This window comes from Mucilaginibacter pedocola (genome assembly GCF_002013915.1).
Taxonomy (GTDB): domain Bacteria; phylum Bacteroidota; class Bacteroidia; order Sphingobacteriales; family Sphingobacteriaceae; genus Mucilaginibacter; species Mucilaginibacter pedocola.
Window position 1 is genome coordinate 1 of record NZ_MBTF01000007.1, and the last position, 57,671, is coordinate 57,671.

Here is a 57,671-nt window from a genome sequence, read left to right on the forward strand (position 1 = left end):
TCGAAATGAACTGTGTTTAAAAGCAAATAATATTTGAATAATTTTCCTGATATGTTGAGTTAGTTTTAGCTATTGCAAAAGCTTGCTTTAGCAACTTATTTACGACTGCGATCAAAGCAACTTTTTTGGCTTTTCCTTTTGCCAGCAAGCGTTCATAAAGCTCCCGGCAGGCTTTATTGCAGCGTTTTGCGCTCCATGAGCATACATACAATGAGGCCCTGATCGCAGACATGCCCATTTTACATATTCTTGGCCTGCCTTTTACACTGCTGCCCGATTCGAACAGGCGCGGGCATGTCCCAATGTAAGAGCTTAATTTACTGCAATCGCCGAAACGCTCGAAACCACCGCTTACCAGGATGAGCATTATCGCTGTTTTTTTGCCAATGCCAGGTATGCTTTTCAGTCCTGATAGCATTTGCCCATAATGTTCAAGAACGATCTTTTCCATGTTAGCTGAAAGCCGTGATATAAGTTGTTTAAGGTGGCATAGCTCTTTTTGTATCGTCTGCCTCAGTGCTTTTTGCATCATTCCTGTAGCTGTAAAGCTTTCAAGCTGGTTGCTTAACACAGTATGCTGCTTGCTCAATCCTGATAAAATGGCTTCTGTTTGCTGTAATTCTACCACATGCTGCTGTGGTGGGGCCCATTGCTCCGGCTTAGCCATGGCACCATACTCTGCGATCAGGAGTGCGTCTTTCTTATCTGTTTTAGCCCGGGACATACGCATTTGGCTGTAGCGGCGAATCACCAAAGGATTTACCACACTTACCTTAATGCCCTTCGTATGCAGGAAGCAAGCAAGCCTTAAATAATATGGGCCGGATGCTTCCATCACGATATGGCTATCTGTATCCAATAGCTTTAAGAAGCCGTCGAAGCCTGTAGTTTCGTTGCTGAACTGATAATGGCGTCGGCCGGCTGATACGTCAAAGGACGCTTTTGAAATGTCTACACCAATGTAATTTGCATGAGTTTCCATAACTTTGTTTTGAGATAAATACTGTAGAAGAACCTGCTTTACTGCTTATCAATCCTACATACAGGCTCTTGTGGCCTAATGAACTGTTCAAGCTTGTAAGCAAAGGGGTAAAGTGATCTGCATTTCGAACGGCTTCCTACAGCCAATGACAACTCGTGATCTTTCTCTTTACCCTTTTTCTTCTACTTTAAATTTACTCTAAACACTTAACTTTTTCCTATAAGCAAACATAGGATGACATTTTTTTATTTATTCGCAATAAACGGTGCCTGTTTTACAAACTCGTCGTTATCCAACTGCGCTATCATCCATCGCCCTAAACTTGATGCGCTGATAAAGTCGCCCGGGCAATCATAAAGGCTCGTGGTTATTTCCGGTAGCTCGTCGGTTTGTTGGATCATGGGCAGGCGCACCAGGGTCCAGTCGGCGTTGCTTGCAATAAGCAGCTCGTACTCTATCTGTTTATCCGAAGTGGTTTTAGGATAGTTTTGATACATCCACTCGGTGCCAAATTTGGTTTTAGGTCCTTTATCATCGTATGGGGTATCAACGTTTAGCCCTGTGGCTACTATATACCTGCGGATGCCCAGATGCTCCATTGCTCTTAAAACGTTAGCGGTAACGGTACTAAATATAGGTGCCTCGCCCGCAGTTTGCCCAATGGTGCTGATGACTGCATTGCAATCGTTTAGGAGTTGCAATATAGTATCATAATCACGCGCATCGCCGCTTATAACTTCTATCAACGGGTTGTCTTCCTGCTCCGAAGTGTTAACTCGCTGCAATAGTTTAACGGGGATGTGTTTGGTAAGTAATTGTTTAACAAGGTATTTCCCGGCTTTGCCGGTGCCGCCAATTACGGCAACTTTTATGTTTGCTTGCATGGTTTGCTTTATAAAATATGGGTATAGGAAATTATGTTATGCCGGTGAGGCATATTGGGTATTGCCTTTAGCAGCAATACAGATGGAAGGGATATTTTATAAAGCGAGTTTAATGAGATAAAGATAGGTTTTTTCTGAACCATGATGCGCTTGATTTAAAGATTATTCGATGCGACAACCAGCAAAAATCAATCAGAGAATCCTCTAATCAAGCGAATCATGGTTCAAAATGCGTTAGGGATAGGAGCGGAAACCCCACAGCCGCGGGCAGGGCATGAGCGGGGCAAGGCGAGGAGTTGCAGCGCATAGCCCGACCCGCAGGGAACGCCCAAGAAAATGTCCGAACTCGAATTTTAAAAGAATTTGAAGAATTTTCAGAATTTCAAAACAAGGGTGTGTTTAAAAAGTTCCTTTCCAACCTTTCCAACCTTTCCAACCTTTCCAACCTTTCCAACCTTTCCAACCTTTCCAACCTTTCCAACCTTTCCAACCTTTCCAACCTTTCCAACCTTTCCAACCTTTCCAACCTTTCCAACCTTTCCAACCTTTCCAACCTTTCCAACCTTTCCAACTTGCTATCAATAACAATTCTAAATAACATATATCCCTTGTAATAAAAATTATTAGCTCATCGTTTTGTATTTTTGCAAACCGGATTTACCGATAAACTAACGCATGAAAAAAAGTTCGATTTTTGGCCTCGTTGTAATAGCCATCGCTATAGCCGTTATTATTAGTGTTTACTCAAATACAAGCAGTTACGGAAATTTTGCCGATGCGGAGAAAACTACCAGCGAATTGAAAGTGGTAGGCCGCCTTAACAAGCAGAAAGAACTGCATTACGATGCCACTAAGGATGCCAATTACTTCTCGTTTTACATGCGCGATACTTTGGGCACCGAGCGTAAAGTAGTATTTACCGGTACCAAGCCCGAGGATTTCGAAAAGTCGGAGCAGATCGTACTTACCGGTAAAATGGTTCGCGGCGAATTTCATGCTTCCAGCATCCTGATGAAATGCCCATCAAAGTATACCCAGGATAAGATAGATACCAAAGAGTTTAAGGCCAAACAACAGGCCAGCATATAAGCAGTTTTAATGGATACAGTTTTTAAAGGTGAGCACCTTTTGCCGGGGCAAATAGGGCAATTTTTTATTGTTTTAGCTTTCGGCGCAGCGCTTCTTTCGTTCATAAGTTACCTTTTTGCCACTACCGATGATGCCGGTAAACCTAAAAGCACCTGGCAAACCCTGGGCCGCATTGGTTTCTATATCAATTCGGTATCTATAATAGGCATTGGTGCCTGCCTGTTCTACATTATTTACAACCACTATTTCGAGTATCATTACGTTTGGGCCTATACTTCGCGCTCATTACCCGTACGCTACATTATCTCTGCGTTCTGGAACGGCCAGGAGGGTGGCTTTTTGCTGTGGATATTCTGGCAGGCTTTGTTAGGTTTATTCCTGATATGGAAGAGTGGTAGTTGGGAGCGCCCGGTGATGACGGTTGTGGCCCTTTCGCAGGTTACTTTGGCAACCATGGTGTTGGGCCAAAACTTTTTGGGTATACACCTGGGGAGTTCGCCGTTTTTGTTGTTGCGCGAGTTTATGGCAGGTGCACCTATCTTCCAAAGTGCCGATTACCTTTCGTTCATTAAAGACGGGCAGGGCATGGTGCCATCGCTGCAAAACTACTGGATGATCATCCACCCGCCAACACTGTTTTTGGGTTTTGCCGCTATGGTGGTACCTTTTGCATATGCGGTTGCCGGGCTTTGGCAAAACAAATACAAAGAGTGGGTAAGCCCTGCTATCCCTTATGCGCTGTTTGCCAGTATGATACTGGGTACCGGCGTAGTAATGGGTTCGTTTTGGGCCTACGAGAGCTTAAACTTTGGCGGCTTTTGGGCTTGGGACCCGGTAGAGAATGCTTCTATCTTCCCGTGGATAACCATGGTGGCTGCTTTGCACGTGCTTATTGTGTTTAAAAACAGCGGGCACTCGTATTTCACGGCTACGTTTTTGGTGCTGATAAGCTTTGTGCTTACCTGGTATGCATCGTTTTTGAACCGTAGCGGTATTTTGGGAGATACTTCGGTGCACTCTTTTACCGATTTGGGTATGTTTTGGCAGCTGGTTACCGGCATCATGATATTTTTGGTAATGTCGGTTTGGTTGCTGGTTTGGCGCCGTAAAGAGTTGCCTATTACCAAAAAGGATGAAGAAACCTACTCGCGCGAGTTTTGGATGTTCGTAGGCTCGGTATTCCTGGGTTTGTCGTGTTTCCACCTTATTGTGGTAACCTCTATCCCAGTATGGAATGCCATGTTCGGGATGAATATCGCGCCACCGGCTGATAAAGCAAGGCTGATGCACTACAATGTGATACAGTCTTCGTTTGTGTTTGTGATAACCGTACTTACGGCCTTCACCCAATTCCTGAAATATAAAAAGACGGATGTACACCGCTTCCTGATCACCAACGCCGTTTACCTCATTTTCTCCATACTGGTAACCGCCCTGGTGGTTTATACTTCAGGCTTGTACAAGCTCAACTTTGTATTTACGCTGGTAATGTGCGGCTCGGTTTACTCTACCATTGCTAATGGCAAGGTACTGGCCGATGCTTTCCGCGGTAAATTTAAACTGGCAGGTGCTGCTGTTGCGCACATCGGTTTTGGTTTGCTCATTATTGGTGCGCTGATATCTGCGGGTACAAGCACCGTGATATCGATCAACAACACCGGCGAAAATTATTCGGAGGAGTTTGCTAAAGAAGAGAACCCGCGCGAAAATATTTTGGTGTACCGCAACGAGCCGCAAAAAATGGGCGATTACACCGTTACCTACCTCGGCGACTCGCTAAACCTGCCCGACCATTTTTTTAAAGTAAACTACCGCCGTGTAGATGCTGCGGGTAAAGTGGCAGAAGATTTTACGCTTTACCCTAAAGTGCAGGTAAATAAAGGTTCGCTGGCCTCATCGCCCGATACCCGCCACTACCTGTTTCACGACCTTTATACTCACATTACCATGACCAACTCGGCCAGCACCAGCGAAGAGAAGGGTGCTGCAGGTGAGGAAGAAGGCGCACCAAAAGACGACAGCAAGGATTACGACCCGGCCGTACCGCATCAGGTTGCCGTGGGCGATACTATCCGCTTCCGCGAAGGTTACATGGTATTTAAGCAACTGAACAATGGCGTTAAGCTGCAAAATATAGCGGCAAGCGAACTACTGGTTTCGGTAGGTGCCGAAATGGAGATACACAGCCACGGGCAAACTTACCACAGTGCACCGGTATATATGTTGAAGAAAAATGGCCAAGTGTTCGATTTCCCAACGAAAGTAGAGGAAGCAGGCTTGAAGCTGCAGTTCACCAAAATAATCCCCGAGAAGAAACAAATAGAGATAAACGTGTACCAACAGCCCGAAAGCGCTAAAAAGTACATTGTAATGCGTGCTATTAAGTTCCCGTATATCAATTTCTTCTGGGCGGGTACTATCATTATGGTTATCGGTTTCATCTTATCTATCTTCCGCAGGAATAAGGAAGTGAAAGTGGCTTAATAACAGCAAATTTTTATATTTGGCTATGCAAAGCAAAACCTATGCGGCATTGGGCCTGCTGTTTACAGCAGGCGTATTAGCTGCCTGTAACCAAACACCAGAAAAGCCGGCCATTGATAAAAAAGCACAATCGGAAGCGCTAATACAGCAGCACTTCCAATTGTTGAATGATCACGACCTGAAAGGCCTGGTGAGCCAGTATGCCCCAAAAGCGCCAATAACCAGCAGCGATTGGAAAGGTACTACCAATGGCCCCGAAGGTGCCGACCAGATATTTCATTTAGAATTTTTTGTATCGCCGGATGCCAAGTATTTGGTAGATAAGGTGATCAATACCGATAGCACGGTAGTGGTAGAGTACGATGTAATAGGCCTGCGCGATAAGGCAAATGGCGGCGTACGTTACGATCTGCGTAAATGCAGCGTCTTCCGTATAGATAGCCTTAACAAAATAGCGGCAGAATCAACTTATGCCAACGGCATGGTTTATCATACAGGCAACTAAAGCCGTAAGCGTATATCAAATAAAAAAGAGGCTGTTTCTTTACCGGAGACAGCCTCTTTTGGTATCAGTAGGATTATACTTGCTATTTAATAGAAACAGGTACTTCAAACGTATCCCATTTCAGGCTGAAGCCTTTTTTAGTAATGGTGTATTTAAGGCTTTCCGCTTTAGGCGCAGTTTTACCTTTAACGGTTACGCGCAGTTGGTCGTTCTCTTCTTTATAGGTGTAAGCACCCCATTGCTTAGGGTTTTTATCGAAGATGATAGTCCAGCTGCCGCTTGCAGATGGTATTACAAAAAAGGCGTACCTGCCTGCCGGTAAAGGCTTGCCTTCTACTTTAATGGGTTTGCTTGTAGTAAAGCTGGTTGCAGAATCGGCACCGGCGCGCCATACCTTATCAAATGGCACCAGTTCGCCTAAAATTTTACGGCCTTTAACGTAAGGGCTGCTGTACTTAATTTTAATTACCGAGCCCGCTACTGTAGCGCTGGTGCTATCGGCCGGGCTGGCGGGTTTCTTGTCCTGCGCAAAGGTAAGGCTGCTTACAAACAGGGTGAATACCAAAAGCAATGTTGCTTTGATAGGGTAGGATGCTTTCATAATAAGTTTGATATTTTGTTTGGGATAAATATAGAACGAAATAATATGACTACCACATTGATGTTGAACAAAACTTACTTGCAGATAGGGACATTAATGCCGGTAGCTATTAAACAACAAAAGCCTCCCGAAAAGGAGGCCTTTGCATTTATCAAAAGAAATTTGTTAAACCTTACAGTTTACCAACTTCTTGTACAAGGTCGATCAGTTTGTTTGAGTAACCCCACTCGTTATCGTACCAAGATACAACTTTAACGAAGTTGTCATTCAAAGCGATACCTGCTTTTGCATCGAAAATAGATGTGCGTGCATCACCTTTGAAATCTTCAGATACTACTTCGTCTTCAGTGTAACCCAGGATACCTGCTAATTCGCCTTCAGAAGCTTCTTTCATAGCAGCTTTGATACCTTCGTATGAAGTTGGAGTTTTTAAGCGAACTACTAAGTCAACAACAGAAACGTCGGCAACCGGAACACGGAAGCTCATACCTGTTAATTTACCTTTTAATTGTGGCAATACCAAGCCTACAGCTTTAGCAGCACCTGTTGATGAAGGGATGATGTTTTGGTAAGCACCACGGCCGCCTCTCCAGTCTTTAGCCGATGGGCCGTCAACTGTTTTTTGAGTAGCGGTTACTGCGTGTACAGTAGTCATTAAACCTTCTTCGATACCGAATTTATCATCCAATACTTTAGCAATAGGCGCTAAACAGTTAGTAGTACAAGATGCGTTAGAAACGATAGTTTGCTCTGCTTTTAATTCTTTGTGGTTTACACCCATTACAAAAGTAGGGGTATCATCTTTAGCAGGAGCGCTCATTACTACTTTTTTAGCACCTGCGTCGATGTGTTTCTGAGCAGTTTCGATAGTTAAGAACAAACCGGTTGATTCGATGATCACTTCGGCGCCTACTTCGTTCCATTTAAGGTCGGCAGGGTTCTTCTCAGCAGTTACACGGATAGTTTTACCGTTTACTACCAGGTTACCGCCTTCTACAGCTACAGTACCTTTAAACTGGCCGTGAGTTGAGTCGTATTTCAACATGTAAGCCATGTAATCAGGCTCTACCAGGTCGTTAATACCTACTACTTCAACGCCTTCGCGCTCAATTGCAGCCCTGAAAGCTAAGCGGCCGATACGGCCGAAGCCGTTAATTCCTATTTTCATGATTTTTCTAATTTTTATTTGAATAATAAGTCAACAAATTGTTTATAGGTTCTTTTACGATGCCTGCTATCTTAATATCTGCTGCCTCCGCCGCCTCGGCCAGGTAATCCTGGAAATTTGACGCTACCGACCCGGCGAAATATACAGGCGCCCCCGGGTGCTCTTGCAGCAAAGGTAATAAATAAGTATCTATCAGCTTAGTAAATCCTGTTTTAATGATATTGCGCAGATAAACGTCGTTTTTGTTCTCTAAATAGAAGTCGGTAAACGAGCTGAGGTATAGTGCAGGCTCTTTTTTGCGGTATACTTTCTCCAGTAACGTGGTGCGTTCGGCATCGTACTGGTGCACAAATTTTTTGCGCAAGTGAGCAGGCAGGGTTTCGTTCATGTAGTTTTTCAACAGCTGCCGGCCCAGCCAGTTGCCGCTGCCTTCGTCGGCCAGTATATAGCCCAGCCCGAAGTTGTTTGGCGCTACTTTTTTACCATCGTACCAGGCGGCATTGCTTCCGCTGGCGCAAATACTTACAATGCCCGGTGTATTACGGCAACAGGCAATGGCAGCAGCGGCAATGTCGTGCTCCACGTTAACCTTAGCAAACTTAAAGAAGCTTTCTAAGGCATCTTTCACCACCTTTTTACGCTCGGGAGAGGAAGCGCCCGCGCCAAAAAAGTAAATGCGTTTTATTCCTTCGGCGTGGTGTATGAGGTTTATATTACGGTTTAGCAACTGGGTAATATAGTTGCCATCGTTAAAATAGGGGTTTATGGCCGCCGTGTTAAACGAGGCAATGGTGCGCCCTTTGTCGGCCAAGCGCCAACCTGCATTGTTACTTCCGCTGTATACTACTGCTATCATTTATATGGATAAGATCTCCGACATCTGCATCAGGTCATCTTCCAGTTTATAAGTATGTTGAGTTAAGGCTTCTTCCAGGTCGGTTAATTTAATGTGATTGGCTTCCAGGCCTACCATCATGCGCGATTTGCCGTCTATAAGCGCATTTACTGCTGCAAAACCTAAGCGGCTACCCAATATCCTGTCGAAGGCCGAAGGGCTTCCGCCACGCTGTAAGTGGCCCAAAATAGTAACCTTAATATCGTAAAACTTAATTTGGCCGCGAACGCGTTCAGCAAGATCGTATACACCGCCGCTTTTATCGCCTTCGGCCACAATTACTATGCTCGATGATTTTTTGTTGAACTGGCCTGCTTTCAGGTTCTCTATCAGTTCGTCTATAGCGGTAGCACGCTCGGGCAATAAAATAGCCTCGGCTCCGCATGATATACCGGCACGCAGGGCAATAGCGCCCGAATCGCGACCCATTACTTCTATAAAGAAAAGGCGGTCGTGCGCATCCGCAGTATCGCGTATTTTGTCTATGGCTTCAATTACCGTATTGGTAGCGGTATCGAAACCAAGGGTGTAGGTAGAACCGTAAAGGTCGTTATCGATAGTACCGGGTACGCCCATTACTGCGATGTCCGGAAAACGTTTAGAGAAACGCAGTGCGCCGGTAAAGGTGCCGTCGCCGCCAATAACTACTATACCATCAATGCCTTGGGCTTTAATGTTTTTGTAGGCCAGCTCCATACCTTCGTCGGTACGGAAGGGGAGGCAACGTGCCGTTTTTAATATGGTGCCGCCCAGGTTTAAGATATTACTAACCGAGCGGGTGTTCATATCATACATGTTATTGTCTATCATGCCCTGGTAACCCTGGCGTATACCAACCACTTCGAGGTTGTTGTAAATGGCTGTACGCACTACTGCGCGTATGCAGGGATTCATGCCGGGAGCATCGCCCCCCGAAGTAAGAACGGCTATTTTTTTAAGTTTACTCATCTTTACGTATGTAAATTTGGAGACGCGAATATAAGGTGTCGAAATTACACCACTAAATTTAATTTATTATTTTTGAAATGAATTATAAGGTATATATTTAACCCTTAAACCTAAAAATAACGACTTTTGGAAGTAAAGTTACCTACATTTGATTCGGTATTCTCTATCGACTGTGTAATTTTTGGCTTCGAGGCAGGCGAATTGAAGATATTACTCATTGAGCGTAATGAGGAACCCTTTAAAGATTGGCTGGCCTTGCCGGGCTATATAGTTTCGCAGGATGAGAGTATTGATGATGCCGCAGAGCGTATATTGTACGAACTCACCGGCCTTCGCGACCTGCATATGCAGCAGTTTCACACATTTGGCGAGGTGAAACGCCACCCGCAAGGGCGCGTTATAACCGTTGCCTACTATGCGCTTATCCGCATAAACGGGCAAAAAGAGCTTAAGCCGGTAACGCAGTATGCCAAATCGGCTTTCTGGCACCCGGTGAACGATCTGCCAAAGCTTGCCTTCGACCACAGCGAGATCTTTAACACGGGCTTTAACAAAATTCGCCGCAGGCTAAATTACCAGCCTATTGCCTTCGAATTATTGCCCGAGAAATTTACGCTAACCCAGCTGCAATCGCTTTACGAAGCGGTGCTGAATAAAAAGCTGGATAAACGCAACTTCCGTAAGAAGATGCTGAGCTACGGCTTTTTGAAGGAACTGGACGAAAAGCAAAAAGGCGTATCGTACCGAGCAGCCAAACTATACAAGTTTGATAGGAGGAAATACGCGAAGATATTCCAGAACGAGTTGAATTTGGTTCAGTAGTTGGCAGTTTGCAGTTGACAGTTTGCAGTACCGCTGGGCGGTTTGCAGTAAGCAGATGTCATAAGTCTATCCAAATAAATAAAGCAGAAAAGCGAGGATTTTCCTCGCTTTTCTGCTTTTATAGACCAATTTGTCATTGCGAGGAGCGGTGCGAATGACTTGAGGGAAGGGGCGACGTGGCAATCTCCTCGTATTGCATAGCGTTCATGCTTGGCGACGAGATTGCTTCACCGCGCGGGTCTGCCCACAGGCTTCGCTCGCAATGACACAATGGCAAAAGGCCGGAAAACTTAAGTTTTCCGGCCTTTTTTATGCGTTTTTGCAAAAGCAAACCGCCCACTGCAAACTGAATTACAAGCTCGAAGGCGCTAACTCCAGGTGGTATTTCACCAGGTTATCTATAGGCGAGCGGATGATGTTGCCAACAGTCATGCCGTTTTCGGTGCAAACTTCTTCCAATACGTTGCGGAAGTTGTAACCAACCGAACCTATGCAGTTGAAGGTATATTTTTGATAGTCGGGGTAGTGGGTAACCAAATTCTTGAAGAAATCTTCGAACGAGGTACGTACCAGGTTGCGTGAGTATTCGATGTTCACGTTGTTATCGTAAACAAATTTGCTGAAGCTTGCGCAGAAACGGTTTGCACGTGGTTGGGTGTAAACAATCTCGTTGATATCATCAGGAGTGTATTTAAACTCTTCCCAGAATGCTTTACGCACAGCCTCGGGCATGTAGCCGCGCAGGTAATCGGTTAATAGTTTTTTGCCGATGTAGCAACCGCTGCCTTCGTCTCCCAGGATGTAAGCACCCGAATCGATATTGTGGGTTACTTCTTTACCATCGTAAAGGCAGGTGTTGGTACCTGTGCCTAAAATAGCTGCAAAGCCTTCGCTGTTGCCCAATAATGCGCGTGCAGCAGCTAATAAATCGTGGCCAATGTTCACCTTAGAGTTAGTGAAAACCGCCGACATAGCCTCTTCAACGATCTTGCGCATCTCGGGGGTAGAGCAGCCGGCACCGTAATAGTTTACTTCAGTAATGTTTTCTTTATCCAGGTCGGTTGGTAAACTTTCGTTTAGCGACTGTATGATGTAATCTTTTGGAGCGAAATAAGGATTGTAACCTTCGGTATTAAAGTAAACCTTTTTACCTTCTTCAGTAACCAGGCACCAATTTGTTTTGGTTGAGCCCCCGTCAGCAATTATGATCATATAAATAATGAGGTTTTAAAAAAAAATTCGGTTAAAAGTATGATTAACTTATTGTAAAAAAAACACTTGGTATCTTTAATGCTATTTTTTGTTAATTAGATAGCATAAACCGCGTTTTTATGCAAAAAATTAAACTTTTTAAGGTTTTTGCTAAAAGTTTTAAAGGTGAAAATTACATGTCGTTTTTACATATAAAACAACTTTTTCGCCGCCGAAGCCCTGCAAAGCCTATCTTACAAGTATACTTAATATTTTAACATTATTAATATCATATGATGGCTGGGTTAAATTGGATGCCATTTTACTTTGCTACTACCAATTTGATTTTAGAGTAGCTTTTTTATGCAATTTTATCCGGAAGATTTTCAGAAGCGGTTCGTACTTTAGTAGCCTGAAACCTTATTATAAATGCCGCAATACAAAAATAAGCCCGAAGGATTTGGCGCAGTAAAATCACAATTGTACAGAAAAGGGTTGCCCGTTATGCTCATAGCCCTTGTAACCGGGCTTTCGATATCCTATGCTACGCAAAAGGGAGTTGCTGAGGAAATGTATACCACAATGTTTACTATCTTATTTTTTGCCGTAGTGCTCGCATTTAGTTTTTGGCGGGCTCTGCAAAAACAGAAGGCCGTTTATAACAGTTACCTGCTTACGATAGATGATGGCTATATAGTTAAAGAGCAAGCCACCTTAAATACCGGCAGGCTAAAACTTGGCCTGATAGAAATTATAGAGCAGGACGAGTTTGGGAATTTGTTTGTTAGCGATGCTCAAAAGCAAAGCATAGTAGTGGTTTCCGCGAATATTGAGAGTTACGCGGAGGTGAAAGAATTACTTGGGGCGTTTAAGCCCATTACTACCCGCAAAAAAATAAATATATTCCAAAAATATTGGTTTGTTACCGTGTCGGTGCCATGTATATTAATGGTGGTGGTTTACATTAGCGATAGCAAAATAATCGTAGCTGCGGCGGGTATTCCGCTAATTGCAGTTATGATTTGGGGGATATATAAAATACGCACCAATAAACACTTTGCCAATAAGTCGAAACCGAGTATTTGGATGTTGCTAATCGTAATACTGTCAATAACTGCGATGGTTTATTATAAGCTATTTGGATAAATTACATCCGCAGCCGTAGCGATACCGAGCGGCCGAGCGCCTGCACCAGGTTTGGGTCTAATACGATGCCGCCGTCTTTAAGTGTCCAAACCATCCGGGCGTCTTTCACAATTTCTACTTTTTCGCCGTTAAGCAATAGTTCCAGTTCGGTAGTATTTGGGCCAACCAATTTGCTGTTAACAATTTGGTAAACATAGTCTTTATCATCAAAAGTAATCCGCAGCGGTAATCCCATATTCACGTTTATCGGGGCTAAAGATAGGTTTTATTACCTTTAACGAAGTTTTATTAATTATATAGTTAATAACAATTGGTAAATCCCTAACGCTGCTATTGCCATTTTCAGTATAAATTTGCATATTTGCAGCGCAAAAAATTGCATGGTCTCATAGCTCAGCTGGATAGAGCAACAGATTTCTAATCTGTCGGTCTCAGGTTCGAATCCTGATGAGATCACCCCTCGGGACAAACGATCTAAAACATTGTTTGTCCCTTTTTTTTGCCGTGTTAACTCCTTGTTTATCAGGTATATAAAGTTGAATATTTCTCCCAAATTTGCGGTTCGAACTTTCAAATCTTCTAATGTGAATTTTTCAGGGTATATCGAACCAATTAATTTTCGCTTAGCGTAATGGTCAGATTTACAATACAATGCATCTATAGATGTAAGCTTCACCAATGCAGAATCGAGCGTTTTTTCAACTTGGCTTATACTCATGTTTTTGCTTGTCAGATCGCTGATCTTACTTTCGAGTAGTACTATCTCCCTCTCGGATTCTAATTTTACCGCACGGAAATCAGCGGCATCTATATCGTCATTCAACAACAGCTCCCTTGCCTTGGTAATCTTGTTGTTTAATGTAGTTATACGGGCTATATATTGTTTCCTGCTATCGCCTGCAGTCTGGTGCTCATTTTTATAAACATCCAGTATAACCGATTTAAAAAGTATCGCGGCATCTGCATTTAAATTATACTCTTTTAAATGGTTCTCAAAGATGCCGTTAGCTTCTTCCGCTCTTGTCCTGTAACCACAGGTAGAATTACAATGATAATAATGGTAATGAGCGTTGCGGCCTTTTGATGCGCTGCCTGTTAATACTTTGCCGCAGGTAGGGCAGCAAATAAAGCCTTTTAAGGCAAGCATATCCTGTGTTACTATCTTGGTCTTCAAATTCCGTTTACGCCCTTCCAATATATCCTGTACCTCGTAGAAAACGCTCGGTTTGATAATGGGTTCGTGCAAGCCGTCAACCATATAACTTTCTTCGTCTTTCAATTTGGGGATAACGATCTTACCGATATAAACCGGGTTTCGCAATGCATGCCAAAAATTATTTTTGTTACAAGGCAAGCCCCTCGTTTTTGCCTGCCGGAAAATTTCAATTACAGTGTGCTGCCCGGCGCTCAACTCGTTGAACGCCCATTGTAAGGCGGATGCTGCCGGCTCATATGGAACTATAGTTTTCCTGCCTCCGTCTAATGTCCTGTTTTTATAACCTAGGGGCGCGGTAGCCATGTAGCGCCCTTCCTTCTTTGCCCTGCGCATACCGTAAAATACATTTAAAGCCCGCCTGTCGTTCTCAATTTCTGGGGCCTTAAGATAGATCGCCAGCATCATTTTATTTTCAGGGACTTCCATGTCAAGCGGCTGCTCGATGGCTTGTGGTTCTACACCCAGTTTTTTCAAGGTAGCGATCATCTGATAGGCATCCGGTGCGTTACGGCTGAAGCGGTCCCATTTGGTGAATAACACCAGATCGGTCTTGTTCTTCTGCTGGCGCAGCAAGCCGAGTAGTTTCGTCCATTCTGGGCGGATGAAGGTTTTTGCGGAATGATCCTCGAATATAATCTTACGGACCTGTATATTTTTGATCTCGCAATATTTTAACAGAACCTCTTCCTGATTTCTTTGCGAATATCCTTTATCGGCTTGTTCATCGGTGCTTACCCTGATATATAAGTCGGCTATTCTCATGTTTTAAAATTCTGATTTACAATTAATTTAGATAAAAAATACATCAATTCCAAGACTTCTCCTGCTTTTTTTTCACCTATTTCAATCCCTGATTTTTTCAGGATCGTTACTGCATCGGCAGAGGTTATTTTCCGCTTTTCTTTTGTTCCAGTTTCCATTGTTTCCGGTTAAGGAACAATAATGGCGGATTTGGTGGAAGCCTTATGACAAGCATTTCGGTACTACAGAACAATAAGCTGATGGTTTCCAAGTCAGGCGGCTTGAATTATAAATCCTTTAAAAAGCAACAGCAGATAATTTGTGCAGATTGCTTGATTAATTAGACTAGTAATTCATAAGATTTAATTAATAGGAATTGATTTTTTTTCAGCCAGCTTTTGTTATTTTTATTTTAGGTGTAACGAGGTATGAGTTACTCGTACTCCGGCAGCGAGGCTGGCGGCGCAATGAGTATAGCGTGCATACGCGTTAGGTAGTGAGTTGCTTTCCGCAGCTGCAACCTAAAAGCAGGTTAAAGGCTGCTTTTAAGTTTATGATACTCTTAACCCTTTTTTGTACCTAACAAAGATTTCAATTTCCCCGACAAAATTGATATGTCTGAATGTTCAACCAGACGCCTTTCTTCATAACGGACATATACGTAGGCGTGTTATCTTGGAATTAGAATATATCGCAATAAAAAGATAGTGTTATATTCGTTGTGATACGCAATTGGTAAGTATTTAAATAATAGATTGTCAGCGATATAAGTGAATGGGTTCTAATCCCTTCTTACAGAATGTTCCTATTTGTAAGTATTGTTAATCACACCAAAACCAATTATAAGAAAAAAATAATACTTAATAATAATCATTGGATTTTACAACCTATATGTTTAAATTACACTCGTCTTAAAACCAAATCTTTATCACAATATATGCTACTGTTTAGCTATCGTAGCAGCTTGTTGACATTGATTATAAGCAAATTTAGTTCACCTAACCGACCTCTATCGCTATGGATCAAACTGTTTTTTCATTCAGGCCAGCATGGCTTTGGGCTTTCTTATTGATTAATATCTTTACTTTACCTTTCAGCGCAAGGGCACAGAAATTTACCGGCGAGGGAGTTTTTGAGCCGCTCAATAAAGGCTATATGTATGGGCGGAAAGAAACTATCGATTGCGATGAGGGTAAGATTAGCGATGGAGCATTTCAAGTGATAAAAGAAAGATTGTTAAGCAGGGTCAATGCATCTATATTTAACCTACAGGATGATTCACTAAAACTGAAATCAGCATACACGGAAATATGGGGCTCAACATTCTTCGACAATTATCTTTTTGACCTTCAAGAACTAAAAAAATTCCTGGTATCAGGAAGTGCTGCGCCTCAACGGTTAAAAGTACTTCCTAAATATTCTGAAATAGCATCGTTTGCAACGAAAGAAATCTATAAAGTTGAAAAAGACGATAAATCAGCTAATGCGAATATGCAAGTGTTTGTTCTGGTCAGAACAGACCCCTTTGATAACTGGCTGGTTACGCGGTATAACGGGTCGTTAGGTAAGGATCCGATTGCTTCGCGTGAATTGGATTATCAATATGTGGCAGATTGGCGGCAGATCGAGGCGTGGTTCCTTACCAGTAAGGAAATCGAAGCATTCGCTAATGCCCGAAAAAAAGACATCTTTAATTTTAGCCAAAAGGATATTGATAAAGCCTACGAACAATTAAAGAAAATTGATCCAGACCGAATTGTACTGGTCCAAAACATTAAGGCTAGTGAATTTATGAAGCATTGGCTTTGGTTTACCAACGCGATTCCTGCGGTAAATCCCTTACTAACAACAATACCATCTCGTCGTTATCCAGTCAACGAGCCCAACTTTTTTTTAACCAACTTTAAAAAACGTGTGCAGGATTCGCTTGACCGATCTAGTTGGCTAAAAGAGTTTAGGACTGTTTCCAAATCCAAAAATTTGTTATTCCTTCCTGTCAAAGATATCACAGATAATGCAGACTATTATTTACAGGAATACAATGGAGATGTTAAAGTTAATTTTGTGCCTGTTAAGCAGCTGCCTGAAAATACACTTGATAACAAGCAACTTTTGAGAATCGCTGCTTATAATATCCCCGCAGATAAAAAACTATTGTTCACTAGTTCCACCGAAGCATTTGTCTATCAAGGAGAGCCATCAAAAGCATTGGGTAAAAGTTTGGAACAACTAGGGCTAATTACATCTTTGGCTTCAGCCAATATAGCTGTGTTTAACAAGTTGACCGGATTACTCAATCGCCCCAGCCTCAACCATGTCCAGTTAAACTTTGGCTATGAGACGTTGTCCTTAGAGGGTATCGATTATAGTAAACGATTGCCTATGCTTAACTACATGGTACAAATGGAGAAGTTTGAACTGAACAAAGACAGTAAAGGAATCGAAGGACCGGCAACACCCCCTTCAGCCCTGCCGGAAAAATCACCGAAACCGGCTAAGTCTGTTATCATTAACGATAAATGGGTGCCGCTAACCGGAAAGGATTTTAATGAAGATAAGAAGCGTATCTTGTGGGTAGGTGCTGTAAAAACAGGCACCAATGACTTGGATTCCCCAGACCCGTTTTTTGCCTCATTGCTTGACCAGTTCGTTAAGGAAGACCAATATGTTTTCCTTGATTATAATAAGATGGGGGAAGAGGTCGACAAGCTTCAGGTGCGTTTCAATTATTTTCAGGACGTTATAACTGCGCGGATTAAAAAGCTTGATGATTTAGCTGATGCTGCTGAGGTTGTTTATAATAAACTTACGCCCTATGTAAGCATCTCCGTCCGATCCCTACCGCCCACTGAACTAAAAACGCTCAATGATACTATCCCGGAATTGCGGACCGCGCTATTTACGCCAAAGGTGCCTGACCCGCCTGTGAAGTTAACCTACTCGGCTAATTTGCAGGACGCGGATGGGAAAAATATCAGAGAGGTAATAAGGGCGACCAACAAAGTGATACAGACTCAACGTTTTGACTTCAGTGTTGGGTTGGCCTACACTTTTGGCAACTACGATGTGGCTCAGGATACCCAGCCACTACCCACAACTGCGATAGGTGACCAATATCAGTTTACTGCAGGGTTGCATTGGTATTTTATAAAACCACTTAACAGGCTTCATGACAAATTTTTCGCAAACACGAAAGAACGCATTTCCCTATATGCAGGTTTAAGTATAGCACATGCATTAAGTAATGTTTATACAGGTATTTCTTATGACCTAACACCAGGCATACGAGCCATTGCTGGGTGCCATTTTTATAAGAATTATCGTTTCCAGGTTATTAATAACGCCGTTGCTAGTAAAGCTTCCGGGTTTTCCCCGGCAGGTTTTTTCGGTAATTATATATTACTTTACACCAATTATTTTTTAAATTTCTTGCAATTGGTGTAATTAACTTCTATATTTACATTGTAATTCAAAAGGCAATGATAAATACAGAGTTCAAATCAATCAGAGAGTTAATCAAGGCATTCCCAACCGAAGAGGCTTGCATTAAACATTTAGAGCAACTGCGTTGGAACGGCACAGTTGTTTCTCCTTTTGATGAAACTTCTAAAGTGTACGTAACTGCCCGTGGTTACAAATGTAAGAACACTGGCAAATACTTTAACGTACGTACCCAAACTCTATTCGATAACACCAAAATCGAATTACAAACTTGGTTCCTTGCTATCTACCTTGTAACCGCCCACAAAAAAGGTATATCTTCACTTCAATTAGGCAGGGACTTAAATGTTACCCAAAAAACTGCTTGGTTCATGTTGCAACGCATCCGCAATTGCTTCGGTATCGAAAACGTTGAAACAGATGCAGGCAACAACAATAAGTTAGGTGGTTCTGGTACCGTAGTAGAAGTTGACGAAACCATCGTTGGCGGCAAGGTTAAGAACATGAGCAATAAAAAGCGCAAGGTTATAGCTGAGAATAAAGCCGACAGGCACAACAATAAAACCGTTGTGGTGGGTTTTGTTGAGCGCGGTGGAAACTTGCGTATGCAACCTGTAAACGCTGGCGATTTTATCCCTAACATTGTACGCGCAAACGTTGATAGCGAATCTGTATTGATGACTGATACCGCTAACACTTATGTAAAAGTAGGTGCTGAATTTGCGCACCACGAAGTTGTAGACCACGGCAAAAAAGAATACGGCCGCGATGGTGTATATTACACCAATACTATCGAGGGTTGTTTCTCTTTATTTGACCGTATGGTTATCGGTATCTACCACAACATATCTGCTAAACACATTCAGAAATATACCGACGAATTTGTATTCCGCTACAATAGCCGTAAAGATACCGAAAGCAATCGTTTTAACACTTTGCTTTCAAATTGCACCAGTCGTTTAACCTATAATAATCTTATCAAATAATGCAATTATCAGTTTTTAAATTCGAAGACAACGAACAGGTAAATGATTTTACCACAATCGAAATAGACGGCGAACCCTGGTTTCGTGCAAAAGATGTTTGCGATCTATTAGAAATAACTAACGGCCCTCGCGAAATTGCATCATTAGACGATGACGAAAAGCTGCTATACGAAATCCGTATAGCAGGTCAAATGCGAAAGGTTAACTTTGTAAATGAGAGCGGTTTATACCGTTTGGTTTTTAAAAGTAAAAAATCAAACGCGGCTAAATTTAGAAAATGGATAACTAAAGAAGTTATACCGACAATTAGAAAGACTGGCGGATTCGGAAAAAATCAAGCTGCTATTCCTAATTTTGTTGTAAGGTTTAATGATAACTGGGATAGAACAGATAGGGGGTACTTTTCAGTCATTAGTGAGCTTTTTATAAGGCTATACGGGCGCTTTGAGCAAGTGGGATATCAGATACCAAATAAAGCCTTTGACGGGAAGGAAATACGCCCTGACGTTAGCGTAGGTAAACGCTTTGCTTCATTTCTAAAGGATAAGCATCCCGATTTGGAAGACCATTTTAAAATGTACAAACACAAATTCCCAAATGGTTTGGAATTTGATGCAAGGCAATATAAAAATGATTACTTGCCCTTATTTATAAAATTCGTAGATGAAGACTGGATGCCTAATTGCGCAAGGCAATACTTTTTAGAAAGGGATAGGAAAGCTATAGATTACTTGCCTCATATACTATCGGGCGGTAAGGAGCCATTACCTGTGGCATCGGCAGAGCCTAAGTTATCGAACTTTAATAAAAGCTTAAAACAAGCTTTAAATTACAACCCTAAAAAAGGAGAATAATACTTGTTGTGGTATTGGATTTTGTTTTTACTTTTACTTGAAACAAAACCACACCTAAATGACCTTTATTGCAAGCGTAGTTGCTAAAAAAGGAGTTGCCGTTATTGCCGACTCTCTCGTAACATCTGAATCTCCAATTCTCCATTACGATAAATTTGTAGAATATTTAAAATCGCAACCCGATAATGACGATGGCGATAAACTAATAAATCCAGATAAAATAATGGAATTATTTAAATATGAGCCTGCTTTTACAAAAGATTTCGAAGAGAAATTATTTGAGTTTGATAAATTTACAGCAATTACGACAACTGGAGAAGCGTATGTAAATTCGAAAAATATCGCTGACATTATTGAGGAATTTCGAGCTGAAAACAAGGCGGCTATTGATGATTTACAACTACCAATAACAGAAAAGATAAATTTCTTTATTGATTTTATAAATAAAAATATTAAAGAACATATTGGAAAATTTGGCTCAATAGGATACTTAGTCTTTATTATTACTCATTATACGCCAAGCACCCATAAAACAACAATATATAAAGCAATAATTTATCCAGCCGATACTAATACATTAGAATTTGCAGATCATGATTATGTTCAGCTCATTACAGAAGAAGATTGGAATAAAGTTGTTTGCGATGGTCAAAACAAAATAAGTGAAAAAGTGCTTTTAGGTATAGGAAAAGAATTGTACGATATATTTCCTACTTTTGTTAACAATATACTATCAGTTCTTGCAATACCTAAAAATGTAATTCCTGAAGATTACATAGCCCTATTATTAAAAGAACAGTATTTTAAAGATGTGTTCTTTAATGATGTTGCTATGTTTAGTTTGAATAATTTAAGTTTACAACAGGCTGTTGATTTAGCAAGTTTATTAATGAGATTAGAAGTCGACTTTCAAAAGTACACTAACAATATACCATCCGTCGGAGGCGTTATTAAATTGGCTGTAATTGATAAAGAAGGATTTAAATTTATATCAGGAGATAGCATAGAACCACCTAAACATATTAATTACTAATCATATGAAAGATACAAAGACCGTTGCTCAACAAGAGGAACTAAGCAAAAATCTTAATGAGTTTTATTTAAACTCAAGTTTGATTGCTACCAAGAAAAAGGCAAGTGAAAAAAGAATAATGGAAAATCAAATGTTGAAAGCCACTGGAGGCAAGTCTATCGTTTTTTCAAATAGATGTCGATAGAAATATTTAATATAAACAACTAAAAACAGGTTGCATAATTCAAATTATGCAACCTGTTTTTTTTAAAACCCAGTTAGTGTAAACTTGTATATAGTTACCAAAATTACTCAAAACAACAGTTCTTACGCGTGTGATATTGTATTGGTAAGTGATGCGGGCAATAATGTCCCCTTCGATAAATTTTATAAAAACACCTTCACTTTGTTACTTCGTACTGTAGAAACATTTATGGTTCGCATCAAGAATTTTCAAATGATGCAAAATATGTATAGTCCCGGTAACAGAAGGGAGATCGCTTACCAGTCTTTAGGATGGGACTTGGAAAATTGCCTCACAGGATTTTATGATAATCTAAAAAGTGGAAATATATCATCTGAACTGAGCAAAGCACACAAATTAAATCACGAGTGGGTTGAAGAACCATATAAGTTTAAGTCGGAAATTTTATCGTACATTTCATCAAACTGCCAGTATGAGAAGATGTCGGCGAAATTCTTGCCCGATGATCGGCTTAAAGCTATACGGAAGATCGGAACAAATTTGACAACAATAAAAAAAACGTTGATTAAAGATATGATTGTTCATGCCGAAAATCTCACTGAATTACAGTTACGCTTATATTGCCCCTCGCTTTTTATAAAAGAAGCAGAATTGAACGGTCAGGGAACTTGAGTTTTACATTGTCTTAAAATCGACGATATTTTGGTGTTTCGGGTACGAATTGCGTTACCAAGGACTTTGCAGAACTCGTGCCCGAAAATTTTTAGGACAAATCACGACGAATTAATAACAGTCAGGTTACTGCTAATTGGCAGTTCCTATTTCATGATGTCGAAGCCTCGCAGAACCGTAACAAATGTTTTATAGCAGAGTTCTTTTCGAGCTTTTGAATTGTTGGTAATAAACACAACGGAAAGGCCGAGAGCTGGGGCACCGGCATGTGAAAACAGCTCAGCGTGTACCCGGTATCCAATTAGTGACAGTGTAAGTAACCGTATTTTCGGCAGAGCCGAACTTGCGATGGTGAGACAGTATAATGGCGTGAAGGTTTGGGCTGCCACTTGTTTACGTTACTTCTTAATATCGATTAACTGGTTTAAACTACATGCAATATCATCGCTGATTGTAAAGTTATAATCCGCAATAGAAATTTCTCCTCCATATTCATAACGATTGGATAAGATTTTTTTTAGTAAGTAAGGTGCTATTTCATACGACGCGAGTTCCTCTATTTGTCCTTTAACATCCCTTCTGTAAACTTTATTATATATCGTATCTGTGTTATTTCCGGCCTTTAAATAAACGCTATACATACTACCGGTTCTGTCGACAAATTGCACTTGATTTGATTGCGATAAAAAAACAAGTTTTATCGTCGTATCATTGTAGTTTTTACTTCCTCTGAAGTATAGCTTTAACGGGGAACTATTTTCATACACAACTCTATTTTCAAACCCATAATAATGCCCTAATGCATTATTGTATTCTTTTACAAATTGTTGCTCACATTCTTTTTTGCAACCGTTCAAAAGGATTGCAGTTGCCAACAGGCTGTTTAATATAGGTTTCATCTTTATTGATTTAAATGGTTTACAATGTGTTTGTATGTAAGCGCGGTAAAAGCTAATTAATTGATAAATACTCCTAACGGATTTGCTTTATCGACCCCAATCTTGAACAGGGTCCTTGTTCTTGCATCCGTCAACAGGTCACTAGCTTCCTTCGATCCTTCCGTTACCACCGGAACTAGTTTTATCACCACATTATGCCTGTTTATTTTAATTGGGGAATCCAAATAAAATATTTCTTCTAAAAGCGCAGAACTTTCTAAATCGAATACTTGGAATTTTAACCTGCAGTATGTGGCAACGCGCAATTGTCCAGGTAACGGCGAAGAGGCATTTATTTCAAAAGGCAAATTTGATTTAGGGTTGTTCATATTTATTTGGTTCGGATCCCAATAGTCTGAAAAAGTATATCTTCCCTCTAATTGATAAGTTTTTAGAACTGTCCTGATTGTATCAATTGCGAGTGGTTGATAGGATAATGATGAAATATTAATTCTTCGCGGAGCAGCTTGGGTAAACCAGGCCGTTATTGTTGGATCGAACGTTGGGGCATTATATTTTGAAAAATCAATATTACAGGAGTTTAGATTGTTCATACACCTCCTTGAATCACGATCAATTTGTTTCAATTTATTTCCAGTAACTTTTATAATAGAATCAAACCCCTGCTGTTCGGATTTATCAAAGAAACTTGAATATGTTTTTACATAATTAGCATCGTTCATGAACTGTCTAAGACTATCAATTCGTAGTGCAAATTCCTCTAAAGCAAAGCTTTGTTCTAAGAATGAGTCAAACATTCTTCTTTTGCTTATGAAAGAAAGGGTTTTAATGGGATTAGTAGTTATATCCGTTATGACGGGATGTCCCCCGTTTAATTTAACTTTGGCTGGAAAATCTTTTATATACTGAATTAATTTAGATGTCTCTAGATCAGGTAGTGTATCTTTAAATCCTGATCCGAATATTGTGACGTTCGTTTGTTTAAAGGTTTCCAAATTCCGCAGATCATGCTCTATACTTAAATCAATTGCTGCTTTCGAAAAGAGTGTTTTCACTTTCGCACTCAAAGCTTGCGTTGTTTTTCGCTTATCTTCAGAAGAAGAAGAATTGTATTCATAAAGAATATACATTGTCCCCCCAGTGCTCATACCGTAAGCGAATTCATTTCCAAAGCTTTCTTTAAATTGAGTCGTGTCGTCCTTTAATCTTTCTGCTTCATGCGTCAATTTATATTTCTGCGCATTTAAGATTAATGTTGGGTTAGTAACCTTCAAAGAAATAAGTAAATAAGTAGATAGCCGACTCATGGCTGTTTCGTTAAAGGCTTTATATTCAGACGAACCTGAAAAAGCCCCAATTTTAAGAGAGGCTTTAAAATCGATCCCAAGTTTGTTTCTAAAATCCGTGGTACTTTCAACCAAATTAAAGGATAAACTTATCTTCTGCCCATATTGGGTGCCATTGTATGGGAATGCTGTTATATATGGCGTTTCAATTAATACCGCGCTCATAAAATCGCCTGTGAGGGTATTGAACCCCTGACCAAACGCTAGTTTGTCTGTGGTTCCTCCGCCATTAGTAGTGTAATTTTGCAAACCTCTTATTCCACTATCTTTTAGGTTAACCGGATTTCCTCTAATGTACTTAATTGAAGGAGCATGTCTACATGAAAACAGAGCAATTACCAAAATCGTAGAAAATAGAAGCGTTCCAAAAAGGATTATTTTTTTTACAATTATCATAACTTATGTTTTTTCTAAATTTAGAACATAAATCATTATAGATGAGCGCGTTCTTCGGTCATTTGTATACATTATATTACCATGTTTTTATCGAATATCTATATGGAAGTATTTTCTTTTTTGCCAGCCTACTCTCTTTCGATTTTAGAGGTATGGGGAAAAAGAAAGCAAGTAAGCAATACCCGGAATAGTTAAAAAAAAACGGAATAAATAGAGGGGCCCTTGAGGAGAAAGGTTTTTATGCCGTAGTCTTTTGCTGTCCCCCCGCAAAAAAAGTTTGGCCGGGTATGAACTTAGCTCCCAATTAAGCCCGTTGGATAAGATATCAGGGAAAGATGGGATCGAAATGGATAGCCTGCAATCTTGAAGCATGCCCTTTCCCGAAACAAAGGTTTGAAAATTAAGTGGAGCGGGAGGGGAGCAAATGCCAAACTTTCGTATCTGCTGGGGGAAACGGCCAGGGTAAGCATCGAGGTCTGGCCATTTCGGATAGTGTGGGTGAATACGAAAATTTGGCTTTTGCTGTGGTGCCCGGCCTGGTGAAGATATGCAGCAGAGCGAAATAACTGAACCTGGCAAAGGGCACAGGAGGCATCCTTCAAAAGAAGATAAACCGGATCAGCCCGGCTGTGTTTGCGAGGCAAATAGGGGATGCTAAAAAGAAGGTTTCGGAAATACTGCTATTCGTCCATGCGATTAACTAACCACTGGCAAACATTTTTACCGGGGACATGAAATAGTAAATTATGATTCATCAGATTATTGGAGTATCATGATCGTTATCAACCTTAATAAAAATCATAGCAGCGTTTATTTCCCATGGTATTCCTCGCGTCACCACGATGGTCCTGAAATGTAGTTTCATAGCTCAGTGCGCCTTCCGTGGTGCCCGAGGTTTTGGTGTACGGAAGCTTGGAAGTTGTTGCATCATGGCTGGCACCGAAACGCACCTTATCATTGCTGCCACCGGTAAATACGTCGAATATAAAAGATATAACGAGGGCATCCTGCTGTTTGCCGTCACCGCGGTACCATACCCCCACGTTCACATTCCGGTGTTTGTACTGCATGCCTGCACTAAATGAAGTAATGCCTGCCTGGCGGTACAAGACCACCGAGGGGATAACCGAAGGGAGGTTGTCATCGTACCCATTGTCTATCTCGAACTTATAACTCATGTAGCCGTTAAATCGCATAGGTAGGATAGATGTAGCGCCCGTAAGCGTCTCGTTCGGTTTATTCAGGTGCTGGCCCGCCAGCCCGATCATGAAGTTCCCTTTAACCAGGTTTATGCCCGTGCCTGCATCAAAAAACATTTTATTATTGAACTCCACAGGGGATGCTCCTGATACTCCACCCGGGATGATGCCGCCGGAGTTCAGTTGGTCTAAAAAAACGAGTTTATCGGCATCTATCCGCCGGTTCGTAAAACCTGCCTGAAGCCCGAATGAAAGCGTGCTGTTGCCGAACTCCACACTGTAACTATAAATGCCGGACAGGTTCATTTTATTTAAATAGGCCGTGCCTTCGCTCGATTTGGAAAACATGAGCCCGATGCCGCCGTTTAACGCCGGCAGGTTCAGGTCAGCCGAGAAGGTATAATAATTGAGCGGTCCCGGCAAGCTCGACCATTGGTTGCGGTAGATCATGTTCAGCCGCAGGTCGCCTTCAAACTGGCCGTTAAGCGCCGGGTTAAGGTAATTGGGCGCATTATAAAATTGCGAATATATATGGTCCTGCGCCGCAGCTCCAAGGCTTACGCATACCGTTAGGATAGCGAAAATGAATAATCTTGTTTTCATAGGCCTATCGTATTAAATGTAGAATACCTGTTTGTGAAGGTTTGTCCCCCGTTTTATATTTCATACCATGCCACTCGGTGCCATCTAAAAAGCGTCCGGTTATTTGCCAAACGTATACACCTGTTGGTGCATTACGCCCCGCCATATCGCCCGCCCAGCCTTTCATGGGCGTACCTTTACTATCCAGCTCCGTGGTCTGGAACAATAGCTGCCCCCATTTATTGAATATTTTTAAGGAATAGCTCACGAGCCCCGCTGCCCTAACTGTAAAGGTTTGCAATTCGGATCTGGAACTGCCCGGTTCAAAGGCATTCGGCACATACAAGTATTGCTCCACAACAGCCACTTTCACCGTGCGTGTACGTGATGCCGTGCAACCGTCTGCATTGGTTACGGTAAGTTTCACCTGGTAAGTACCCGGGTCCTTATAAGTGTGGGCCGGGTCTTTATCAGTAGCGGTTTTGCCATCGCCGAACTCCCACAGATACTTCACAGCGCTGCCCGTTGTTTCATTTTTGAAATTGAAAGTGTAATTGGGTATCTGTACCACGCTATCGGGCAATGCCGCAAAATCTACCACGGGTGGCGCCGAAACCGTAATGTAATTCACAATTACGGTGGAGTCTGCACATCCGAACTCGCCATAGGCAACCAGTTTAACGGTATAGGGCGATTTGGTGTAAGTATACTGGTGTGTCGGGTTCTTGCTGGTAGAGAAGGTGCCGTCGCCAAAATCCCAAAGGTAAGTGCTTGCATTTACCGATGTGTTTTGAAACACCGGCGAAATACCGGTACAGCCTTTCAGTACACTCGCCACAAATGCAGCCTTTGGCGGCGCTGCAATATGCACCTCATGCGTTGCTGTATCGCGGCAGGTACCGTTAAAGGCAACCAGACTTAACCTGTAAACGCCCGGTATGCCATAGGTGTGGGCGGGAATGCGCCCCGTTTGTTCCGGGCTACCGTCGCCAAAGTTCCAGGTGTAGGTAGTAGCCCCGCTTGTGGCGTTGGTTACCCTGATATCCAGCCTGCCATTGCAACTTACCGAATCTGCAAGGCTAAACGCGGCCACCGGGCTTGGATAAGTAGAAACCGTTTTCGTGATGCTATCTGCCCGGCAGGCGTATATGTTGGTTGTCACCAGTTTTAAGCTATAGGTGGTATTGGGTTTGGTTAGGATAATGTTTGCAGGAACTCTATCCGTACTTACAAGTACATTATCTACATACCATTTAAAGCCATCGGAATAAGTGGATGTGTTGCTGATTACCGGGCGATAAGGCGCACAACTAATATTAGCACCCGCACTAAATGCAGCAACCGGTATGGGGTTAAAGCGCATCGTATGCTCAACCGTATCCGGGCAGCCAATAGTACTTGAGGCGATCAGTTTTACGCGGAACGTATAAGGCAGGATCACAGTGGAGGGCGTACTGAAATTATAGGTGAGGTCTTTTTGAGCCGATACATAAGTGTCGTTTACATACCATTTATAGTTTACCTGGTCGTTTCCGCCATAGGTGCTTTGGTTTTTAAACGCAACCGTAGCGCTGTTACCGCAAAGTACGGTATCTGCCGCAATAAACCGGGCAAGCGGTGTTTCGGTTACACGCACCACCTGGCTGGTAGAATCTACGCAGCCGCTTTGGTTGTAGGCACGCAGCGTGACCAAGTACAGGCCCGGCTTGGTAAACCTGTGCGATGCCGTATAGCCCGAAGCTGTGTTATCGCTGCTGCCGGCATCGCCGAAGGACCACGATACACCGCCCGAGGCATTTGCCGGTGTGCTGCTTACCGTTAAGCTGAACGGTGCACAATTCAGCGTTGCCGAATTGCTGTTGAATGTGGCTACCGGCAGCGGTAATATCGTCACGGCCCGGCTGGCCGTGCTGGCGCAGGTTGCACCATTGGCCGCATTTTGTACAGCGGTTAACTTTACCGTATAGGTGCCGGGTGTTTTATAAACGTGCTTGGGAGCAATGCCATTGGCGGCGCTGCCGTCGCCAAAATCCCACACATAGTCAAAAGAATCGCGTGCGGCCGTTGTATTGGTAAATGCAACCGAATCGCGCACGCAGTATTCTAATTTAACGGGATTAAAACTTACCGCAGGCTGGGCAATAACCGTAATGGTTTGCGTGGTGCTTTGGGTAGAGCAGCCGTTAGATGCCGTTAGTTTGACTACATAAGTACCGCTACGGGTAAAGGTGTGGAATACGGATTCGGGCGCGGAGGTAGTGGTTGCGGTGTTGCCATCGCCAAAATCATATTTAAAGGTATTGGCGCCGGTAGAGTTATTATCAAACTTTACTGCAAATGGCGCGCAACCGAATTTGTTATCACCGTTTACCACCAGGTTTGCTTTTACGCTGTTGGGGTACACCACTATTTTGTACGAAGAAGAATCTTTACCGCATTCGTTCTCTGCTACGAGGGTCATGGTTAGGGTATCAGTTTTATCGGTTATGTAAGTATAATCGATTGGGGAATTATCAGATTTGGCCACCTGTTGGCCGTTACCAAACTTCAGGATATAGGTATTCGGCAAACCGGTAGACTGGTTAGTGATATGCACGGTAAACGGCGAGCAGCCGATTGTTTTATCGGGCGTGAAAACTGCTCGCGCCCTGGCGCGCACCGTTACCGAATCTGTATATACCGTGCTGCTGCAATCGGTAGCCGCAGTAAGGGTAATGTGGTAAGTGGTATCCCTGCCAAACGGGTTAGGCTGAAAGGTAATTACGCCCGGTTGTACCAACGAAGATGTTTGCCCGTCGCCGAAGTCCCAACGATAAGTAGCGCCATTTAATGGTGCCGAGGTATTGGTGAAGCGTACAGGAAGCGGCCCGCAGTCTTTCACCTTGTCTTTGGTAAAGGCCGCAACAACGCTCTTTGTGGTAGAGAAGGTTAGGGAAACGCTATTGGTATCGCAGCCGAATTTGCTGATCGCTAACAACCTGATGGTAACACTGCCCCCGTCGGTATTGAGGATGTAACCCGGAAAGTTTGCCCCTGTACCGATAGGCGTACCATTAGCGAACCACTGGTATTGGCCGTTAGCCTCTTCATGCGGAACAGATGTGATGACCGTATTTAGGTCAAAAGGTACGCAACCTTTTAGCTTGGAGGCATTAAACTCAGCTTTGGCATTAGGGTTAACCGTAATGGTGATAGGCGCACTGATGTTTTGCTGGTTGCCGGAACACATGGCGGAAGTAACCATACGGCGGTAATAGGTGGTAACCAACAGTGGCTGCGGCTGGTAATTGGGCTGCGTGGCCTGACCGATATTTACCCAGTTAGTATTATCGGCACTTTGTTGCCATTGGTAGGTATAGGTACCATCCCCACCGGTAGGGCTGCTGCCAGAAAGTACCGGTACGGGTTTATTTATACAAACCTGCTGGCTGGCGCTAATAGTATTGTTGCCTATAGCGGGTAAAACTACCACGCTTGCAGATGCGCTTGCCAGGCTGCAGCTACCGGCAAATACAATACGGCGGTAATATAACGAGCCGGCGGGCGTAACCGTCAGGTTTTGCTGGCTTTGGCCGGGTATGCTTTGCCAGTTGGTTTGGTTGCTGCTGCTTTCCCAGGCAAAGGTGTACGGTGCGGTGCCTCCCGTTGGCGTATTGCCCGTTATGGTAAGGGTTTGCCCGGCGCAAATGGTAGTTGTGGCGGGGCTAACTTGGTTGTCTATAGGTAACAGGTTGTCGAGAGTAACATCCGAAGAGGTAAAGCCGCAACTGCTGCTGGCAATGGTCCAGGTAAGCTTGTAGGTACGGCCGGGAACCAGCCCACTTACGGTAGCATTGTAAGTGTTGGCATTGGGGCTAAAAGTTAAGTTGCTAACTTGTCCTGCAGCGTCCGTCCAGGTGCCGGTGAAGCCGGCGCCCGGGTTATTGGCTGCCAATATAGTTTGCGTTTGTGCGCATAAGGTTTGCGTGCTGCCCGCGTTGGCTGCCGGCGCGGTGGAGTTAAGCGTAACAGTAATTACATTACTAATAAACTCGCATTGCTGATAGCTTTTCACTTTGCGGCGATAGTAAACTGTTGCCGATGGCGATACCGTAAGCCCGGGTTGGGTTGCGCCGCTAATGGTTTGCCAGCCGGTACTGCCATTTGCCGAGCTTTCCCATTCGTAAGTATAACTGGCGGCCACCACGCCGGTAATATCCCCGCCTGTTAATTGTGCGGTGCTGAGGGCGGCAGATTGCCCCGGGCAAATAAATGGAGCATCAACTTTTATGGTATTGGTGATGTCGTTCAATACATCAATAATTACGGGCGACGTGCTCGGCGTACAACTGCCGTTGCTTATGGCCCAGCTAAACTGGTAACGGGTGCCTTTAACGAGGTTGCTCAGGGTCGCGTTGGGTGCACTTGCCGACGAGAATGTTGCTGCCGCGCCCGCGGTTTGCGACCAGGCACCCGTACCGCTTACCGGCGCGTTGCCCTGTAACTGGTACCCTGTACCACAGGTTTTCGCGTTTGGCCCTGCCTGTGCCGTAGTAGGCGCGGCATATACGGTAACCGTATATGAAACAGGCGTGCCGCTGCAAATCATGCCCTGGTAATTGTACTCGGGCGTAACGGTTATAGTTGCAATGCGGTCTGCCGTTCCGGTATTTGTGGCCGTGAAAGAAGGTACCTGGCTACCGCTGCCGTTGCTTATTCCTATAGGCGCATTCGAGTTCCAGCTGTAGCTTACAGAACTACCGGCGAAGGCGGCGGCATCATGTACCGGGATAACCGCCGGGTTAAGGCTCCCCGTACAAACCGTTTGGCCGGGCAATGAGGCTAAGGTGATGGTAGGCAGTATTGTTATTTTGAAAACGAGTGGTGTGCCGGGGCAGCTTTCGCCGCCCGACGTGTATATCGGCGTAACGGTTATATTAGCTGTTATTGGTGTTTTGCCTGTATTGGCGGTAACAAACGAAGGAATGTTCCCCGCGCCGGATGACGCCAGCCCGATAGCAGTATTATCATTAACCCAATTAAACGAGGTATTAGCCGTTGGTGCGCTAAAGGCAATACTCCCCGATGGTGAGGCATTACAAAGTACCTTATCGGAAACAGGGTTTACAACAGGCTTGGGATTAACGGTAACCGTAACCACATTGGAGGTAGCATTACAGGTGCCGCCAAAAGTTACCCTGCGGAAATAGGTTGTTGCAGTTAAGGCTGCGGGTTGGTAGTCGATTGCGGTGGCGCCGTTTATAAGGTTAAAAGTACTGCCGTTGGCGGAACTTTCCCACTGAAAAGTAAAACTGCCTGACGCGCCGGCAGGGTCTTGCCCCTTCAATAACGCCGGAACAGCGTCCCGGCAAATGGTTTGATCGGTACTGATATTGAAATTGGTAAGCGAACCTTGAACGGTTATCGTTACCGCATTAGAGGTATTGCTGCAATTACCGCTGGTAATAATTCGCCGGAAAAGGGTGGTGGCCGTCATGTTGCCCGGGTTGTACGATGCTGAAGTAGCGCCGGTAACGTTTGCCCAGCTTGTACCATCGGCAGATGATTGCCATTGGTAGGCATAGGTACCGCTCCCGCCGCCCGGTGCGCCCGATGATGTCAACGCAGCGGCACTTGTATTAGCGCATAAAGATTGGTTGCTGCTAATGGTATTGTTAGTAATTGCAGGGTATACATTTACCGTGATCGCAGTAGCGGGGCTTGGGCAACCACCAGCATTGCTTTGGGTAACATAGTATTTTACTGATACGGCGGCAGATGTAGCCGGCGTAGGGGCCGTAGTGCTGCCGCCTGTTAACGTTGCGTTGTTGTACCAGGTGAGGGTGTTGCCGGCAGATGCGGTTGCTGTGAGTTGCACCGGTGTATCATTTATACAGTAATTAATTAGGGCATCGGCTAGCGGTGCCGCAGGGATAGGATAAACCGTAATTTTAAAAGTAGCAGGTTGACCCGGGCAGCTGCCGTTGGTTGGTGTAACTGTTATAGTTGCTGCAATGGGGGAGGTGGAAGTGTTTCTGGCAATGAAGCTGCCGATATTGCCTGTGCCGGAGGCAGGCAGGCCTATGGCAATGTTGCTGTTCGTCCACCTAAAAGTTGTACCCGGAGAACTGGTGAAATTAAGCGGGCCGCTATTCGCACCCACGCAAACTTGCTGGTCGGCGGGAGCGGTCACGGTTGGGGTTTCGTTTACCGTAACTGTTTGTGTTTTGGTAGTTGTACCACACTCGTTGGTAACAGCAAGGGTAATGGTATAAGTACCCGGCGCGTTATAAGTAACTATACCCGGGTTTAGTGACGAAGAGGTAGTTACCGAAGCGCCTGGCATTGTCCAGGCGTAAGTGGCTGTTACAGTGGAATGGCAATTAGATACCGTGGCAAAAGGTGTATAAGCCGCAGCCTGGCAAACCGATTGCGCTGATGTGAGGGTAACGATCGGTTTATCTTTTACCGTTACCGTTTTCGTTATGAAATTCGAGCATACACCGCCGGGCGATGTGGTAGTGAGCCTGATCGTATACCTACCGGGATTAATAAAGTTAAACTCTGGGTTTGTTGAATTTTTGTTGGTGCCGTTCGCAAATGCGAAGTTGGATGTGCTACCCGTGCAGCCGTTGTTGTTATAAGTTACCTCCCACAAGTAAGTATTATTTCCACAAAAGGGCAACAGGGAGGAATTTGTTGCCTTAACAGCCATAGGTGCACAGCCGGTTGAATTATCAAGGTTGAATGCAGCAACCGGTGTTGGGTTCACGCAAACTGTTTTGGTAATAGAATCCAGTCCGCAATTAGGATTACCGGCTTTTAATTTAATGGTATAGGTACCTGCTTTTTTGTAGGATAACCTGATCGCATCATCTCCTGACGTCCACAAGGATGGATCGCTCGACCCTTCATCTGTTCCAACGTCTCCACTTACCGTATAGTCATTGTTGGAAGGACTAACTCGCCATACAAATTTATTTAATGTGCTTTGCCCGGTCGTCGAGATATAGTAATTTAAAGCATTGGCATTGCTGAAGGTTTGGCTGGTGCCTATACAAACGGTGTCACTCGGAGTAACATTTATTTTTGCTTTAGGTTTATCGGATACATATATAGGAACCACGGAGGCAGAGGTACTGCCGCAGGGATTTTCCGCGTCGATAGACGCCGAAAAAGCGTTTAGGTAGTCTTTTGTGCCATTGGTGCCTATTTTGCCATTTGAACTGATATTGAAAGTATGGGATATGGTATCGGGTGCAGTATCATAAACTTTCACAAACCCGTCACTATAAGTTACGGTATAAGTCGTTCCGGGAGGGTTAGTGCCGCCTGCCACCTGGAATGTTAAAGTACTACCAGTACAAATAGAGTTGTTTCCTGTAGTACCCATGGATATGGCCGGCGTCCCACCAACGAAAGCATGGTAGGTTTCAGTACTCGAACAACCATCCCCTCCTGTAACCGTGTAATTTATCATATAAACACCCACGGGGTATACATGAGATATACTGCTTGCGAAAGTATTCCCATCGAAATTCGGGCTGCCGTCTCCCCAGGAAATCGTATAGTGCGTATTGGTAGCTTTAGTCGTTGATTGATTGACGAAATTAAAAGTTGCCGATGCCGTAACGCATTGCGTAAAATATTTTGAGCCATGATATAAAGTTGAGCCCGTGCCGCCAAGTTCTGTACTGGGTATTTGCTTAACGGTTACAACTGCGTTCGTTGCCGCAGTACACCCCGAATTATTTTTTACAATTAATGTTACGTTAAATGATTGTGTTCCATTGCCCGGGTCTCCAATGAACGTATGCGAGGGATTAGCAGATGTCGAAGTGTTATTGCTGCCCGAATTCGGGTCACCAAAATTCCATGAATAGGTAAGCCCGTCACCACTTGAAGTACTGGTGAAAGTCATCGGCACGTTACTGCAAAGGTTGTTAGCAGAATGCGTAAAGCCCGCGACAGGTACCGGCAATACATTAATTGTGATAGCAGGATAAGTTTCAGAAACGTTATTTGTGATGACAGTTAGCCCGTAATTACCGGTCGCATTCACTGTTAATGTTGATCCGGTACCTTCAGGAGCAGCAATCGGGCTGTTGTCCTTAGTCCACTGGTAGGCCGAACCACCGGGTGGCGTTGGGTTGGTACTGAGAATGAGTGAACCGCCCTGGCAAATTGTCGTTCCGCCCGTGGAAGTTACGATTGCGCCTGCAAAGGTTGACGAAAGATCTTTTAATCCCCGAAAATAAATTTCAAAGCGAATATCCGGCGTAGCCTTGCCCGGAAGCTTATACGGCCCGAATGCCATGGCACTGCCAACCCCGGATAAAAACCCAAAACAAATAATATAAAGAAAAGCAAAGTGCTTGAGTATAGTTTTCACCATTCAATAAAGTTTAGGATTTCAGCAACCGAACCGGACCAACCGGATCAGTCTTCTAATATTGCGAAAAATATCGGAATTATCCGAAACCCATGAAAAATTAAGCCCTCTTGAATATTAAAATACTTACGTTTTATGAATTTACGGTTATATGGATCATGTCAGTAATATCAAAAAGATGATATTTTTGGGGTGGCCCCATATTAATGAATTCAATAAGTTGATAATAATTACGCTGCGGAGGCGATTAAGTGGCAGCTAATCCTATTTTCTTTTCAGCGGATCTCCAGAATTCCTTTTTCGCTTTTATTGATGCTGCATCCGAACAGACAGGCTTTTTTGACAAGCCAGATCCGCTATGGGCCTTTGGGTATGGCCTTTCGTATACAAACTTCAAATACCGGTCTTGCACGCTCACCGACTCGGTTGTCGCGGCCGATGGTACCATACAAGTAGAGGTTGAGGTAGAGAATACCGGCGCACGCGACGGTAAGGAGCTTGTGCAGCTTTATATTCGCGATAAGGTGAGTTCTGTTGCTACACCGGTAATGCAGTTGAAAGCATTTAAAAAAGAACTGATAAAGGCCGGCAAAACGGCCAGGATAAAACTTGAAGTGCCGGTAGCCGAACTGGGTTTATATAACGATAAGATGCAGTATGTAGTGGAGCCCGGCGAATTTGATATACAGGTGGGCAGCTCCTGTGATAATATTGCCTTCCACAAAACCTTGTTAGTAAAGTAAACCTGTTTATTCTCATCTTTTCACGATCCGGCCGAAGTATTTTGGCCGGATCGTTTGGTTTTAAGTAAACCTGTTTAGCCAGTTATTGCTAATATTAGGGTGTGATAACAGAGGGGTTTGTAATGTGCATTAAGTATTGATTTACAGTAGATAACGTGGTTTGTATTGAGGGCGGTAGGTTTTTAGGCCTTCAATGTAGTTGCTAATTTGCGCTATTTCGGATAGCTGGCCGTAGATATACGGTATTTCGTAAGTATTTGATAATTACTTAATTAATTGGTAATTAGATTGTTATGGCTTTGGTATGGTTTTGCGATAGATAGGTTACTAAACAAAACTATCATGGCAGCAACTAACAAACATGGGCGGCAAGGCAACGGTCTTATCCGGAGGGTGACAGAACTTCATCAACTCGGCTATGGGTTCGATTTTTCCCTCAACATCAACAAGCAAATTCTGTGTGTGCAAAATGGCTTAGCTTTTATTCAGGAAGCGTTATCAATTAAGCTTATAGATCAGGTTTACGACAGCTCTTCCCGGCAGTTTAAATATATACATACGGTTGAAACCGATACAGGACAGAAAGGGATATTACTGCTGAATCATATTCTATTCGGGCAAATCATTAATTGAGCCGGCATAAAGTGTCGGCCGTTAATTCGATCATCATTACCATTCTTTAAGCCTCCTCACATGGACATAACTCGATTATTACCGATCACCGTAGCGGTGCTTGTAGCGGCTTGTTTACCCAGCAAGCTTAACGCGCAAAATTTAGTAGATATTTATGGCATTGTGCAGGATGCTCGTTCGCAGGCGGCTTTGGCTGGTGTCAGAGTAACCGTGGCCGATACGATGATTGACACTGTTACTAATGAACAAGGCAAGTTTCATTTAACGGGAAATTTCGAAGGCATTCTTCTTGTTATAGATAATGAAGGTTACAAAACACAGCTTCGTAATTTCAGGGTAGGTAAAACCTATTTTTATCCGATTTACTTAAAGCCCTTAGGTAGGCGGCAAAATACCAGTGATACTAATAATATCACTAAGGTTGCTACACGATAGATAAGAAGCGTGATTTAAAGCATTAGAAGTAGAGGCCATAGCACTTTTGGAAAAGCGATAAGCATTGTTAGATGAGGAGCGGGAGGGATTTTAATCGTTTTTGATAATGGTTGTAATACAGTATGTGCCAACTTGCAAAGCATGTACATTAAAGTATCTGTTACAAATAAAATAGAACTGCTTACAAAATTTTAAAATTAAGGGAGAGTGTGAAAATCATTGTTTTGTTTGCTTTCCTTATATTTCAAGACCTGTATATGAGCAGCTGGGCTAAAGCTTAATTTTACTAATGCAGATAGAATTTGTACCCTATTTCTTTCTGCAAGCAAATGATATAACGAATAATTCTACAGTTGACAGATATCTAAAGTACTCGTACCTTGCTGTAAAACTTTATCATTTAAATGAAAACTGTAATCTACACGGCAGCTAGCCCTTCAAACGAAAGGGCCCCTTATGCCTAAGATATTAGCTATTCACGGAATCGGTCAGCAGTTCAAAGTAGATGTGGTCCTATATGGCGAGTGGTGGCTATTATTATCAAGAGGTTGCATCTAGCGGATAGGCAATTGACTCCTCTGGATCTTACCTGCGCATTTTATGGCGACACATCCCGGCCAGGCGGGGATATAGGTTCTTATAGCGTCCATAGTTTGACATCTTTGACTGAAGAAGAGTAAGTGCTACTTAATTTGCTTTGGCCGGACGCTGTCCAAATTGAGCCGGATTGAGTTCCTTTGCTTACAACTTATGTTGAGGACTTTGCAGTAACCCCAAAGTTCATTCAGAGAGCATTAAGTGCGCTATCCTAAGGCAAATTTTTCGCTAACATCTCGCAAAATGCCATGCAGGGGGGACCCGAAACAGGCCGTCGGCTATATAAACAAACATTGGCTACTGGAAACTATCGTTCAACGTGTTCTTGAAAAGCTAACCGGCAACGTTCAGGTCGTCATTGGTCATTTTGGGCTCATTGGCCACTTAGAAAGCTCTTTGTCGTAAAGAGCGCACGATTATTATGCTTTTATCACGCTTGGTTCACCGTTAGCGAACCGGAACCAAATTTTCGAATGGTTCCAACCAGCTCCGGCCGATGGCCTGAGTGTGTGGCCACCCGTTAAATGCTGGACGAATCTAGTTGATGAGGGTGATGTCGTTGCGCTATTGAAAAAATAAGCTGCTTGTTCTTGATTCTTTTTCGGCAAAGAAAAAATATATGGCGATATTCAAAGCAGAGTTTATGTCAAAAAGAACTGTCCTCATCCTATTTATTTTATTTCCTTCAACTTGCTTTAGCCAGTATTTATTGAGTGGAAAAATCTACAATTCTGTAACCAGGCAACCGTTACAGGATTGCAGCGTGTTTATTGAAAATACGACGACAGGAAGCCTGACGAATGTTGACGGTGCCTTTAGCCTCAAAATTATCAAGAATGGCACTTATAACCTGACAGTATCAATGCTTGGCTTTAGATCGTATAAACAGCCGGTGACCGTTAACGGTAATAACCTCACGATTACAGACATATATCTTCAGCCAGCTCTTCGTGAGCTCAAAGAGGTCATCGTTGGAGATGATTCTTTCCGACAGCAAAACCTGGAATGGTTTAAAAATGCTTTTATCGGCAATTCGCCCATCGCAGAAAAATGCAGGATCCTTAATCCTGATATTATCGATCTCAGGTATAACAAATCAAAAGGAATATTAAGCGGAAGTTCTTCTGATTTTATAGAAATAGAAAATCCCGAGCTGGGATATAAATTAAAATATTGGCTAAACGAGTTTAGCCTCGACCGGAATAGTGCAGGCCAGAGTCTTCACTACGACGGGTCCGCACTTTTCGAGGAGTTAACCGGCTCGGGGGAAGATGTAAAAAAATGGCAAAAACGCCGCCATCAAGTTTATGAAAACTCACCTTCCCGTTTTTTTCGTGCGTTGCTCCTTGAAAAAGTAAGCGAACATTATTTAGTGCGGCGAGTACGCGACGAAAAGAAAGATGGAGAAAGAAAAAGATCATTCCATCCGGGCCAACTTGATAAAAATGACTTGCTTCTCCCGACAAATGAAACCGGCATCTGGGCATTTGGTTGCGAAAAAGATACCTTACAAATTGACTATGACCCACGCGGCCGTTTTTATAAAAAAGAACTATATAACGAAAAAACAACTCTTCTTTATTTCAATTCGCCTTATGTCCTTCTGGATGGGAATGGTACGGTAGTTAACTCAAAAAGTATTTCATACAACGGCGCTTGGGGCCATAGCCGCATAGCTGAATTGTTGCCTATCAGCTACAGTGAGCCGGGCGAAGAAACATCCGGAGCAGGCTTGAGTGCACAGGCAGAAGGCCAGGCATCCTCCCCTGGTTTTGCGATGGCAAGCCGGATGCAAGCGCTGGCACTACACGCTGACAGTATTTACGCGTCCGCAGCTCCTGAAATTATTTACCTGCAACTCAATCAACCATATTATGCCCTAAATGATTCCGTCAGGTTTAAAGCATATGTATTAAACTACACTATCCTTCTTCCTACAGAGAATAGCGGCGTACTGCATATCAGTGCCTTTTCAGCGGATGGCAATATGATTAGGCAATATAATTTCAAGATGGAAAATGGCATGGCCCAAGGCAGTATCAGTTTGAATGAAAAAGAATACAACGCAGGAACGATTACGTTCAAAGCTTATACCAACTGGATGTTAAATTTCAATCCGGACCATTCTTTTATCAAAAATATCCTTATCAGCGATCCTGGCGAAAGTGCAATACTTGTACAGTCCTCGCTAAGCGGTGCTCCAAACGCGCAACGGCTAAAATTATATTTGGCGAATGTGAACAAAGAACCGCTGCGTTTATCGGCAATTAACATAGAGATACTGAAAGATAAAAGGCCTGCTTCATCACAAAAAAGAACTACGGGTGTGGATGGTGGTTTAGAATTGGAAATCCCGCAAGGAGAGTACAAAAAAATGGAAGTACGGTTGAAACAAAATGGAGCCCTTGCTGCAACACTGCCTTTTAAAATACAGGATTACAACGCAGCCGATATCCAGTTCTTACCGGAAGGGGGCAACGCTATTACCGGGCGTATTACAAGGATGGGGTTCAAAATTCTGGATCAAGATGGTTATGGTGTGGCTGCATCAGGTTATGTAACAATAGCTGACTTCCGTTCGGCCCGAAACGGTATGGGTAGTTTTGAGATCACTTACCTGGCTAATGAACGGTATGTTGCCCATCTTAAATTTCCTGATGGGGCGGTTGTCATAAGAGTACTTCCGGAAGTGAAAAATGACGGAACATCACTGTCGGTAAGAAATGAGTTTAATAAAGACTCGCTGACGATAATTGTGAGGGCCGGAATCGGTACCGGCGGTCAGTTTTTTTTAACCGGAAGCCTAAAGGCAAGGTATATTATGCGGCTCTGCTGACTTTAAAATCCGGAACACCGATCTCAAAAAACATTGCAAAGAACCGATTTCCGTCCGGGGTCACCAGCTTTGCTTTAGCTACGGCCGAAAACCAAACAATAAACGAGAGAATGGCCTTTATTGACCACAAGGATCGTTTAAATATCAGCATTGATGTAAAAAAATACAGATCTTCAGATAGCAGCAAAATTAACATAAGGGCAACAGATGAGTCGGGTAGGCCTGTAGCTGGCGTATTTTCTGTTGCTTTGAATAATAGTAGCCGGATAAAAACGGATTCCCTTGGGGAAAACCTTGTAACAAGATCGCTGCTCACTGCTGAACTTTCCGGCTATGTCGAAGATCCGGGGAGATATTTTTCAAGAGTAAACGAGGAGGTTTGGAAAGAGTTGGATGACCTCTTGATTACGCAGGGGTGGAGCTGTTACAAAGAGATACCGGAAGCTTTTAACCACCGGAAAGAAACGGGGTTAATGATCAGTGGTACCGTCCTCGACCAATCGAATAAACCAATCCCGGGGGCAAAAGTAACCCTATGGTCAAAAAGCCCTTCGATTTTAAGAGATACCATTAGCGACAATTTGGGGAGATTTGTATTTGAGGGTTTCCCTAAGATCGATACACCTGTTTTTATACTTAAAGCCACTGGCAACGAAGGGAAAAACCTCGAATTTCTTATCAAAATGGATGAGGATAAGCAATTGGGGCAGCCCCTCAGAGTTGGGCCGGAAAAATATCAACGCCCCTGGAATGTAAATCCGGATACCATTTTCGCTAAGTTCACGGGTACAAAGGCTGAGCAAATTGCTGCGGAGGAAATGGCAGCTACTACCCGGCAGCTAAAAGAGGTTAAAATATCATCTAAAAGGATCGTTCAGGGATCAAAAAATCTTAACGGCCCTGGTAATGCCGATATCGTTCTTAATGAAAAATCGCTTGAAAAAGAAAAACAAGGCGGATTATTTGACCTTTGGGTTGAAAAGCTCCAGATTGTTCCGGGAACTCAGGGTTACCAGATAGATGGCAGGGTGCCCATAATTTTCATTGATGGTATTGACCTTTTCAAGGTTATGCCATTTCAAGGTAATTCAATGAGCGAAATACTCCTTGATATAAAAGGCTATTTGAACTCATTCAGGGTGAAAGATATAAAAGGCATTGAATTAAGCACCAGTCTTCTCTACACCAGTACATACAGAAGCCGCTATCCCGAATACTTTGGCGTGCCTACAGGAAAACAATTCATTTTTCTTGACATTACTACCCGGTCAGGTGTTGGCCCCGGTGCCGTACATAAAGATGGTGTATTCGTATACAAGCCTGAACGGTTAACCTGGTACCGGAGCAGCTATAAGCCTCTGTACGTTCCTACAGGCGCCCATGCCACAGACCTGAGGACGACTGTAATGTGGTTGCCTGAAGTCATGACCGACAATAATGGCAACGCTTCATTTAATTTTAGCCATGATAAGGATTCCCGATACCAGCTTATCATCGAGGGCACAGATCTGGAAGGGCACCTGGGCTACTTGTCTGTTCCTGTCAACAACAACCTTAATAGGAAATCAGGAAAGGATTAACCTATCAGATCAACGCGATGATGCCGGCCCGCAGTGCTAAAAAATAATGTTGCGGGTATCCTCAATTAAAAGGCTATAACTTTAAAGAAATACAATAGCGAATTTCACAAAATGCAGTGTGACCAAAAGGCCCTTCAAAAATGAGATTTCCATTATTCAGGCAGCAGGAGCAGATGGATTGCGGCCCAACCTGCCTGCAAATGATCTGCAAATACTACGGCAGGTTTTACGAGCTTGAATATCTCAGGAAGCTTTGCGGTATCAATCGTGATGGCGTTTCGTTACTTGGTGTTAGCGATGCTGCAGATAAACTTGGTTTCCGGTCGTTAGAGGGGCAGGTAAGTTTAACCGATGTGAAGAACGCAGATCTTCCGTGCCTTTTAAAGTTGCGCTGTTTGTACCTGGAGCCCAAAAGCTACCGAAACAGAACACCTTTGACGATGATTTGAAGCTTTTGATACATCTTGCGGAGGATGATTTCAAGACGATCTGATGTGAAAATAAAGCGGCGTAAGGTATTGCGCCGCTTTATTTTTTGAGTGTTTATTCGTATGAATTGTCATGACGGAATCGATGCTGTTTAATCTTGCCTAGACAATGTTTTTCTTCAACACGCTATTCAATGCTTGGTCGTTCTAATAGATCCTCCACGCCTTTGGTAAGTTCGCTTCTTTAGGAAACTAGGCTTAACGAATCCTATTGTATATGCTTATTTTCGTTGGGTTAAACAATTTCGCTGATTGCTTCACCAATTGGTGTTTCCTGCCGAATGTTTAGCGGGTTGCGTCCAATTTCGGCAGCAATATTTTATAAGATGAGAGAATATTTGACCGCGGAGCGATATACACAAGAAAGGGGTATCAACTCGCAAAAATGATTTTATCAACGTTAATAGATTAAGCTCAAGTCTGATATGACACATTCCATAAACCTATCACTCCGTAAACAACCGAAAAACTTGTTCCATCTTTTAGAATGGCCGGACAATTGCCGTTATGGGTCTCGATTAGGCCTGCTTCCATCTTTTGCAAAAGCTTTGCGGATACCACCTTGATTCAAGCGCTCAGGACAAATACTGTTTTGAGAAGGCTGCATTTAGGCCAAGCGGTGCTTCGGGAACCGTAGCGCCGCTTGGCCGACCCTTCGCAGGCGTGAAACAGTCAACTGCCTTTCCGAAATAATTCGGAACGGGCACCCGAAGGGCAGCAAGGTTCGCCAGGGCGATCCTTGCTGGTTGACGGTTGAAAGGCTGAATGCGATACCAATCTATAGGGGTTCTTTTTGGTCTTTGTTAACGGCCTGCAGAGCGTTACGGATAGTAGCGGCATCCCGCGGAGCGGATATAGTGGATAGCCGGACCCGGTGGGAACCGGGGAACGCCCAACTACAGAGAATTTTAATAAATTCTCATGATGCTGTGGATCTTTGAGGTTGCATTTTGGATAACAAACAAAAAGCCGCTGTTTAGGCGGCTCCTTTGATAAGAAAAGTTAGGATAGTTAAAAGCTTGCAGTATCGCGCAACGCTTTGATTTGGTCATGTGCTGCTTTAATATCGATCGCCTGGGTCGTTACAACCTGTATTGCATTGGCAGGAATGTTACCACTGCTTATCGCTTCATCATAAGCTTTTTTGATGGCGTCTTCCCCGCGTTCTGCCTCTGATAAAATACTTTCGCGGTCGCTACCTCCAAACAGCGATTTTACATCGATCCATGCCCGGTGCAAGGTGCCGGAAATACTGTTGCCGGTTTCAACTTCTTCAACAGAGCCAACAATAGCCGCAAGCTCCTGCCCATTTTTACGGCTTTGCTCGGCATAGCCCTGGAATAATTGTTTTAAATCGACATTTTCATCTTTGATATCGGCAATCGCTTTTTCAAAACCGGCTACACGGTCGTTGTTAATCTCGATCAGGTCGTTGATCACGCCTGTTGCGTTTTCTGTGGTCGTCATAATGTTTTTCGTTTTTGTAGATTAAGGAATGCCCTAAAACTGTGCCAGTCTTAAACTAATAGATTTTTAAATTATTCAACTTCGGCGGCAGCCGCTTCGTTCACGTAGTTTTCCGCAACTTGTGTTAGCAAGCTATCAGCGTTTTTTTCTTCGGCGAGGGTTTCATCCAATAAACTCTGTGCTTCACTGTAGCCTAGCGTACCGGCTAACGTGCGCAAAGTGCCATAAGAGGCGATTTCGTAATGTTCAACTTTTTGTGCAGCCGAGATTATCGCAACATCGCGCACTTCGGTGCCTTTGTCTGTGTCGCCTAACAATTCGGTCGCTTCTGCCAGTAGGCCTTCCATTGCCAGGCATTTTTTTGCCGATGCTTTTTCACCAATAGAAGCAAACACACTTTCGAGGCGCGTCACTTGGTTTTTGGTTTCTTCAAGGTGTGCCGTAATTGTCTGTTTCAAATCTTCTGACGTTGCGCCTTTGATCATCTTGGGTAAGGCGGTTGCAAGGTGTTTTTCAGCCCAATAAATGTCTTTAAGTTCGTCCACAAATAATTCTTTCAAAGCGCTTTCCGCTTCACTCGTGCGGCTGGGAGTATTTGCAGCCGCTTTTTTGCTTTTTGTTGTAGTAGCCATAGTATAGATAGTTTTTATGTTTTCAGCCTGTGAAAACGCTCTAAAGTTTGGCGCTTCCACAACCTTGATTATAGAACCTTCCTACAACTAAAATGTTTGAGATATTTTAATTAAAAAGAAAATATTAAAATTAAAACTATATTTTTATAGCTTCTATTACTGGTGGCGTCCGCCACTATTGTGATAAGGTTTAGGTTAAAGCCCCAATACAGCGAGTGTAGCGGAGCTTTGTTTTTCCGTTAAGAAATGATTTTGTCTATGACGTTGTGCACCAATATCAAAACGGCTTAATCGACAATTCTCTTTTGCGTCTAACGTAGCCCCAAACTCCTAAAAATAATACGGCCACACCGCATATAAGCCCAATAGTGGGTGCTGGAGTGATAGCCATCATCCACCCTGAAAGGTAGGCACCGACTACATCGCATAAATTAACGAGAGCCATGTAAGCTGTAAATTGTGAACCTTCAACTTTTTGAATGCAGAGTGACATAAGAATAGGCATTGCTGCAACACTAAACATTGGATCTGCTAGATTCCAAAGGATCAAACCCGTCCCACTGTAGGGTTTAAAAAGCCACAAGTTATGGCTCAGGCCCAAAATAATTAGAAAGAGCCCGATACCTATCATTACCCTTAATTGTAATATCGTGGGCACCAATTTATCGGCAATGATCCCTCCAATAACTGTTATTGCAATGGTAGCAATAGTACACCAGCCCCCCTGCAAAACCGATACATCATTATATTGCCACTTTAAATTATGAATGAGATAAAATGAAAATGACCTAATAAAAACCCCGTTACAGGTGTAGACGGTAGCAATAACGATAAACGTATTGAAGTTGTCTTTTTTCATTAATCCAGAAAATAATTGCCTGAATAGCCATCCTAACTTTGGGTTTTCTTTAACATTAGTTTTGTCGCTCGTTCTTTGGCGAAAGTTTGGCAAATACCTGTCAGCAGGGTCTAATTTTGTGAAGAAAGTAAATGTGGTCAAAATAAATAACAATGCTGATTGCGATAGTACAGCAGCATGAAAGCCGTAATGATACAGGACAAGCGAAAGCCCGGCAGAACCCAAAGCGATACCGGCTAAAAACCCGCCGCGCATAAATGCATTCACGCGGCCACGCTCATTCTCTGGGACGATAGAAATTGCTAACGCATCAACACTTGCATCCTGGACACTTGCAAAAATACTATGGATAAAGAAAGCGGCAGAGACGGTTGTCAATTCCCCGATTGGATTATTAATGTATAGTAGGCCGAGGGACGCAATCAACGCCATCAATTGTGTAAGGACGATCCACTGTTTCCGATGCCCGATAACAGAATATTGATACCTGTCAATGATCGGCCCCCAAAAGAATTGCAGCACCCAAGGTATCCCAACAATAGCGACAAAGCTGCCAACACTTTGTGAAGAAAGGCCTTTACCGGTAAAGTAATTCGCCATCGCCGTAAGTGCAAACCCTGCAGGTACGCCTTGCATCACGTATAAGTAAAGAAACGTTACGTAACGCAAATTTCGATTGTTGTTTAACGCCAGCGAGAGTTTCAAGGTTATAATTGAATTCTCTAATATAATACTAAAATGCTCAATAAATGTATATTTTAGATATTTATGTACTATTTCGCGCAGGCAACAAATTTATATGATGAAAGAAAAGTATGACGACCTTTCTATTCTTTGCAGTAAGATCACTACACAGTTTTACAGTACAAGTTTTTCGTTAGGTATCCGATTTTTATCTAAAGAGGTTCGTCCGCCTATTTTTTCCATTTACGGCTTTGTAAGGCTTGCAGATGAAATCGTAGACAGTTTTCACAATTACGATAAACGTTATTTGCTAAGAAAATTTGAGCATGATTGTTTCGAAGCGATCGAGCAGAAAATAAGCCTCAATCCTATTCTAAATTCTTTTCAACGGACGGTTAATGATTATGCGATCGACCATGAACTGATCCGGCTTTTTTTAAAAAGCATGGAAATGGATTTGGAACGGAGTCAATATGATTCGGAAGCCTACGGCCAGTACATATTAGGGTCAGCACAGGTTGTAGGTTTAATGTGCCTTCAGGTTTTTACAGGAGGGAATAAAGCAGAATATGAGAAATTGAAAATTCCTGCGATGAAGTTGGGGTCTGCTTTTCAAAAAGTAAATTTTCTTCGTGACCTGAAGGCGGATTATGAATCGCTTGGCAGGACGTATTTTCCTGGGGTTGATTTCGACGATTTTTCGGAAGCCGAAAAGACAAAGATCGAGCACGAAATAGAAAGCGATTTTAATGACGCTCGAGAGGGGGTTCTTAGATTGCCAGCACGGGCAAAGAAAGGGGTTAGCTTAGCATTTGCGTATTATTACAGGCTCTTTGAGAAAATCAAGGGGCTCAATGTTAATGTAATTCGCAATAACAGAGTGCGGGTATCTGATGCCCGCAAGTTTATAATTATGATCAGAATTCTTTTAACGCCGGATTCAACTAACCACTTCATGCTAAGCAATTATGAAGAATAGTGTAATGCTGGTAAACGAGCATGACCAAATGTATGGTACCATGGATAAATTGGCCGCTCACCGTACCGGTAAGTTGCACCGCGCGATATCGGTTTTTATTTTCAATAATAAGGGTGAAATGCTGATCCAACAAAGGGCAGCAGGTAAATACCATTCAGGAATGCTTTGGAGCAATGCGTGCTGCAGCCATCCCTATTTAGGCGAAGCGGCATCAGCTGCTGCTAACCGGCGCTTACATGAAGAAATGGGTATCAGTACCTACCTACACTTTGCCTTTACGTTTATTTATAAAGCTGAAGTAGGAGCAAGCCTTACCGAGCATGAATTTGACCACGTATTTATAGGCATTTGCGATATAGACCCGATCATCAACCATTTAGAAGTAGCTGATTTTAATTATATCCCTTTAGCTCTACTCGAATTAGATATACAAAAACACCCAGAGTACTACACGGAATGGTTCAAAATCTGTTTTCCTCAAGCCGTGGCATCCTACAATAAATTATCGGCACCATCAGCTTAACTAAGGCATTCCTTTAACTGTAATTTCGCCCAGCCTTGATTGTTGACAGGTTTTAGAGCTACTTATTTTTACCTATCTTGAGTGAAATACTAACAATTATTATTTGTCACCATATGCTGTATATTTGACTAAAATGAAGTCATACGCATTTGTGCATGAATTGCTTTCCCTTCTCGAAGATTTCGAGAAGGAGAATGAACGCGAAATTACCTTGCCGGACTTTGTTGGTTTTCTTTTAATTAAGCTCAGCGAAAGGAATGGCCTTTCTAACCGTTCTGAAGTACGGTTCGGTAATAGTGAACCAAATGCTCAAGATATTGCCTTCAACATTGATAACAATATTTCCCGCCTCTTGATCTTCATGTACCGGTACGCCAAGTCATATATAAAAAAGGCCCTTGACGGCACGCCACTTCAGACAGCAGAAGATTTTACGTGCCTTGCGATTTTGTTGACGCATGACAGTATCTCCAAAACAGAATTAATACGGCATAACATTTTAGAAAAAACTTCAGGAACAGCAGTAATAGCCCGCTTGATCGCTGCTGGCCTTGTTGATGAGTGGCAAAATAAATCGGATAAACGAGGAAAGCATATTGCCATCACACCCAAGGGCAGGGAATTATTGTATAAAGTTTTTGAGCACACCAGCAATGTCGGTACTATCGTAACGGGCAAGTTAAGCCTTAACGAAAAACTGACGCTGCAATACCTTTTACAAAAATTAGAGGAGTTTCACTATCCAATACATGTTAATCGGATGGTTAGTTCCCAAGACGATTTAAATACCATCGCTAAAACGATCAGTAAATGACGCCATCGTTTTTTATTCATTTTTTAAGCTGTTAATCGGATTTGCAATAGCTGCCCTTATGGCATGGAAGCTTATCGTCAGGAGCGCAACAAGTGCTGCAATTCCTCCACCTATTACAAATATCCACCAGCTGATTTGTATCCGGTAGGCAAATTCCTGTAGCCAGTGGCTCATGAAATACAGCGCTATAGGAAAAGCAATAACTACTGCGAGAGCCACGAGAGATAAGAAATCTTTTGTGATCAAAAGCGTAATTTTAAACGCTGAAGCACCGATAACTTTTCTGATCCCAATTTCCAATTTTCGTTGCTTTACACTGAATAAGGAAAGCCCAAATAAGCCGAAACAAGCTATTGCGATCGCTAAACCCGTAAACAGGCTAAAGAGTTGCCCGAATTTAATTTCGGCTTTATATTGTTCATTAAATGCATTGTTTAAAAAGGTGTACTCTAACGGCCTTTGCGGCACTATGTTCTTCCATAGTTCTTCGATCGCCTGGACCGTAGCCGGAACATTTTGAGGCCCAATTTCAACTGAAAACAAGCGGAAATTTCCAGGGAGGATGCGCATAGCCAAGGGGCCTATTTGATGTTGTAACGATTCATAATGAAAATCTTTAAAGACGCCTATAATTTTCGCGTCATTCGGGTACATCCCCACCTTTGCGCCAATAGCTTCTTCTGGGTTGTTGAAGCCAAGTTTCTTTAAGGCTGTTTCATTAATAACCATAGACTCTACGGTGTCAGCAGCGAATTGAGAGGACAATCCCCGGCCAGCAACCATCGGGATATTGTACTGTCTCATGAAGGAAAAATCAGTTAAGTAAATTGGAAGTTCTGCATGTACGGTATCGCCATTTTTCTTTGCAAAATCCATTGACCAGCCAGAGATGAGGTTGCCTGGGACAGCAGATGAGGCTGATACGCTTTTCACACCTGGTTTTTTTAGGATTTCAGACTCAATATATTTATAGTTTTTTTGAACCGAATTATCACCTTCAAAATTTATTACCATCGTTTGCGCAGTTTTAAATCCAAGGTCATGCGTCTGCATATATTTAAGCTGTGTAAAGACAACAATGCAGCTGATAATTAAAATTATTGAAACCGAAAACTGAAAAACGACTAATGCTTTACGCATACCGATATTGAAACTGGATGTTCGAACTCTTCCTTTTATTGCTGCCACAGGATTAAAGCCAGAAAGAATTAAGGCTGGGTATATGCCCGAAACGGAACTGACTATTATAACAGCTGCAACTAAACCAACTATGTGAGCAGGTTTAAATAATGCAAATTCTATCGTTTTGCCCGAAAATTCGTTGAATATTGGTAATAGTGCCGCTGCCGCAAAAATTGCAATTAATGCTGCGACGCCCACCATTAAAAATGATTCAAAAAAGAATTGAGCCACTAATGCAGGACGGCTAACGCCGTTCACTTTTTTTATACCAACCTCTTTAGCTCTTTCTGTCGCCCGGGCAGTCGATAAGTTAATAAAATTGATGGAGGCTATTAAAAGCACAAAGAATGCAATCGCAGCAAAAACATAAAGGCTACGAATATTTCCTGTTTTACCAATTTGATTTTCACGGTCACTATGCAAGTAAATGTCATTAAGTTTTTCTAAACCATAATGATGGGTTGTCCCATTTGTGTTGGCATTATGCCGGTTTGCAAATGCCGCCATTTGTGAAATTAACTGTTCATTATCTTCAATTTTAGGCAGTAAGATATACGTATGGAAGTTATTAGAATACCAATTTGTAAATAGCCAGTCATAACCCGAGCCCTTGGCTTGCGCCGTAGCCATGGATGCAAGGATATCAAATTGAATATGCGAGTTAGAAGGAATATCTTTTGCAATGCCGGTAACTCGGTAAGTGTCACCATTCATGGTAACGATTTTTCCAATAGCATTTTTATTGCCGAAGTATTTTAACGCAGTCGTTTGGGTCATAACAACCGTCCGAGGCTCATTTAATGCTGTCGAAGGATCGCCATAGACAAGTGGAAATGAAAACACGTTAAATACTTCTGGATCAGCGTAAAATATATGCCTTTCTTCGAATGCCTTATTTTCGTATTTTACTAATGATTCCCCATCAATAAAACGTACAGCGACTTTAACCTGAGGGAAGTCGTTTAATAGAGCCGGAGCCAATGGGCCCGGGCTTCCTGCACCATGCTGAAAAAGAGCATTAGTCTGCTTGTCATCAACAACTCGGTAAATTTGCTGAGCGTTTTTGTTGAACGTGTCGTAGCTCAACTCATCTTCAATATACAGCGCCATAAGTACAACTGCCGTTAAACTTATTGCTAAGCCTGCAACATTTATTGACGTGAAGAGGCCTGAACGTAAAAGGTGCCTCAATGCGAATTTTAGTTGAGTTATCATGGTGGTTTTGAAGTAAAAGAGGTTGTAGCATTATGATAAAAAGAATAGTCCGGCAATTCTATATTTGCCTTGGCGAAATGCATGCCAATTAAATAAAATATTCATTGTCAGATTTTTAAGATATGTTTAAATTGGCGCCGTCCGCATACGATACAAATTTACGTACGCATTTGATACATCAGCCAGGATGCTGCGATGTTAAGCCCTTGCGATCCATAACGGAATATATTTGCCCCTGTATTTTATTAAAGACATTGCTGCCCAAAAAACATGTGCAGGAATTACGGTCATATGTCATTTACATCGGCAACTTTTACCTAGAGTTAATTGAACTGCAGAATTAGGTGAGTTTAAAGAAAAATATTAAAATATCGAGTCTGAATAACATGCTGGCAACTAATTTGCTAAGTTGATGGAAAATAGAAAGGGCCATGAATTGGACAGCTTAAATAATGGGGAATTCACTTTCTCCAATGATACTTTGAAACAAGACCTTTCGCTGCTGATGAAGGCTTTAGATTCTTCCATTTCCGGTATCATCCTTACAGACAATCAACAACCGGATAATCCGATCATATACTGCAATAAGGCTTTTGAGCGCATAACCGGCTATCAAAGGCACGAGATCATCGGGCACAATTGTAGGTTTTTGCAAAAAGAAGACCGTAATCAAAAAGAGCGTGCGGTTTTGCGCAACGCCGTTAAAGAAGGCAAAGAATGTGTCGTTGAGATGCGCAACTATCAAAAAAACGGTACGCTATTTTGGAATGAACTTTATATGTCGCCCATAAAGGACGAGCAAGGTAATGTTTGCTATTTCATAGGAGTTCAGAATGATGTTACGCGCAGGAAAAAGGCAGAGCAGGAACTACTGCACCAGCAAGACGTAATGGAAGCCCAAATATCAGAGCGGACAAAGAGTTTGAAGGAAAGCGAAGATTACCTTTCAAGTATTGTTCAAACCGTAAGAGAAAGCCTGGTCGTTTTGAACCCTGACTTCAAAGTACTCAGTGTTAACGAGCATTTTCTGAAAACGTTTAAAGTAGGAAAAGAAGAAACAGAGGGGCGTCTGCTCTATGACTTGGGCAACGGGCAGTGGAATATACCGCAGCTAAAAGAATTGTTAGAGAATATCTTGCCGACCAATAATCCTGTTGAGGAGTTCGAAGTAGAGCATGATTTTCCGCACATCGGAAAGAAGCTGATGTTACTAAATGCCCATCGTATCGAACTGGAAGGGCAGTACAAAGACAGGATATTGATAGCGATAGAAGATATAACAGACAGGCGGGAAATTGAACGCCGGAAGGATGATTTTTTGTCTATCGCAAGCCACGAGCTCAAAACGCCACTAACAACAATCAAGGGTTATGTACAAATCATGCAACGCCTTCTGCCAAGTGACATTAGCGATAAATTTAAAGATATCCTGAAGAAAACGGGGATATATGTAGAACGGTTAAATACCCTTATTGCAGATTTACTGGACATGTCACGTATTCAAACCGGCAATATTGAATTGCACCGCGAGACATTTGATTTTGATAAAGCCATACATGAAGCGGTCGAAAATATACAGGCTGCCACAAAAACACATCAGATTATTATCAAAGGCAGTGCAACAAATAGTTATACCGGCGATGAATCGCATATCGTGCAGGTTATTAATAACCTTTTATCGAACGCAATTAAATATTCGCCGGAATCAGATGAGGTGGAGGTTTATTTATCAAAAGTGAGCAATTTTTTAAAAGTCGCTGTGAAGGACAAAGGAATGGGTATAAAGATCGAAGACCAGAAAAAAATATTCGACCGCTTTTTTCGGGTCGGGGAGATCCAGCAACGGTTCCCGGGCATGGGCATCGGGTTGTACGTTTGCGAACAGATCATTAAAAATCATGGCGGTACCCTTTGGGTAGAAAGTGAGTTTGGCCAAGGTTCAACTTTTAGTTTTACCCTGCCGTTAGATGAAAGGAAGTCAAATGTACAATAAAACTATTTTGATCTGTGACGATGATGAGGGCATCTTAGATATGCTCGAATTGATACTTGAAGAGACCGGTTACCGCATTATTCCTGTTAAGAATAGCTTACTAATTTACGAGGAAATAGAAAAACAAAGCCCCGACCTGATCTTACTTGATTTATGGATGCCTGTTTTATCAGGTGACCAGGTATTGCGGACTTTGCGCAAAAACCCGGAAACCAATAATATCCCGGTTATCGTCATATCGGCAAGCAGGGAAGGGCAGCGCATTGCTAACGAAGCAGGTGCTGACGACTTTATCGCTAAACCATTTGACCTTGACCAGTTAGTTAACCGCGTACAAAAATTAATTGCAGCCTGATCAATAAGTTTCTAATAGGCCGATAGCCGTTTCGTTACCTTGCTGTGCAGCAAGATCAAAAACGGAAAGCCCGCGGCTATCCAATATAGTTTTATCAGCATCATGTTCTAATAAAATTTTTACAATATCATTCCGGCCGAACATGGCTGCGAACATCAATGCCGTTCCGCCATTACCATGTTGCCGGTTCAGGTCAGAGCCACTGGAGATAAGTAACTTCACGATATCTGTGTAGCCCTTGAAACATGCGCCCATTAGCGCGGTGTTTCCACCAGCATCGGCAGCGTTTACATCTGCCCCGTGACTGATCAACCATTTTGAGGCATTATACTGGCGGTTGTAAGTAGCGATGATGAGCGGCGTAAAGCCTTTTTCATCGTGTGCATTGATATCTGCCCCTTCAGTTATAAGGTTTTGGAGGGTATCAATATCTCCGTTGCGGGCTGCGTCTATGAGCCCGATTGTTAGTTTATCCATTTATTATTCTTATAAAAGCGCCCAGGCGGGTGGCCCGGGCGCGGTATTACTAAGCCGGTACCAAGCGCGGCTTTTCTCTCTCCCAAAAACGGTGCTGTGCGATCATCTTTACGAACAGATCTGCATAGTTACTGTCCACCTCGCCCATCAGTATACCCTCAGACAATACCGTATCTTGTTTATAGTCAGGCGGCAGCTTATTGCTAAAGTAGGTAGCCTCTATTACCTGCATAGCGTCTTGATGTGCTGCAATGGGTTTGCAATGTTTGAAAGCTTCATTTAAGAAATGTACGGCGTTCGCTTCTGCTTCCAGTGTCGCTACAGCGTTCGCTCCGCCTGCTACATATACCGCATCAAATAAAACCGATGCTGCCGTTAAAAAACTTTGATCTGCTTCAAATTGCTCATCATTTTCTGCGGTAAGCATGCCGCCTCTTGGTGCGATCAGCTCTACAACGGCACCTTCAGCTTCCAGCTTATTTTTAATTACACTTATCGAATCAGCATCGGCACCATCGGCTACCAGGATCGCCACTTTGCGGCTTTTTATGGTGTCCTTAACAGTATTGGCCATGCTCAACGCATCCGATTTACCCAGGCTACCTTCAACTTGTACCGATTGGTAATCGGCCGGGGCACCATCTGCAGATACGCTTTGGTTTGCCGATATTTCCGTAGGTAAATGTAAGCCCAAGCCATAAGCGACTTGCGTAGCCAACCCTTTATCGATTTGCGCCAATATGCCGAGCATACGTTCGCGCACAGCAATGGTTTTCACTTTGCCTAATTCAAAGGTAAATGCGTCAACGATGTGGTTTTTCTCCGGTTCCGACTGGCTGTTGAAGAATAAGCGCGCCTGGCTGAAGTGGTCGAAAAAGCTTTTATTACGTAAACGTTCTTTACGCGCCTCTATCCGCTCGCGGTAGGATACAAAGCCACCCTCTGCCTCTTTTACTTGCTGCGGGTCATTGTTCCCCAGGGAATTTGGGCTATAGCTGGTTTTGCCTTTGTTTATGGTTTGCCGCATAAACCCGTCGCGCTGGTTGTTGTACACCGGCAATATGGGGCGGTTAATTGGTATTTCCTGGAAATTAGGGCCACCCAATCTTGTCAGCTGTGTATCGGTATAAGAGAACAGCCTGCCTTGTAATAACGGGTCGTTCGTAAAATCGATGCCCGGCACGATATGCCCGAGGTGGAAAGCAACCTGTTCTGTTTCTGCAAAGAAATTATCGGGATTACGGTTAAGCGTGAGTTTGCCGACGCGCTGCACGGGGACCAATTCTTCAGGTACCAGCTTGGTAGGGTCGAGCAAGTCGAACTCATATTTGAACTCGTCCTCTTCAGGAATGATCTGCAACCCTAGTTCGTATTCAGGAAATGCGCCGCTTTCAATAGCGTCCCAGAGGTCCCGCCTATGGAAATCCGGGTCTTTGCCCGAAATATTTTGCGCTTCATCCCAAGCAACTGCATGCGTACCTAATAAAGGTTTCCAATGGAATTTTACAAAGCTGGATTTACCCTCAGCATTTATAAGGCGGAAGGTATGTACACCAAAACCTTCCATCATTCGGTAACTACGCGGAAGTGCACGGTCGCTCATCGCCCACATGATCATATGCGCCGACTCGGGCATCAGGGAAATAAAGTCCCAAAAGGTATCGTGGGCAGATGCTGCCTGCGGAATTTCATTGTCAGGTTCAGGCTTTACGGCATGAATAAGGTCAGGGAATTTAATGGCATCCTGGATAAAGAACACCGGCATATTGTTTCCTACCAAGTCAAAATTACCTTCCGGTGTGTAAAATCTTACCGCAAAGCCGCGCACATCGCGCGCTAAGTCGCTTGAACCTCTCGAACCGGCTACGGTAGAAAAGCGCACAAATACGGGTGTTTCGCGTTTGGGGTCATTTAAAAAGCCGGCTTTAGTAACATCTGCGAGGCTTTCGTAAACCTGGAATACGCCATGCGCACCCGAACCACGGGCGTGGACCACTCTTTCGGGTATCCGCTCATGGTCGAAATGCGTGATCTTTTCACGAAGGATAAAATCCTCCAGTAAGGTCGGGCCACGGTCACCGGCTTTTAATGAATTTTGGTCGTCATTGATCGGTAGGCCCGTATTCGTATTCATTTTTTCGCCCGCGCCATCGGCGGTATGGGCAGCAAGCTGTGTAGTTTTATCATTTTCAGGCTGAGGCGCTAATTTCTTATCGATCGCGCCTTCGGTGCCCAATTTGGGCGATGGTTTCTTTTTGCTCATGGTTATGCCTCTTCTGCTGCCTGGTAATTAATATCGCTTTCCGCTACATCCGTTAATTTTTGATCCGCGGCTTTTTCTTCTGTTAAAGTTTGGTATAGCAACTCTGCTACATCATACAATCCAAGGGTTTTGGCTAATTGCGTTAAGCCGCCATAGGTCGCGATCTCGTAGTGCTCCACCTTTTGGGAGGCAAGAATTATGCCTACATCGCGCGTCGCAGTGCCGGGTTCTGTGCTTTCAATGATGCCTTCGCCTTCTTTAGCTAAACCTTCCATGGCATCGCATTTTTGTGCCTGCACTTTTTCATCAAGCAATTCGAAAACTTGTTCGAGGCGTGCCACATGCGTTTTTGTTTCTTTTAAATGGTTTTCAATGGCTGCAACGAGCGTTTTGGAACTCGCTGCTTTCTGCATTTTAGGCAAGGTTTTCACCAAATGGTTCTCAGCCCAATAGATATCCTTGATGCCATCGGTAAATAATTCCAATAAGGCCGGCTCAGCCTTAGGTGAAGTTTTAGTACTGAATTTAGGTTCCCCTGTTTCTTTAGGCATAGTTGAATTTTAGTAAATTTGGTTTGATGAGGGACTGCTAAGAATTTACAGGACCGGCTAAGTATGTAATTAAACCACCTTTAGGAATAATTGTTCTTACCTTTTAATAATTTAATTAGAAGGAAATTGCTATCGGGGAAATGATCTGAATGAGTTTTAGCCTTTATACATGATCGCCTCGTTACTTGGGTTGACGAGGGAAACCCTTAGCAGTATCAGAAAACAAACGGCAAAAAAGCAACTTGTGGCAGACCTGCATTGGTTATAATTCAGGCAAAAAAATGTGAACCCCGAAAAATTCACATTTTAACGCTTATTATACCCGGTATAGAGAAATTACTTTAGCAGAACTCAACTTATTGATCGATAGTTAATTCTCAGGCATTACAAAAAGTCATTCAAAATGACTTTTTGAGATGATGTGCCGTCTTACTGCCGGAGTGCACAGCGATTTGGCGCGGTGTGCCCTGCACAACAATTTTTCCACCCTTATCACCCGCACCTGGGCCAATATCCATAACCCAGTCGCTTTGGGCTATCACATTCATATCGTGTTCTACAACCACTACAGTATTACCTTCATCTACTAAGCGGTTGAGCTGTGCCATCAGGCGTTCAACGTCCGAGGGGTGCAGCCCTGTAGTTGGCTCGTCGAGGATGTAAAGGGTGTTGCCATCTTGCGCGCGTTGCAATTCCGATGCCAGTTTTATACGCTGGGCTTCGCCGCCGGATAGTTCCGTGGCGGGCTGCCCGAGCCGCAAATAACCAAGCCCTACTTCGCGGATAACTTCCAGGGCGCGGGATATCTGCGGTTCTTCGTCGAAGAAATTAGCAGCGTCGTCTACGGTAAGGCCCAATACTTCGGCTATGTTCTTGTCTTTGTATTTTACTTCAAGTGTTTTTGGGTTGTAGCGTGTGCCGCCGCAGGTAGGGCACGGCGTGTATACACTGGGCAGGAAAAGCAATTCTACCATCACGACGCCTTCGCCTTCGCAATGGGGGCAACGCCCTTTGGTTACGTTGAAGCTAAATCGCCCGGCATCGTACTTCCGTTCGCGCGCGGTTTTAGTGCCGGCAAATAGTTTTCGCACGTGGTCAAAAAGGCCGGTATAGGTAGCTAGGTTAGAGCGCGGCGTACGCCCGATAGGCTTTTGATCGACAACCACAAGGCGTTTGATGGCTTGCATACCACCGGTAATTTGCCCGCCTAATGTTTTTACCGCGGTTTGTTCGAGCTTGTCGCCCTCGTCATCCCCAAGATCCATCTTTAACCCCAATCGTTCTGAAACCAACTCCACCAGAACCTGGCTTACCAGGGTACTTTTGCCCGACCCGGAAACTCCCGTAACACTGGTTAATACGCCGATAGGAAACCTTGCATCCAGGTTGTTCAGGTTATTGCGGGTGATGCCTTTTAGTTCAAGAAATGTGGCCGGCTCCCTGGTTGTGCTATCTTCGTTTTTCCTATTGTTGGATAAATAATGCCTCGTTACCGAATCTTCAACATCCGCCAAGCCTTCCGGTACGCCGCTATATAATACATAACCTCCTTTTTCACCCGCCGCCGGCCCTACATCTACTATCCAGTCGGCATGGCGTATCACATCTATCTCGTGCTCCACAATAAATAATGAGTTGCCGGAAGCTTTCAGCTTATCAAGCGCTCGCAATAGCGCTTCGGTATCAGCAGGATGCAGCCCTGCCGAAGGTTCGTCCAATACATAAACCAC

Annotated in this window: 44 protein-coding genes, 1 tRNA gene and 1 pseudogene (1 of these 46 running past the window's edge); 23 read left to right on the forward strand and 23 right to left on the reverse strand. The window is 43.2% G+C overall.

The genetic code is table 11. The features are described 5' to 3' along the window. Positions 1-16: 16 nt before the first annotated feature. From BC343_RS09710 to BC343_RS09720, 3 genes are all read right to left on the reverse strand, one after another. A complete protein-coding gene (locus tag BC343_RS09710; protein ID WP_078347262.1) occupies positions 17-982 on the reverse strand; it encodes an IS110 family RNA-guided transposase in 966 nt (321 codons plus the stop codon). Between the two features lie 245 nt (positions 983-1,227). Next, positions 1,228-1,866: an NAD(P)-dependent oxidoreductase gene (locus tag BC343_RS09715; RefSeq protein ID WP_078347591.1), complete on the reverse strand. Its 639-nt coding sequence runs from the start codon at positions 1,864-1,866 to the stop codon at positions 1,228-1,230. A gap of 399 nt (positions 1,867-2,265) precedes the next feature. Beyond that, a complete protein-coding gene (locus BC343_RS09720) occupies positions 2,266-2,454 on the reverse strand; it encodes a hypothetical protein (protein ID WP_156088745.1) in 189 nt (62 codons plus the stop codon). 87 nt (positions 2,455-2,541) lie between these two features. On the opposite strand from BC343_RS09720, the gene BC343_RS09725 reads away from it, so the two are divergent. The 3 genes from BC343_RS09725 to BC343_RS09735 are packed head-to-tail and all read left to right on the forward strand — an operon-like array spanning position 2,542 to position 5,944. Then, positions 2,542-2,955 carry a cytochrome c maturation protein CcmE domain-containing protein gene (locus tag BC343_RS09725; protein WP_078347593.1) on the forward strand — a complete coding sequence of 138 codons (414 nt, stop codon included), beginning with the start codon at positions 2,542-2,544 and terminating at the stop codon, positions 2,953-2,955. A gap of 9 nt (positions 2,956-2,964) precedes the next feature. After that, a complete protein-coding gene (gene ccsA / locus BC343_RS09730) occupies positions 2,965-5,439 on the forward strand; it encodes a cytochrome c biogenesis protein CcsA (RefSeq protein ID WP_078347594.1) in 2,475 nt (824 codons plus the stop codon). Positions 5,440-5,464: 25 nt separating this feature from the next. Next, the gene (locus tag BC343_RS09735; RefSeq protein WP_078347595.1) at positions 5,465-5,944 is read left to right on the forward strand and encodes a nuclear transport factor 2 family protein; all 480 of its coding nucleotides are present in this window, start codon (positions 5,465-5,467) and stop codon (positions 5,942-5,944) included. An 82-nt stretch (positions 5,945-6,026) separates the two neighbouring features. Here BC343_RS09735 and BC343_RS09740 read toward each other — a convergent pair whose 3' ends face one another. The 4 genes from BC343_RS09740 to pfkA form a co-directional block, all read right to left on the reverse strand. Continuing rightward, positions 6,027-6,545, reverse strand: coding sequence for a DUF2911 domain-containing protein (locus BC343_RS09740; RefSeq protein ID WP_078347596.1), 519 nt, complete (start codon positions 6,543-6,545; stop codon positions 6,027-6,029). 172 nt (positions 6,546-6,717) lie between these two features. Further along, the gene (gene gap / locus BC343_RS09745; RefSeq protein WP_078347597.1) at positions 6,718-7,713 is read right to left on the reverse strand and encodes a type I glyceraldehyde-3-phosphate dehydrogenase; all 996 of its coding nucleotides are present in this window, start codon (positions 7,711-7,713) and stop codon (positions 6,718-6,720) included. 7 nt (positions 7,714-7,720) lie between these two features. Further along, positions 7,721-8,569, reverse strand: a complete 849-nt coding sequence (locus BC343_RS09750) for a hypothetical protein (RefSeq protein ID WP_078347598.1) — start codon at positions 8,567-8,569, stop codon at positions 7,721-7,723. Further along, positions 8,570-9,556, reverse strand: coding sequence for a 6-phosphofructokinase (gene pfkA, locus BC343_RS09755; protein ID WP_078347599.1), 987 nt, complete (start codon positions 9,554-9,556; stop codon positions 8,570-8,572). 126 nt (positions 9,557-9,682) lie between these two features. Between pfkA and BC343_RS09760 the strand changes: the two genes are divergently transcribed. Continuing rightward, a complete protein-coding gene (locus tag BC343_RS09760; RefSeq protein ID WP_078347600.1) occupies positions 9,683-10,378 on the forward strand; it encodes an NUDIX hydrolase in 696 nt (231 codons plus the stop codon). Between the two features lie 351 nt (positions 10,379-10,729). Here BC343_RS09760 and BC343_RS09765 read toward each other — a convergent pair whose 3' ends face one another. Then, a complete protein-coding gene (locus BC343_RS09765) occupies positions 10,730-11,590 on the reverse strand; it encodes an N-acetylglucosamine kinase (RefSeq protein ID WP_078347601.1) in 861 nt (286 codons plus the stop codon). Positions 11,591-11,998: 408 nt separating this feature from the next. On the opposite strand from BC343_RS09765, the gene BC343_RS09770 reads away from it, so the two are divergent. Further along, the gene (locus BC343_RS09770; protein WP_078347602.1) at positions 11,999-12,715 is read left to right on the forward strand and encodes a hypothetical protein; all 717 of its coding nucleotides are present in this window, start codon (positions 11,999-12,001) and stop codon (positions 12,713-12,715) included. 1 nt (position 12,716) lies between these two features. Here BC343_RS09770 and BC343_RS09775 read toward each other — a convergent pair whose 3' ends face one another. Beyond that, entirely contained in the window at positions 12,717-12,950 is a 234-nt protein-coding gene (locus tag BC343_RS09775; RefSeq protein WP_078347603.1) for a hypothetical protein, read from the reverse strand. Between the two features lie 147 nt (positions 12,951-13,097). On the opposite strand from BC343_RS09775, the gene BC343_RS09780 reads away from it, so the two are divergent. Beyond that, a tRNA-Arg gene (locus BC343_RS09780) sits at positions 13,098-13,171 on the forward strand. A gap of 739 nt (positions 13,172-13,910) precedes the next feature. Here the strand turns inward: BC343_RS09780 and BC343_RS31550 are convergent. Together BC343_RS31550 and BC343_RS31355 are read right to left on the reverse strand one after the other, a co-directional pair. Next, positions 13,911-14,693, reverse strand: a pseudogene (locus tag BC343_RS31550) (recombinase family protein); the annotation flags it as partial. Continuing rightward, the gene (locus tag BC343_RS31355) at positions 14,690-14,851 is read right to left on the reverse strand and encodes a hypothetical protein (RefSeq protein WP_202909761.1); all 162 of its coding nucleotides are present in this window, start codon (positions 14,849-14,851) and stop codon (positions 14,690-14,692) included. The gene BC343_RS31355 and the pseudogene BC343_RS31550, both read right to left, overlap by 4 nt. Positions 14,852-15,689: 838 nt before the next feature. On the opposite strand from BC343_RS31355, the gene BC343_RS09790 reads away from it, so the two are divergent. The 6 genes from BC343_RS09790 to BC343_RS09815 all read left to right on the forward strand — a co-directional run bounded on the left by BC343_RS09790 (position 15,690) and on the right by BC343_RS09815 (position 21,842). After that, positions 15,690-18,116, forward strand: a complete 2,427-nt coding sequence (locus tag BC343_RS09790) for a hypothetical protein (protein WP_078347604.1) — start codon at positions 15,690-15,692, stop codon at positions 18,114-18,116. A gap of 35 nt (positions 18,117-18,151) precedes the next feature. Then, the gene (locus BC343_RS09795; RefSeq protein WP_078347605.1) at positions 18,152-19,099 is read left to right on the forward strand and encodes an IS1595 family transposase; all 948 of its coding nucleotides are present in this window, start codon (positions 18,152-18,154) and stop codon (positions 19,097-19,099) included. Then, the gene (locus BC343_RS09800) at positions 19,099-19,953 is read left to right on the forward strand and encodes a BRO-N domain-containing protein (protein WP_078347606.1); all 855 of its coding nucleotides are present in this window, start codon (positions 19,099-19,101) and stop codon (positions 19,951-19,953) included. The genes BC343_RS09795 and BC343_RS09800 overlap by 1 nt, the downstream gene beginning before the upstream one ends. A gap of 58 nt (positions 19,954-20,011) precedes the next feature. After that, positions 20,012-20,986 (forward strand): hypothetical protein, encoded by a 975-nt coding sequence (locus BC343_RS09805; protein WP_078347607.1) that lies wholly within the window; start codon positions 20,012-20,014, stop codon positions 20,984-20,986. Between the two features lie 4 nt (positions 20,987-20,990). Beyond that, positions 20,991-21,170 carry a hypothetical protein gene (locus BC343_RS09810; protein WP_078347608.1) on the forward strand — a complete coding sequence of 60 codons (180 nt, stop codon included), beginning with the start codon at positions 20,991-20,993 and terminating at the stop codon, positions 21,168-21,170. A gap of 84 nt (positions 21,171-21,254) precedes the next feature. Beyond that, a complete protein-coding gene (locus tag BC343_RS09815) occupies positions 21,255-21,842 on the forward strand; it encodes a hypothetical protein (RefSeq protein WP_078347609.1) in 588 nt (195 codons plus the stop codon). A 398-nt stretch (positions 21,843-22,240) separates the two neighbouring features. On the opposite strand, the gene BC343_RS09820 is transcribed toward BC343_RS09815, so the two are convergent. From BC343_RS09820 to BC343_RS09835, 4 genes are all read right to left on the reverse strand, one after another. After that, the gene (locus BC343_RS09820; protein ID WP_078347610.1) at positions 22,241-22,741 is read right to left on the reverse strand and encodes a hypothetical protein; all 501 of its coding nucleotides are present in this window, start codon (positions 22,739-22,741) and stop codon (positions 22,241-22,243) included. Positions 22,742-22,797: 56 nt separating this feature from the next. Continuing rightward, complete coding sequence (locus BC343_RS09825) at positions 22,798-24,483, reverse strand: membrane-attack complex/perforin family protein (protein ID WP_078347611.1); 1,686 nt, start codon at positions 24,481-24,483, stop codon at positions 22,798-22,800. 788 nt (positions 24,484-25,271) lie between these two features. Next, positions 25,272-26,285, reverse strand: a complete 1,014-nt coding sequence (locus BC343_RS09830; protein WP_078347612.1) for a PorP/SprF family type IX secretion system membrane protein — start codon at positions 26,283-26,285, stop codon at positions 25,272-25,274. Positions 26,286-26,289: 4 nt separating this feature from the next. Further along, complete coding sequence (locus tag BC343_RS09835) at positions 26,290-34,560, reverse strand: PKD domain-containing protein (protein WP_162276847.1); 8,271 nt, start codon at positions 34,558-34,560, stop codon at positions 26,290-26,292. Between the two features lie 326 nt (positions 34,561-34,886). On the opposite strand from BC343_RS09835, the gene BC343_RS09840 reads away from it, so the two are divergent. The 6 genes from BC343_RS09840 (at position 34,887) to BC343_RS09865 (ending at position 41,908) form a co-directional block, all read left to right on the forward strand. Continuing rightward, entirely contained in the window at positions 34,887-35,378 is a 492-nt protein-coding gene (locus tag BC343_RS09840; protein WP_078347614.1) for a fibronectin type III-like domain-contianing protein, read from the forward strand. Positions 35,379-35,720: 342 nt separating this feature from the next. Then, the gene (locus BC343_RS09845; RefSeq protein ID WP_078347615.1) at positions 35,721-36,011 is read left to right on the forward strand and encodes a hypothetical protein; all 291 of its coding nucleotides are present in this window, start codon (positions 35,721-35,723) and stop codon (positions 36,009-36,011) included. Positions 36,012-36,071: 60 nt separating this feature from the next. After that, positions 36,072-36,446: a carboxypeptidase-like regulatory domain-containing protein gene (locus tag BC343_RS09850; protein WP_078347616.1), complete on the forward strand. Its 375-nt coding sequence runs from the start codon at positions 36,072-36,074 to the stop codon at positions 36,444-36,446. Positions 36,447-37,662: 1,216 nt separating this feature from the next. After that, positions 37,663-39,879, forward strand: a complete 2,217-nt coding sequence (locus BC343_RS09855) for a carboxypeptidase-like regulatory domain-containing protein (RefSeq protein WP_078347617.1) — start codon at positions 37,663-37,665, stop codon at positions 39,877-39,879. Between the two features lie 110 nt (positions 39,880-39,989). Beyond that, positions 39,990-41,459, forward strand: a complete 1,470-nt coding sequence (locus tag BC343_RS09860) for a carboxypeptidase-like regulatory domain-containing protein (protein ID WP_078347618.1) — start codon at positions 39,990-39,992, stop codon at positions 41,457-41,459. Positions 41,460-41,599: 140 nt separating this feature from the next. Continuing rightward, on the forward strand, positions 41,600-41,908 hold the full coding sequence (locus BC343_RS09865; protein ID WP_078347619.1) for a cysteine peptidase family C39 domain-containing protein: 309 nt from the start codon (positions 41,600-41,602) through the stop codon (positions 41,906-41,908). Between the two features lie 1,050 nt (positions 41,909-42,958). On the opposite strand, the gene BC343_RS09870 is transcribed toward BC343_RS09865, so the two are convergent. The 3 genes from BC343_RS09870 to BC343_RS09880 all read right to left on the reverse strand — a co-directional run bounded on the left by BC343_RS09870 (position 42,959) and on the right by BC343_RS09880 (position 45,610). Further along, entirely contained in the window at positions 42,959-43,414 is a 456-nt protein-coding gene (locus BC343_RS09870; RefSeq protein WP_078347620.1) for a ferritin-like domain-containing protein, read from the reverse strand. A gap of 71 nt (positions 43,415-43,485) precedes the next feature. After that, the gene (locus BC343_RS09875) at positions 43,486-44,046 is read right to left on the reverse strand and encodes a YciE/YciF ferroxidase family protein (protein WP_078347621.1); all 561 of its coding nucleotides are present in this window, start codon (positions 44,044-44,046) and stop codon (positions 43,486-43,488) included. Between the two features lie 277 nt (positions 44,047-44,323). Continuing rightward, positions 44,324-45,610: an MFS transporter gene (locus tag BC343_RS09880; RefSeq protein ID WP_143822132.1), complete on the reverse strand. Its 1,287-nt coding sequence runs from the start codon at positions 45,608-45,610 to the stop codon at positions 44,324-44,326. Between the two features lie 94 nt (positions 45,611-45,704). On the opposite strand from BC343_RS09880, the gene BC343_RS09885 reads away from it, so the two are divergent. From BC343_RS09885 to BC343_RS09895, 3 genes are all read left to right on the forward strand, one after another. Beyond that, on the forward strand, positions 45,705-46,568 hold the full coding sequence (locus tag BC343_RS09885; RefSeq protein ID WP_317043640.1) for a phytoene/squalene synthase family protein: 864 nt from the start codon (positions 45,705-45,707) through the stop codon (positions 46,566-46,568). Further along, the gene (idi, locus tag BC343_RS09890; protein ID WP_078347623.1) at positions 46,558-47,091 is read left to right on the forward strand and encodes an isopentenyl-diphosphate Delta-isomerase; all 534 of its coding nucleotides are present in this window, start codon (positions 46,558-46,560) and stop codon (positions 47,089-47,091) included. Before BC343_RS09885 ends, idi begins: the two co-directional genes overlap by 11 nt. A gap of 133 nt (positions 47,092-47,224) precedes the next feature. Next, positions 47,225-47,905, forward strand: a complete 681-nt coding sequence (locus BC343_RS09895; protein ID WP_078347624.1) for a MarR family winged helix-turn-helix transcriptional regulator — start codon at positions 47,225-47,227, stop codon at positions 47,903-47,905. A 12-nt stretch (positions 47,906-47,917) separates the two neighbouring features. On the opposite strand, the gene BC343_RS09900 is transcribed toward BC343_RS09895, so the two are convergent. Further along, a complete protein-coding gene (locus BC343_RS09900) occupies positions 47,918-50,302 on the reverse strand; it encodes an ABC transporter permease (protein WP_078347625.1) in 2,385 nt (794 codons plus the stop codon). A 412-nt stretch (positions 50,303-50,714) separates the two neighbouring features. Here BC343_RS09900 and BC343_RS09905 point away from each other — a divergent pair, with 412 nt between their 5' ends. Both BC343_RS09905 and BC343_RS09910 read left to right on the forward strand, forming a co-directional pair. Beyond that, the gene (locus BC343_RS09905; protein ID WP_078347626.1) at positions 50,715-52,295 is read left to right on the forward strand and encodes a PAS domain-containing sensor histidine kinase; all 1,581 of its coding nucleotides are present in this window, start codon (positions 50,715-50,717) and stop codon (positions 52,293-52,295) included. After that, positions 52,270-52,650 carry a response regulator gene (locus BC343_RS09910; protein ID WP_238381738.1) on the forward strand — a complete coding sequence of 127 codons (381 nt, stop codon included), beginning with the start codon at positions 52,270-52,272 and terminating at the stop codon, positions 52,648-52,650. Before BC343_RS09905 ends, BC343_RS09910 begins: the two co-directional genes overlap by 26 nt. On the opposite strand, the gene BC343_RS09915 is transcribed toward BC343_RS09910, so the two are convergent. From BC343_RS09915 to uvrA, 4 genes are all read right to left on the reverse strand, one after another. Next, complete coding sequence (locus BC343_RS09915; protein WP_078347628.1) at positions 52,651-53,127, reverse strand: ankyrin repeat domain-containing protein; 477 nt, start codon at positions 53,125-53,127, stop codon at positions 52,651-52,653. It lies immediately after the preceding gene. Positions 53,128-53,176: 49 nt separating this feature from the next. Continuing rightward, positions 53,177-55,390 (reverse strand): catalase, encoded by a 2,214-nt coding sequence (locus BC343_RS09920; RefSeq protein ID WP_078347629.1) that lies wholly within the window; start codon positions 55,388-55,390, stop codon positions 53,177-53,179. Between the two features lie 2 nt (positions 55,391-55,392). Next, positions 55,393-55,941, reverse strand: coding sequence for a YciE/YciF ferroxidase family protein (locus BC343_RS09925; RefSeq protein ID WP_078347630.1), 549 nt, complete (start codon positions 55,939-55,941; stop codon positions 55,393-55,395). Positions 55,942-56,339: 398 nt separating this feature from the next. Beyond that, on the reverse strand, positions 56,340-57,671 hold the 3' portion of the coding sequence (gene uvrA, locus BC343_RS09930) for an excinuclease ABC subunit UvrA (protein ID WP_078347631.1). Its footprint extends 1,155 nt past the window's final position; 1,332 of the gene's 2,487 nt are visible here — the last part of the coding sequence; its start codon lies beyond the right edge, outside the window; it ends in the stop codon at positions 56,340-56,342.

What these genes read in the sequence shown, in the direction of transcription:
- BC343_RS09710 (WP_078347262.1), bottom strand. Translation starts at nt 982, where the DNA reads ATGGAAACTCATGCAAATTACATTGGTGTAGACATTTCAAAAGCGTCC.
- BC343_RS09715 (WP_078347591.1), bottom strand. Translation starts at nt 1,866, where the DNA reads ATGCAAGCAAACATAAAAGTTGCCGTAATTGGCGGCACCGGCAAAGCC.
- BC343_RS09725 (WP_078347593.1), top strand. Translation starts at nt 2,542, where the DNA reads ATGAAAAAAAGTTCGATTTTTGGCCTCGTTGTAATAGCCATCGCTATA.
- ccsA (WP_078347594.1), top strand. Translation starts at nt 2,965, where the DNA reads ATGGATACAGTTTTTAAAGGTGAGCACCTTTTGCCGGGGCAAATAGGG.
- BC343_RS09735 (WP_078347595.1), top strand. Translation starts at nt 5,465, where the DNA reads ATGCAAAGCAAAACCTATGCGGCATTGGGCCTGCTGTTTACAGCAGGC.
- BC343_RS09740 (WP_078347596.1), bottom strand. Translation starts at nt 6,545, where the DNA reads ATGAAAGCATCCTACCCTATCAAAGCAACATTGCTTTTGGTATTCACC.
- gap (WP_078347597.1), bottom strand. Translation starts at nt 7,713, where the DNA reads ATGAAAATAGGAATTAACGGCTTCGGCCGTATCGGCCGCTTAGCTTTC.
- BC343_RS09750 (WP_078347598.1), bottom strand. Translation starts at nt 8,569, where the DNA reads ATGATAGCAGTAGTATACAGCGGAAGTAACAATGCAGGTTGGCGCTTG.
- pfkA (WP_078347599.1), bottom strand. Translation starts at nt 9,556, where the DNA reads ATGAGTAAACTTAAAAAAATAGCCGTTCTTACTTCGGGGGGCGATGCT.
- BC343_RS09765 (WP_078347601.1), bottom strand. Translation starts at nt 11,590, where the DNA reads ATGATCATAATTGCTGACGGGGGCTCAACCAAAACAAATTGGTGCCTG.
- BC343_RS09770 (WP_078347602.1), top strand. Translation starts at nt 11,999, where the DNA reads ATGCCGCAATACAAAAATAAGCCCGAAGGATTTGGCGCAGTAAAATCA.
- BC343_RS09775 (WP_078347603.1), bottom strand. Translation starts at nt 12,950, where the DNA reads ATGGGATTACCGCTGCGGATTACTTTTGATGATAAAGACTATGTTTAC.
- BC343_RS31355 (WP_202909761.1), bottom strand. Translation starts at nt 14,851, where the DNA reads ATGGAAACTGGAACAAAAGAAAAGCGGAAAATAACCTCTGCCGATGCA.
- BC343_RS09790 (WP_078347604.1), top strand. Translation starts at nt 15,690, where the DNA reads ATGGATCAAACTGTTTTTTCATTCAGGCCAGCATGGCTTTGGGCTTTC.
- BC343_RS09795 (WP_078347605.1), top strand. Translation starts at nt 18,152, where the DNA reads ATGATAAATACAGAGTTCAAATCAATCAGAGAGTTAATCAAGGCATTC.
- BC343_RS09800 (WP_078347606.1), top strand. Translation starts at nt 19,099, where the DNA reads ATGCAATTATCAGTTTTTAAATTCGAAGACAACGAACAGGTAAATGAT.
- BC343_RS09805 (WP_078347607.1), top strand. Translation starts at nt 20,012, where the DNA reads ATGACCTTTATTGCAAGCGTAGTTGCTAAAAAAGGAGTTGCCGTTATT.
- BC343_RS09810 (WP_078347608.1), top strand. Translation starts at nt 20,991, where the DNA reads ATGAAAGATACAAAGACCGTTGCTCAACAAGAGGAACTAAGCAAAAAT.
- BC343_RS09820 (WP_078347610.1), bottom strand. Translation starts at nt 22,741, where the DNA reads ATGAAACCTATATTAAACAGCCTGTTGGCAACTGCAATCCTTTTGAAC.
- BC343_RS09825 (WP_078347611.1), bottom strand. Translation starts at nt 24,483, where the DNA reads ATGATAATTGTAAAAAAAATAATCCTTTTTGGAACGCTTCTATTTTCT.
- BC343_RS09830 (WP_078347612.1), bottom strand. Translation starts at nt 26,285, where the DNA reads ATGAAAACAAGATTATTCATTTTCGCTATCCTAACGGTATGCGTAAGC.
- BC343_RS09835 (WP_162276847.1), bottom strand. Translation starts at nt 34,560, where the DNA reads ATGGCATTCGGGCCGTATAAGCTTCCGGGCAAGGCTACGCCGGATATT.
- BC343_RS09845 (WP_078347615.1), top strand. Translation starts at nt 35,721, where the DNA reads ATGGCAGCAACTAACAAACATGGGCGGCAAGGCAACGGTCTTATCCGG.
- BC343_RS09850 (WP_078347616.1), top strand. Translation starts at nt 36,072, where the DNA reads ATGGACATAACTCGATTATTACCGATCACCGTAGCGGTGCTTGTAGCG.
- BC343_RS09855 (WP_078347617.1), top strand. Translation starts at nt 37,663, where the DNA reads ATGGCGATATTCAAAGCAGAGTTTATGTCAAAAAGAACTGTCCTCATC.
- BC343_RS09860 (WP_078347618.1), top strand. Translation starts at nt 39,990, where the DNA reads ATGGCCTTTATTGACCACAAGGATCGTTTAAATATCAGCATTGATGTA.
- BC343_RS09865 (WP_078347619.1), top strand. Translation starts at nt 41,600, where the DNA reads ATGAGATTTCCATTATTCAGGCAGCAGGAGCAGATGGATTGCGGCCCA.
- BC343_RS09870 (WP_078347620.1), bottom strand. Translation starts at nt 43,414, where the DNA reads ATGACGACCACAGAAAACGCAACAGGCGTGATCAACGACCTGATCGAG.
- BC343_RS09875 (WP_078347621.1), bottom strand. Translation starts at nt 44,046, where the DNA reads ATGGCTACTACAACAAAAAGCAAAAAAGCGGCTGCAAATACTCCCAGC.
- BC343_RS09885 (WP_317043640.1), top strand. Translation starts at nt 45,705, where the DNA reads ATGATGAAAGAAAAGTATGACGACCTTTCTATTCTTTGCAGTAAGATC.
- idi (WP_078347623.1), top strand. Translation starts at nt 46,558, where the DNA reads ATGAAGAATAGTGTAATGCTGGTAAACGAGCATGACCAAATGTATGGT.
- BC343_RS09895 (WP_078347624.1), top strand. Translation starts at nt 47,225, where the DNA reads ATGAAGTCATACGCATTTGTGCATGAATTGCTTTCCCTTCTCGAAGAT.
- BC343_RS09900 (WP_078347625.1), bottom strand. Translation starts at nt 50,302, where the DNA reads ATGATAACTCAACTAAAATTCGCATTGAGGCACCTTTTACGTTCAGGC.
- BC343_RS09905 (WP_078347626.1), top strand. Translation starts at nt 50,715, where the DNA reads ATGGAAAATAGAAAGGGCCATGAATTGGACAGCTTAAATAATGGGGAA.
- BC343_RS09910 (WP_238381738.1), top strand. Translation starts at nt 52,270, where the DNA reads ATGAAAGGAAGTCAAATGTACAATAAAACTATTTTGATCTGTGACGAT.
- BC343_RS09915 (WP_078347628.1), bottom strand. Translation starts at nt 53,127, where the DNA reads ATGGATAAACTAACAATCGGGCTCATAGACGCAGCCCGCAACGGAGAT.
- BC343_RS09920 (WP_078347629.1), bottom strand. Translation starts at nt 55,390, where the DNA reads ATGAGCAAAAAGAAACCATCGCCCAAATTGGGCACCGAAGGCGCGATC.
- BC343_RS09925 (WP_078347630.1), bottom strand. Translation starts at nt 55,941, where the DNA reads ATGCCTAAAGAAACAGGGGAACCTAAATTCAGTACTAAAACTTCACCT.